We start from the raw sequence: 54,589 nt of genomic DNA, 5'->3' as shown, positions 1-54,589 counted from the left end.
TGCGTGGCGGTCTGCCGGGTGTCGCCGCACTGCTTCTCGACGACACCAGGGCCTATGACCTCACCGCGCTTGCCAGGAATGGCGGCATGGCGGGGGCCTATGCGCGGGCCTTCCCCGATCCCGCGCAATGGGCGGCATTGTCGCCGGCCAGTTATGTAGATGGCCGCAAGCACCCACCGACCTTCATCGCCTACTCAGGCGCTTCGGGCCGGGACGGGGACTCCAAGGCGTTCGCCGAGCGCTTGCGCGCCACCGGCACCAAGGTGACGCTGTTCGACGGCAGCGCCTATACGCATATGTCGATCAACCGCGATTTCGGCGAGGATGGCGACGCCTTGACCGGGGCGGCACTGGCATTCCTGAAATCGGCGGTTGGGTGATTGCGGCATCGAAACGGAGCTCTGAACGTCACCGCGAGGAGCGAGGAGGACCGGCCTACCAGCGCGTCTTTTCGCCGGGAGCCGCCGGTTCGATCGCCAGCGCGTGCAGGCCAGCCTTCAATTCGTCGGCCAAAAGCGCGTTGACCGCGCGGTGGCGCTCGATGCGGCTCATGCCGGCAAAATCCTGCGAAACAATGCGGACGCGGAAATGCGTCTCGCCGGTGCCGTCGAACGTAGCCTGGTGGCCGGATTCCACATGATGATGGCCGGCGTGCAGATGGCTTTCGTTGATGACGACCAGCCGCTCCGGCGAAAACGCCTTGCTCAACTTGTCTTCCATGGTTGCCTGTATGGACATTGCCGTCTCCCTTCACCACATATCGCCAGCGGGATCGCGGAAGCCGAACCGACTTCGTTGCATGCCGCGCTTCAACAAAATCGGTCCTTCGCCTGCTTTATGCCGCGATTCAGCGGTTAGGGCGATCATCGCGAAAATGTCAATTCTTGTTTCGCATCTGCGAACGCCCCATAAATGGGTTAGATGAAGCCGTATCCCAAATATTTCGAGAAGATCCGCATCCGCCAGGAGAAGGACGCGGAGCTGAAGTCGCACGCGCCGATCTGCCAGTGGGATGGCTGCAAGGAGGCGGGCACCCATCGCGCTCCGGTCGGGCGCATGAAGGAGGGCGAGTATTTCCGCTTCTGCTTCGACCATGTGCGCGAGTACAACAAGGGTTTCAACTATTTTTCCGGCGTTCCGGACACCGAGGTCGCCCGTTTCCAGAAGGAGGCGATGACCGGCCATCGGCCGACCTGGAAGATGGGCGTCAACGGCGCCTCGACGCGCTCGTCTCCCGATATGGCGCAGATGCGCTCCGGCCGCGCCGGCTACTACAACCGGATGCGCGACCCGTTCGACCTGTTCAAGGGGCCGAAGGATCCCCGGGAGGTGCGCGAGCGCAAGGCCAAGCCGCTTGAGGCCAAGGCGCTGGAAACGCTTGGCCTTGATACAAAGGCGACTGGCAAGGAGATCAAGGCGCGCTATAAGGAACTGGTGAAGCGTCACCATCCGGATGCGAATGGCGGCGACAGAGGTTCGGAAGACCGGTTCCGCGATGTGCTCCAGGCCTATCGCGTGCTCAAGCAGGCGGGTTTGTGCTGAGCGACCCAACGGTTCGTGTCGTTTTCCAACTTTCATAAGGGTGGAAAAGGCTCTAAGACCGCCCCCGGAGAAAATCGATTGCCGGCGAAATCAGTCGTTTCGCCCGTGGAGACGTGGATAGAGATGAACAAGGTCGATCGCGACATCGCCAACCTGCCCGACACCACGGTGTCGGTGAAGGACAAATTCGGCTTCGACTCCAAGATGGTGGTGCCGGCCTATTCGGTCACCAGCGAACATGTGCCCGACATCGATCCCGACTATCTTTTCGACAAGGCGACGACGATGGCGATCCTCGCCGGCTTCGCCTACAACCGGCGCGTCATGGTCTCGGGCTATCACGGCACCGGCAAATCGACCCACATCGAGCAGGTCGCGGCCCGCCTCAACTGGCCTTGCGTGCGCGTCAATCTCGACAGCCATGTCAGCCGCATCGACCTCGTCGGCAAGGACGCGATCGTGGTCAAGGACGGCTTGCAGATCACCGAATTCCGCGACGGTATCCTGCCTTGGGCTTATCAGCACAATGTGGCGCTGTGCTTCGACGAATATGACGCCGGCCGTCCGGACGTGATGTTCGTGATCCAGCGCGTGCTGGAATCGTCGGGTCGGCTGACGCTGCTCGACCAGAGCCGCGTCATCCGTCCGCATCCGGCGTTCCGGCTGTTCTCGACCGCCAACACGGTCGGGTTGGGCGACACCACCGGCCTCTACCACGGCACCCAACAGATCAACCAGGCGCAGATGGACCGCTGGTCGATCGTCACCACGCTGAACTACCTGCCGCACGACAACGAGGTGAACATCGTGCTGGCCAAGGCCAAGCACTATCGCGACGGCAAGGGCAAGGACATCGTCAACAAGATGGTGCGCGTCGCCGACATGACGCGCTCGGCGTTCATCAATGGCGATCTGTCGACCGTGATGAGCCCGCGTACCGTCATCACCTGGGCGGAGAATGCCGAGATCTTCGGCAATATCGGCATGGCGTTCCGGCTGACCTTCCTCAACAAATGCGACGAACTGGAGCGCTCGGTGGTGGCCGAGTTCTACCAGCGCGCCTTCGGCGAGGATCTGCCGGAGAGCGCCGCCAATGTGGTGCTGGGCTAAGCAGAGCCTCGATGGCGGGTCCGGGCGACAATACGCGCAACAAGTCGAAGACGGGCTCTGAAGCCGACAGCTTCAAGCGTGCCGTCACCGTCTGCATGCGCGCCATCGCCGGCGACAAGGAGCTGGAAGTCGGCTTCGCCAAGGACCGCCCGGCGCTCGCCGGCAGCCGCGCCCGGCTGCCGGAATTGCCCAAGAAGGCGTCCAAGACCGACATAGCCATCACCCGCGGCCTCGGCGATTCCATGGCGCTCAAGCGCGCCTGCCATGACGTGCGCATCCACAGCAGACTGGCGCCGGAAGGCAAGGCGGCCCGCGCCATCTACGACGCGGTCGAGCAGGCGCGCGTCGAGGCGATCGGCAGCCGCGCCATGCAAGGGGTCGCCGACAATATAGGCTCGATGCTGGAGGACAAATACGCCAAGGCCAATCTCGTCGACGTCAAGGACAAGGCCGACGCCCCGATCGAGGAGGCGCTGGCGCTGATGGTGCGCGAGAAGCTGACCGGCCGGCCGATCCCCAAGAGCGGCGAGCGGCTGGTCGAGCTCTGGCGCCCCTGGGTAGAGGAAAAGGCCAGCGCCGACCTCGACGGGCTGTCGTCCAAGCTCGACGACCAGCAGGCCTTCGCCCGCGTCGTGCGCGATATGCTCGCCTCCATGGAAATGGCCGAGGAACTCGGCGACGATCAGGAGACCGAAGACTCAGAGGACAATGACGATAACCAGCCGCAAGGCGAGGAACAGAGCGAGGAAGGCGGCGAGGACGATTCCGGCTCCGAACAGTCGCAGTCCGAGGATGCCGAGGCTTCCGCTGACGACGAGCAGTCGGCCGAGACCGAAGCCTCCGACGCCACTGCCGACGATTTGTCCGACGATGACGATGCCGATGCCGAGACGCCCGGCGAGGCGCGCCGCAATGACAACCCTTTCACCAACCTGCCGAAGGAGATCGATTACAAGGTCTTCACGTCAGCTTTCGACGAGACGGTGGGGGCGGAGGAGCTTTGCGAGGAAGAAGAACTCGACCGGCTGCGCGCTTTCCTCGACAAGCAACTCGCCAACCTGTCCGGCGTCGTCGGCCGGCTGGCCAACCGTTTGCAGCGCCGCCTGATGGCGCAGCAGAACCGGTCGTGGGATTTCGACCTGGAAGAGGGCTATCTCGACCCGGCACGGTTGGTGCGCGTCGTCATCGATCCGATGCAGCCGCTGTCCTTCAAGCAGGAGCGCGACACCAAATTCCGCGACACGGTGGTGACGCTGGTGCTCGACAATTCGGGGTCCATGCGCGGCCGGCCGATCACCGTGGCCGCCACCTGCGCCGACATTCTGGCGCGCACGCTGGAACGCTGCGGCGTTTCGGTCGAGATTTTGGGCTTCACCACGCGCGCCTGGAAAGGCGGGCAGGCCCGCGAGAAGTGGCTGAAGGACGGCAAGCCGCCGAATCCGGGCCGGCTGAACGACCTGCGCCACATCATCTACAAGTCGGCCGACCATCCCTGGCGGCGGGCACGGCGCAATCTCGGACTGATGATGCGCGAGGGCCTGCTCAAGGAAAACATCGACGGCGAGGCGCTGCTGTGGGCGCATAACCGGCTGATCGCCCGACCCGAACAGCGCAAGATCCTGATGATGATCTCCGACGGCGCGCCGGTCGACGATTCGACACTGTCGGTCAATCCGGGCAATTATCTCGAGCGCCATCTGCGCGCCGTCATCGAGCTGATCGAGACGCGCTCGCCGGTCGAGCTGCTTGCCATCGGCATCGGCCATGACGTCACCCGCTATTACCGGCGCGCCGTCACCATTGTCGATGCCGAGGAACTGGCCGGCGCCATGACCGAGCAATTGGCTTCGCTGTTCGCCGAGGAAAGCGCACGCGATACGCGGCGCGGCGGCATGCGGCGCGCCGGATGATCTTTTCGCACGGCGGATTTCGACAAGCACTTTTCGCCGCCATCGCCCTGTTTGCCGGTGCAGCCCCGGTGCCATCCAGTTCGGCCGGCGCGACCTCGGTTGAACCGGTCGAGGTCTTAGCCCGCCCGATCACCGAATTCCGTATAGGCCGTGCCGACAAGCAATTCGGTCCGCTCGAATTCGTCGGCGGGCTGGAGATGACGTCGCCGTCGCGCGATTTCGGCGCGCTGTCGGCCTTCCGTTTCCTGAAAGGCGGTCGCGACTTCGTCGGCGTCGCCGATACCGGATTCTGGTTCTTCGGCACCGTGACCCATGATGCGGACAAGCGCCCGTCAGGCATCGGGGACTTCCGCATGGAACAGATGGTCGATGCATCGGGCCAGCCGATCGACGAGAAATCGGAAGTCGATGCCGAGGGGCTTTCCGTCAAGGACGGCATTGCCACCGTGGGTTTCGAGCGCAACCATCGCGTCGCCCAGTTCAAAATTGGCCCCGACGATATGAAGGCGCCGTTCAGGCAGATGGATTTCCTGGTTCCGGCATGGGAGCTGCGCCGGAACCGAGGCTTCGAGACCGTCACCCACGCCAATGCCAATGGCCGCCACCAAGGCGGCCTGGTCGTGGTGTCGGAAAAGAGCTTGGACAAGGCCGGCAACATCTATGCCGCCATCATCGAAGGTCCGCACAAGGGCGTCTTCACCGTCAAGCGCAACGGCGATTTCGATATCACCGATGGGGCTTTCCTGCCGGATGGCGACCTTCTGCTGCTGGAGCGCAGTTTCACGATGGCAGGAGGTCTCAAGATGCGGCTGCGGCGCATTGATGGCGAGACCGTGGAGAAGGGCGCGGTCGCCGACGGTCCGGTGCTGCTGGAAGCCGATATGGGCTACCAGATCGACAATATGGAAGGGCTCGACGTCTGGACGCGCGAAGACGGCGCGCTGATGGTGTCGCTGATCTCCGACGACAACCACTCGATCCTGCAGCGCAATCTCTACCTGGAATTCATTTTGCACCAGGACTGATTTGGCGCTCCAACTGCGAAGCTGAAGTTGAAGGTATTCAACGCCGGCTTCGATTTGGTCGGACGCCTTCCCCCCACTCCGTCGAGCGCAACTCGACGGAGTGGGGGTCGACTACTCATCAAATGACGGCGTCCGCTCAGGGTCGCGAGCCGTTGGTGGCGATCCAGATGACATGGCGCGCGCCGCGCTTGCCGTTGGCGCGCGTGCTCACCTCCTCGACCGCGAAACCTGCCTGCTTCAGCCGCCGGGTGAAGCCGCTGTCCGGCCCTTGCGACCACACCGCAAGCACGCCGCCGGGCTTCAGTGCGATGCGCGCTGCCGCCAGGCCTTGCAGGCTGTAAAGCGCGTCGTTGGATTTGTGAACGATGCCGTCCGGGCCGTTGTCGACATCTAGCAGGATGGCGTCCCAGGCCGCGGGCCGGGGTCTTATCAACTGCCCGACATCGGCCTCCCGAACGATGACGCGCGGATCGTCGAGGCAGCCACCAAACAGCTCGGCCATCGGCCCTCGTGCCCACGCGACGACCGCCGGCACCAACTCCGCGACAGTGATTTCGGCATTCTCGCCCAACTCGGCGAGAGCGGCGCGCAGCGTAAAACCCATGCCAAGCCCGCCGATCAGCATTCTCGGCTGTCTGCGGCCGGCGATCCTCCGACAGGAGAGCCTGGCCAACGCTTCTTCCGAGCCGCTGAGGCGGCTGTTCATCAACTCGTTGGTGCCCAGCATGATCGAGAATTCGGAACCGCGCCGCTTGAGCCGAAGCTCCTGCGCGCCATCCGGGGTTTTCGCGGAGTCCAGCTGGATCCAGGGAATCACGGCCTAGACCGCAGCAACAGCCGGCTGGCTCCAGCGGGCGGCGAGCAGCCGATAGGGGATCAGTGCCACGACGGCGATGATCAGCTTCACGCTGAGGTCGCCAAGCGCCCAGGAGACCCAACGCATGGCCTCGACCGGCAGCACGCCCATCAGCGGCGCCGTTTCCAGCGCAAAACTGTCGCTTGGGCCAACGAAGGCGAAAGCCGCGGAGAAAGCGACGCTGAAGAACACGACGGTGTCGAACACCGAGCCGACCAGCGTGCCGACGATCGGCGCGCGCCACCAGCTCTGTCGGCGCAGACGGTTGAACACGGTCACGTCGAGCAATTGCGCGGTGAGGAAGGCCGCGCCGGACGCCGCCGCGATGCGCACCAGCCGGTCGGCGGCGGTCTCGAACTCGATGAAACCATGGCGGAACAGGAAGGGCGGCACGAGGACCGAGCAGACCACCGCCGTCATGAAGCCGACAAAGACGATCCGGCGCGCCACGGCAGGCCCGTAGCGGCGGTTGGCAAGGTCGGTGACCAGAAAGGAGAACGGGTAGGTGAACGCGCCCCAGGTGAGCAGGTCGGCCAGCGACAAGCCGCCGATCCGACCCTGCATCGGGAACTGCACGAGGATATTCGATGCCACAACGACAAGCGCCATGGCGGCCACGAAGGGCAGGTATCGCGAGAAGGAAGTCATTTTTTTATCCTGGGTAATGGAACCAGCGGAGCGTCATGCCGAAACCGGATCGCGCTCGCTTTGTTCGAGCATCGGATTTCCGAAACCGCCTTGCGGACGGCGATCCGATGCTCAAGGCCAACAAGAGGTTGGCCAGGGCGGTCGTCCCCCGCCTGAAAGACAGTTTACGCGGCAGCCTGCTCGGCGAGCTTCTTGGCGATCTGCTTCTTCAAGAGGCGCGCGCGCTGCGACAGCTCCTTGACGTCAGCCTTGGCCAGGAAGGCGTCGAGACCACCGCGATGCTCGACCGAACGCAGCGCGTTGGCGGAAATGCGCAGGCGCACGTTCTGGTTCAGCGCTTCCGAAATCAGCGTCACGTTGACGAGGTTCGGCAGGAAGCGACGCTTGGTCTTGTTGTTGGCGTGGCTCACATTGTTGCCGGTCTGGACTGCCTTGGCAGTGAGTTCGCAGGTGCGGGACATGGTTCTAACCTTCAGTTCTCTCGGGGACCTGCCAAACCTTCGTGCCCACGCCGGGTGGCGCGCGGTTCTGGTCAAGCGGCCTTATGGAAAAAGTTGGCGTTCCATAGTTGCATTTCGCCCATGCGTCAAGCTCCAGCCTGGGCCCAGCGGCATTTCATACTAAGGCCGGAATTCGTCGTATAAGCGGTTCCATAGGGACATGCCAGACCGGAGTTGTCCGCCTCCGGTTGAAATCAAGGATCCGATCGCGCCATGCTTCGCTTGCCCCATGCCCTTGCCGCCGCGCTGGCCGTCGCCTTGCCGTCGGCCGCGACGGCCGCCTCGCCGCAGTCCTTCAGGGGCGAATACACAGTGTCGTTTCTCGGCCTTTCTATCGCGAAATCAAGCTTTTCAAGCCATTATGAGAACGGCGTCTACTCGATCGACGGCAGCGTTTCCGCGGCTGGTCTCGCCAAGCTGTTCGACGATACGCGCGGCACGATCTCGTCCAAGGGTACGATTTCGGGCCAGAAGATGGTGCCGCAGGCGTTCCGCGCGGACTACACTTCCGGCAAGAAAGCCTCCGCCATCGACATTCGTTTTGCCAATGGCAACGTCATCTCGACGACGGTCGTTCCCGCGCCGGAAAAGCGCGATCCCGACAGTTGGGTGCCGCTTGGCGCCGGCGACCTGGCATCGGTGCTCGATCCGATGGCGGCAACCGTCATCCATGCCGGCAGCCTCGACAAGGTCTGCGGCCGCACCGTGAGGCTGTATGACGGCGAGATGCGCGCCAACCTGACGCTGAGCTACGCTTCAAAAGGGTCGATCTCGGTGCCCGGCTACAAGGGCGACACGGTCACCTGCCGGATGGGCTTCGAACCGGTGGCGGGCTACCGCAAGGGCCGCAAGGCACTCAATTACCTCAAGAACAAAAGCCGCATCATGGTGACATTTGCGCCGCTCGGCCAAACCGGGGTATATGCGCCGATCCGCGCGACGGTCGGGACGCAGATCGGCACCTTGACCATCAGCGCTAGGCGTTTCGAAGCAATACAATAAGGCGCCACGCGCGCCACTGGAGACAGAATGGGGCGCGCGACACTGATCGGCTTTTCGGCCGTCGCCATGTGGGCGCTGCTCGCGTTGCTTACGGACGCATCCGGCAAGGTGCCGCCGTTCCTCTTGTCGGCGATCACCTTCTCGATCGGCACCGGGGTCGGGCTTGTCGCGCGTCTCTTCATGCCGGCCGCGGATAAAAGCCAGAGGATACCGCGCCAGGTCTGGGTGATCGGCATTGCCGGCCTCTTCGGCTACCACTTCTTCTACTTCACTGCGCTGCGCAACGCGCCGGCGGTGGAGGCCAGTCTGATCGCCTATCTGTGGCCGCTGCTGATCGTGCTCGGCTCGGCGCTGATGCCGGGCGAGCGGCTGGCCTGGAACCATATCGTGGGCGCGCTGCTTGGCCTTGCCGGCACCGTGCTCATCGTCACCAAGGGCGGCGGCCTCGCCTTCGACGCGCGCTATGCCTTCGGCTACGCCATGGCTGCCGTCTGCGCCGTGCTGTGGTCGTCCTATTCGCTCCTGTCGCGGCGTTTCCCGTCAGTGCCGACCAGCATCGTCACTTGGTTCTGCGCGGCGACCGCGCTGTTGTCGCTTGCCTGCCATCTGGCGCTGGAAGAGACGGTGCTGCCCGCGAGTGCCGGGCAATGGCTTGCCGTGCTCGGGCTCGGCCTGATGCCAGTGGGGGCAGCCTTCTATGCCTGGGATGTCGGCGTCAAGCGCGGCAATATCCAGGTGCTGGGCGCGGCAAGCTATGCCGCGCCGCTCCTGTCGACGCTGGTGTTGATCGCGGCCGGCGTCGCCGAGCCGTCGCTGCGCATTGTCGCGGCCTGCGTGCTCATCACCGGGGGGGCCGCACTTGCGGCAAAGTCGCTGTTCCTGCGCAAGCCCGCTGCTTCCGAAAGCGGAGCCGGTGCATCCGAAGGCGGAGCCCGGGCGTGACGATGCCGTTTCCAGGCGGCATCGACGCCAACGCCAATGCGACGCTGATCTTTTCGCTGGTGGCGGCGGTTGTCTACGCCTTCACATCAGGCATGGCGCCGACGCTCGCCCGTTCGGCGGCAAAAACGCTCGCCGTGGCCATGCTTGCCGTGCTGGCGGCGATGCAGGGCGGGCCGCTGCTACTGGTCGCCGCTCTTGCGCTGAGCGCCATCGGCGACACCTTCCTGTCGCGGGATGGCGAAAAGATGTTTCTGGGCGGGCTGGGCAGCTTTCTCGCCGCGCATATCGTCTACGTCGTGCTGTTCCTGCGCAGCGACGGGGGGATGGGAGTGCTGGGGGCCGAACCTTGGCGCGCGGCAATCGCACTTGCGATGGCGGTATTCGTTATTCTCATGCTGGCGGCGCTGTGGCGCCGCGTCGGCCCGGCCCTGCGAGCGCCGATCGCGGGCTATGTCGCGGCCATCCTCGCCATGGGCATTTCGGCGCTGACGACGAGCAGTGCCGCTGTTATCGGCGGTGCCGTGCTGTTCATGGCGTCCGACGCGCTGCTGGCCACGGAACGCTTCCTGGCGGCCGCCATTTCGCCACATCGCGCCTGGATGCGTTTGGCGGTCTGGGTGCTTTACTACGCCGCGCAGCTCGTGATCACGCTTGGTTTCCTGCTGCGCTAAGGGTTTCCGGCTGCGTCAGAGCTGTTTAGGCCGCCAACCAGGCTCCGCCAGTTCAAACGCCGCAAAGTCGAAGCCCGGCGCCACGGTGCAGCCGACCAGGGTCCACTCGCCCAGGCTGCGCGCCGATTGCCACCAGCCCGCCGGCACGACGATTTGCGGCCGCTCGCCGGCCGCAAGCTCGATGCCGAGCACCTGCTCGATCACCCGGTTAGCCTTTGGGCCGCCTTCTTCCCATATCGACAGCGCCAGCGGCGCGCCGGCGTAGAAGTGCCAGGCCTCGGCTGCATCCCTGACGCGATGCCAGGCGGAAACCTGGACCTGCTCCAGCAGAAAATAGATCGCCGTCGAGTGGCCTCGAGCTCCGCCGCCACCGTCGCGAAAGGTTTCCGTGTACCAGCCGCCTTCCGGATGCGGCTTCATGCCAAGGATGGCGATGATTTCTGCGGAACTCGTCATGGTTTCGACCAGTGTCGCTTGGCCTAGAAATTATCCTTGCGCTTGCGGATCTCGGCAAAAACCTCGACATCCGACGCCTTCTCCATGCCGAGATGCCTGCGGATTGCCGGATCGTGCCAGCGCAGGAAAGGGTTGGTCGACAATTCCTCGCCGATCGTGGTCGGCAGCGTCGGCTTGTTATCGGCGCGCAGCGCTTCAATTTTTGCCGCGCGTTCCTTCAATGCCGAATTGGTCCGGTCGACGCTCAGCGCGAAACGGGCGTTGGCGAGCGTGTATTCGTGCCCGCAATAGATCACGGTCGCGGCAGGCAGTGCCGCGAGCTTCTTCAGGGATCCATACATCACCGGCGGCTTGCATTCGAACAGCCGCCCGCAGCCGAGCGCGAACAGCGTGTCGGCGGTGAACGCCACTTTCGATGCCGGCAGGTGATAGGAGACGTGGCCGGCGGTGTGGCCGGGGGTGGCGATCACTTCGATGCGCTCCTCGCCGAGATGCAGGATCGAACCGTCCTCGACAGTGTCGTCAATGCCGGGAATCTTGGCCTTTTCGGCTTCGGGACCCACGATGCGCAGCTTGAAGCGCTGCTTCAGCGCCAGATTGGCCTCGACATGGTCGGCATGGTGATGCGTGGTCAGGATCATCGTCGGCGTCCAGCCGGTGCGCTTGACCGCAGCCAGGATCGCCGCTTCTTCCGGCGCATCGATAAGCGCGGTCTGACCGCTTTTGGGGTCATGCACCAGCACGCCGAAATTGTCGCTGCGGCACATGAACTGTTCGATTTCGACCGCCATCGCATCTCTCCATCTTTCGCCGCAGACATAGGACGCCGACGCGCGGATGTCATCCCGAAGATGACTAATGTCAGGATGTCATTCGACATCCGGGATCTCGGGACGTCGCGGCCTTTTGTTGAAACCCGCCGATATCGCGGCTACATCCCTGACATGCATTCCGACATCGTCGATCTCCGCTCCTTCTATTCGACAGCGCTCGGTCGCTTCGCCGAGCATTCGATCACCATGGCCTTGTCATCGATATGGGCCACCGTGCCCAATGAGCGGCTTGTCGGGCTCGGCTACACCTTGCCTTGGCTGGAACGGTTCGGCAGCGACGCCGAGCGGGTGTTCGCCTTCATGCCGGCGACGCAGGGCGCCGTGGTCTGGCCGGCGGCGGGACCGACGGCGACGGCTCTGGTTTTCGACGAGGAACTGCCGCTGGTCGATTCCTGCATCGACCGCATGCTGCTCGTGCATTCGCTCGAGCATGTCGAAAACCCGCGCGAAACGCTGAACGAGATCTGGCGCGTGCTGTCGCCGGCCGGCCGGGTGGTCATCGTCGTGCCCAACCGGCGCGGCGTCTGGGCGCGGTTCGAACATACGCCGTTCGGCAATGGCAGGCCCTTCTCGCGCGGTCAGCTCACCGAATTGCTGCGCGAGGCGAATTTCACGCCCGCCGCCTGGTCCGACGCCCTGTTCTTTCCGCCATCGCGGCGGCGTTTCATGATGCGCTTCCACAATATGCTGGAGCGCGCCGGCCGGCGGCTGTGGCCGATCTTCTCCGGCGTCATCGTGGTCGAGGCGCAGAAGCGGCTCTATCAGGGCGTGCCGGCCGCCCAGCGCGCTTCGCGACGCGTTTTCGTGCCGGTGCTTTCGCCGCATGCAGCAACGCGGCTCGGCCGGCGAATAGAGACCGGGGCCACGACATCGCCGAGTCCGCGAATGACACCTTCGTGATCATGCCGGAAACTTGCGCCGGACGGCATTTCGCGACCTATCTGTCGCTGACGGGCTCGCAGCCTGGCTGAGTGACCGGTGGCGTCACTACACTTCATCCGGTTTTCAGCACCGCTTTTGAACGCAAGGACTTCAGCTCATGGCCGATTATCCGGACAATGATGCCTCTGCCCGGCCTATCGCTGCGGTCGAAGCTTCGAGCCTGCGTGATCAGGTGGCGACGATCAAGCTGGCGCTTGCCGGGTCGCCGGTCCGCAAAAGGCTACGCTGGGCCTCCATCGGAATGGTTGCCGTCATTGTCGCGACCTCGATCGGCCAGGTTCTGCTCAACCGCTGGAACCAGCCTTTCTACGATGCGCTTGCACGTCGCGACATGCAGGCCTTCCTGCACCAGCTCGCCATTTTTGCCGCCATTGCCGGTGGGCTTCTTGTGCTCAATGTCGGCCAAACCTGGCTCAATCAGACGATCCGGCTGAAGCTGCGCGAGGCGCTGACGCTCGATCTGATCAATGGATGGATGCGGCCGGCGCGCGCCTTTCGCCTGGCGCATGCGGGCGCCATCGGAGTCAATCCCGACCAGCGCATGCAGCAGGATGCGAGCCATCTTTCCGACCTGTCGACGGATCTTGGCGTCGGTCTGCTGCAATCCTTAATCCTGCTCATCTCCTTCGTCGGCGTGTTGTGGGAGCTGTCCTCGGGCTTCGTCTTCCATGTCGGCGGGACATCGCTCGCCATACCGGGCTACATGGTGTGGGCGGCCATCCTCTATGCCGGAACGGCTTCCTGGCTGAGCTGGCTGGTCGGACGGCCACTGATCCACCTCAACAGCGACCGCTACACACGCGAGGCGGAGCTGCGTTCCTCGATGGTGCGCGTCAACGAGAACATCGATGCCATCGCGCTCGCCCGAAGCGAGCCCGATGCCAGGCGGCGGCTGGAAACCGACCTGGGCACCGTGCTCGGCGCCATGCGACGCATCTATAACGCCCAGATCAATCTCGCCTGGGTGACGGACACCTATGGCTGGATCACCGTGGTGGCTCCCATCCTGGTCGCTTCGCCGGTCTATTTCGCGGGCGATATCAGCTTCGGCGGACTGATGATGGCGGTCGGCGCCTTCAATCAGGTCCATTCTTCATTGCGTTGGTTCATCAACAATATCGGCAGCATCGCCGATTGGCGCGCGACGCTGATGCGCGTCGCCGATTTCCGCATTGCGCTGGATGAGACCGATGTGCTGCACGACCAGGAAAGGCGCATCGAATTCGGCGAGAATGCAAACGGCAAGCTGACCTTCGAGAAACTCGAAGTGGCCTCGCCGGGGGGCTGCACGAGGCTCGCCGACCAGCATGTCGAGATCCACGCCGGCGAACGCGTCATGCTCACCGGCGAGCCTGGCGCGGGCAAGACGCTGTTCTTTCGCGCCATTGCCGGCCTGTGGCCGTGGGGGAGCGGGCGCATCGGCATGCCGGCGGGGGAGGTGCCTATCTTCGTGCCGCGCACGCCCTACTTCCCAACCGCCACGCTGCGCGAAGTGCTCGACCGCGTGGACGGGGTTGCGCCGGCAAGCGATACCGATATCTCGGCCGTGCTGGCCGAGATCGGCCTGGAGCGCCTGTCGTCGTCGCTCGACCGTAGCGCGCGCTGGGAGCATGAACTGGCCGACGACGAACTGCGCCTGCTGGCCTTCGCCCGGCTCGTGCTGCGGCAGCCGAAATGGGTGATCATCGATGAGGCTCTCGATGCCTTCGACGGACCGACACTGCGGCGGGTCCTGTCGACGCTGGAGAAGCGGCTGGGCGGGGCGACGATCCTCAATATCGGCCGCGGGCAGCACAACAATCAGTTCTTCCCGCGCGCGCTGACCATCGTAAAGGCGTCCAGCGTGCCGGCTCTGAAGCCCGCGCGTATAAGGGCAGGCGCGATCGAGCCGCCGCCGGCCGCTCCTCGCCGCAAGAAATAGCACTTCCGGCATCTGTTCGGGCTGGCCCGCGGCACGCCATGCGGCAGCTTTATTTCGCCGTGATCGCGACGGAAGATTGCGGCGGAAACATCGCTTGAGCCGGCCATGCTTGATGCTCTCAGCCTGCTTGCCTGCCTGGCCTGCACCGAGGCCGCCGTGACTGCGCCTGCGCCGGATAGTCTGGCCGTTGATGTCCAACTGGTGCTGGCGGTCGATATCTCATTGTCGATGGACGAGAAGGAGTTCGCCCTGCAGCGCGCCGGCTATGTGGAGGCGCTGCGTCATCCCGACTTCATCAAGGCGGTCCGCGCCGGGAACGCCGGTCGCATCGCGCTCACCTATTTCGAATGGGCCGGCACTGTGCGCGACGACGCGCTCATCGGCTGGCAGGTCATCGACGGCGCCGAGAGCGCCAACGCCTTTGCCGACAAGATAGCGGCTCGTCCGTTCCGCAGCTTCCGCGGCACGTCGATCTCCGGCGCGCTCGCCTTCGGCGCGGGGCTCTTCGACCGCACCGCTTACAAAAGCGAACGCAGCGTCATCGATATTTCCGGTGACGGACCGAACAATATCGGGCCGCCCGTCACCGCCACGCGGGATGCGGCAAACGCCAGAGGCATCGTCATCAACGGCCTGCCGATCCTGATCAATCCATCGCCCACCTTCAGCCACCTCGACCGGTATTACGCCCAGTGCGTCACCGGCGGGCCGGGCTCCTTCGTGCTGCCGATTTATACAGCCGCCGAATTTTCGACGGCAATCCGGCGCAAGCTGATTCTCGAAGTGAGCGGCGTTCAGAACGAGACCAGGATCATTCCCGCCGAAGCCGAGGCTCCGATCGACTGCCTGCAAGGCGAACGCGACAGACGGTTCTTGTCGGATCCGTATTTCCCGGAGCTCGATCGCTGAGCCTTCGCCGGGCTATGCGTTCCAACCTGCTGATGACCTTCGTCGCAGAGATCAGCCTGCAGCTCGACTTCGCCCGAAAAGGGGGTGTCATAGCCACCTCCGGGATGGCCCTTATCGCTTCAACAAGAACACCGCCTGCTGGCCGAAGAAGTTCCAGAACCACCATGGCATCGACAGGCCGATCTTCTGGCCGTTGGCGTCGAGCGCGGTCGCCCTTTCCACGGTCGCGCCAAGCTCCTCGCACAGATTGACGAAGTCGCGGATGGTGCAGAAGTGGATGTTCGGCGTGTCGTACCAGGAATAGGGCAGGTCCTTGGTCACCGGCATGCGGCCCTTGACGAACAGCGACAGGCGCACCCGCCAGTGGCCGAAATTGGGGAAGGAAACGATGGCGTGTTCGCCGATCCTGAGCAGTTCGTCGAGAACGAGCTTCGGGTTGCGGGTCGCCTGCAAGGTCTGCGACAGGACGACGAAATCAAAACCCTTGTCGGGATAGAATTCAAGATCCTTGTCGGCGTCGCCCTGAACGACGGAAAGGCCGCGCGCCACGCATTCGTTGACACCGCGCTGCGACAGCTCCAGTCCGCGGCCGTCGATCTGCTTGGTTTCCTGCAAAAGCTCGAGCAGCGAGCCGTCGCCGGAGCCGACGTCCAGCACCCGCGATTGCGGCGGGATCAGACCGGCGATCACCTCGAGATCGACGCGCTGGGCGCGGTTGACGCTCATCGCTTGCCCCTTGTCGTGGTGCGTGACCCTTGATGGACAGGTCTGCAATTTTGCGGGGTCATGCGCCGAGCCCTCTCGCTCGCGCGGCCGAGCCGATGAAGCCATTGATGGCGGCGAACAGTTCCGGCTCGTCGAGCAGGAAGGCGTCGTGCCCGCGATCGGTCTCGATCTCGACGAAGGACACCGACGCGCCGGCGGCATTCAGCGCATGGACGATCGAGCGGCTCTCCTCGGTCGGGAACAGCCAATCCGAGGTGAACGACACCAGGCAGAAGCGGGTCTTGGTGCCGGCAAAAGCATCGGCCAGCCTGCCGCCGTGGTCGGCGGCGAGGTCGAAATAGTCCATGGACCGCGTCATATAGAGATAGGAATTGGCGTCGAAGCGGTCGACGAAAGTCATGCCCTGGTGACGCAGATAGCTCTCGATCTGGAAATCGGCGTCGAAGCCGAAGGTCAGCGCTTCGCGGTCCTGCAGGTTGCGGCCGAACTTCCGGTGCAAGGCTGCTTCCGACAGGTAGGTGATGTGGGCGGCCATGCGCGCCACGGCGAGCCCCTTTTCCGGGCGTTTGCCGTGGTCGAAATACTTGCCGCCATGCCATTCGGGGTCGGCCATCACGGCCTGCCGGCCGACCTCGTGGAAAGCGATGTTCTGCGAGGAATGCCGCGCGCCGGTGGCGATCGGCAGCGCCGAGAAAACACGCTCCGGATAGCTCGACGCCCATTGCAGCACCTGCATGCCGCCCATCGACCCGCCGAGCACGCAAAACAGTTTTTCGATGCCGAAATGATCGATCAGCATCTGCTGGGCACGCACCATGTCGCGGATGGTGATGACCGGAAGGTCGAGCCCATAAGGCTTGCCGGTGGCGGGATTGGTGGATGCCGGGCCGGTGGAACCGAGGCAGCCGCCGATGACGTTTGAGCAGATGACGAAGAAACGGTTGGTGTCGATGATCTTGCCGGGGCCGATCAGCACTTCCCACCAACCCGGCTTGCCGGTCACTGGATTGGTGCTGGCCACATGCTGGTCGCCGGTCAAAGCGTGGCATACGAGAATGGCGTTGGAACGGGCGTCATTCAGCGTGCCGTAGGTCTGGTAGGCGATCTGGAACGGCGACAGCAGCGTGCCGGCGTCGAGCTTGAGCGGCTTGTCGGCGCCGAAGCGCACGACCGGACTCGACGGTTGGTCTGCCTCGTTGTTGGTTCTGCCAGCGCGCTGAGCGGCCATCTCGTCTCTCTTGCTGCACCCTTGCCTTGCGGAAATCGCTGCCGATCTCCGCGCCGCCGACGCGTTCGTCCGGCCGGCCGCGGACAATAAAAAACCGGCATTGCCTTCGCAAAGCCGGTTACGTCGCGCAAACGGCCCTTTAGCGAATTGTTTAACGTGGCTGCAAGCCGACCGGCCAAATCACCACGGAACTGTCGCTGCCCTTCTAGAACTCACCTGCCTCGCCGTCAATGCCGCCTGCTGGCACCACTGCCACCTCTCGACATTGCCGGCCATGGCTTGTATTTCCGCAGCGGCTTCCAGGACGGAAGCGTTCTCGACGGATTTTGCGATATGAGCCAGACCCCGGACAAGGCACGTCCAACCCCGCGCGCGGGCATCATGGACATCCAGGCCTATGTGCCGGGCAAGAGCTCGGCCCCCGCCGGGGTGGACAAGGTCCACAAGCTGTCGTCGAACGAGAACCCGCTCGGCCCCTCGCCGAAGGCAATCGAGGCCGCGCGCGAGGTCGCCGCGAAGCTCGACGTCTATCCCGACGGCACCGCCCGGCGCCTGCGCGAAGCAATCGCCGAGGTGCATGGTCTGAACGCACAGAACATCATCTGTTCCAACGGCTCCGACGAGATCCTCGGCCTGCTGGCGCAGACTTATCTCGCGCCCGGCGACGAGGCCATATTCACCGAACACGCCTTCATGGTCTACAAGATCTACATCCAGTCGGCGGGTGCGACGCCTGTCGCGGTCAAGGAGACCCAGGAGCGCGCCGACATCGATGCGATCCTGGCGGCTGTCACGCCACGTACGAAGATCGTGTTCCTCGCCAATCCCAACAATCCAACCGGCACTTACGTGCCGTTCCAGGAGGTGCGCCGCCTGCATGCCGGCCTGCCGAAGAACGTGCTTCTGGTGCTCGATGCCGCCTATGCCGAATATGTCAGGCGCAACGACTATGAGGCCGGCATCGAGCTCGCGGGCAGCTCTCAGAACGTGGTCATGACCCGCACCTTCTCCAAGATCGGACTTGGCGGGGCGCGGATCGGATGGATGTATGGGCCGATGCACATCGTCGACGCGATCAACCGCATACGCGGTCCCTTCAACGTCAATGCGACGGCGATCGAGGCCGGCATCGCCGCCGTCCGCGACCGCGCCCATATCGAGCGTAGCGTCGCGCATAACGAGACCTGGCTGGCCTGGCTGAGCGAACAGATGACCGGGCTCGGGTTGCGGGTGACGCCGAGCGTCGGCAATTTCCTCCTCATTCATTTTCCCGACGACGGCAAGCATTCGGCCGCGGCGGCGGACGATTATCTCACCCAGCGCGGCTACATACTGCGGCGTGTTTCGGGCTATGGCTTTCCCAACGCACTGCGTATGACGGTCGGCACCGAAGAGGCCAATCGCGGCGTTGTCGCGGCACTCACGACATTCCTGAAAAGCTAGAACGCCATGGCATCACCGATGTTCGAAAAGATCGCGCTGGTCGGCATCGGCCTGATTGGCTCGTCGCTGGCCCGCGTCATCCGCCGCGAGGGCCTGGCCGGCCATGTCGCCATCTCGACGCGCAGCGCCGCGACGCTGGCGCGGGCGCAAGAGCTTGGGCTGGGCTCCTCCTACGCCATAGATGCCAAGGAAGCGGTCCGCGATGCCGACCTGGTTATCGTCTCGGTGCCGGTCGGCTCGTCCGGCGCGGTGGCGCAAGAGATCGCGCCGGCGCTGAAGAGGGGCGCCATCGTCACCGATGTCGGCTCGACCAAGGCTTCCGTGATCGCACAGATGCAGCCGCATATACCCGGTGGGGTGCATTTCATTCCCGGCCATCCGCTGGCCGGCACGGAGAAATCTGGGCCCGATGCCGGTTTCGCCGATCTGTTCGACAACCGCTGGTGCATTTTCACCCCGCTGCCGGACACGGATCCGGACGCGCTGGAAAGGCTTTCCGAATTCTGGCGCCGTTGTGGCGCCAACATCGACACGATGGATCCGCAGCATCACGACATGACGCTGGCCATCGTCTCGCATTTGCCGCACATCATCGCCTACAACATCGTCGGCACCGCCGATGACCTGGAATCGGTGACCAAGACGGAAGTCATCAAATATTCCGCTTCCGGTTTCCGCGACTTCACGCGCCTCGCCGCCTCCGATCCGACCATGTGGCGGGACGTGTGCCTGCACAACAAGGACGCGATCCTGGAAATGCTGGCGCGGTTCTCGGAGGATCTGGCTTTTCTGCAGCGGGCAATCCGCTGGGGCGACGGCGACAAGCTGTTCGACCTGTTCACCCGCACCCGCGCCGTGCGACGCTCGATCATCGAGGCCGGCCAGGACATCGACGTGCCGGATTTCGGTCGCCAGGCGGTCGAGCATCCGGCGAAAAACTAGGCTCCTTCAGGCCAGGTCGCCGCCATCATCGCCAGTGTCTCGGCACGATCGGGCGCGCCCAGCCTGCCGCCGAAGCGCTGGCATTTGAGCGCTGCGGCCGCGCTGGCAAAGCGTAGCGCCTGCTCGATCGGCATGGCTTGCGCCAATCCGGCTGCGAATGCGCCATGAAAGACGTCGCCGGCTGCCAGCGTATCCACCACCTTGACCTTTGGCGCAGCGACGTGGCGTACGCAACCGGCCTGCCTGTCATGCCACCAGGTTCCAGCCCCGCCGGCGGTTACCGCGACGAAAGCGTCGGTGCGCGACGCAAGGTCGGCGCATGCGGCCTGCGGGTCCAGCGCCTGGCCGCAGACGATGCGCGCCGCCGGTTCGGAGGCGACGATGTGCGAGGCGAGCGGCAACAGCCGCTCCAGCACTGCCAATGGCGCGGTGTCGGCATCGAGGATCCCAGGGCGGCGGGCAGCGCGCGCAGCGCTGAGCGCCAGCGCCGCAGCACCCGGCCAGCGCACATCGACCAGCACGGCATCGAAAGCCGTGAGATCGGCGACCGGCAAGCCGTCGGGATCGGCCTGAGCGCGCTGATCGTAGAAAGGCACGATGATGCGTTCGCCATGGCCGTCGACAAGGATCGCGGCCAGCGCCGAGGACGCTCCGGGGACGCGACGGACGAGGCTGCAATCGACGCCCTCCGCCTCGATGCCCGATATCAGCTGGTTGCCGACCTGATCATCGCCGGCGCTCGCCCAAAGCCACACTTCGGCGCCCAGCCGGCGTGCGGCGCAGGCGGCACTCGTGGCCATGCCGGAAGCGATCTGGACGCCATCGGCGGCCATGAACTTGCCCTGATGGATGGGCAGCGCTTCGACGCGAAGAATGGTGTCGAGCGTCAGCGCGCCGACGCTCAGGAGTTTTGCCGGTCTGTCCATTGGGGATGCTTAGTCGACCGGCTTGATCTTGCCCAGCGGGATAAAGCCGAGCGAGGCCTTGCCCTTGACCACCTTGAGCGGCATCGACGGTTCGTTGCCGAGCAGCGCCAGGGCGGCAAAGCCTTGTTCGATCTGGTTCTTCTGTTCGGGTATGGCGGCCCCGAGAATGGCGGCCACGGCTTTCGGGTCTTTCAGCCTGATCATCAGATCGGCATCGACCAGGCCCTCGGTGTCGACCGACAGCGGCCCGGAAACGGCGACGTGCGCCGTGCCCGACGACAAATCCAGCCTGCGGATCTCGACGGCCTGGCCACGCAGGCTTTTCAGTTGCGTGCCGATCAGGGCCAGGCCGTTCTTCAGCGTCGCCTCGCCACTGGCGTCGAGCGGCGGCAGGACGCGGCCCCCGATCGCATCGGGGTCGATCTCCAGATCGCCGAAGCTGCCGATATAGTCGATATCCCTGCCGTTCGGCTGCAGCTGGCCCGCCGCCTTGCCGGCGCTGAACAGTTGCACCGGATCGGTATCGTCGGCCGGATCAGTCTGGCCGGACAGGCCCTCGGCCGTGAGCGAAATGCGTCGCGGCAGCGGCCATGAGAGCTTGACGTTGGCCTTAAGATCATCCCAGTCGATCCACAGCGGCACCATGCCCGGAACGGAGGTCCTGAGCGGACCGCGCAGGTCCGCGACCGGCGACAGCGGCTGGATGATCTGGGCGACGGCGTTGAAGGAACCGGCAGAGGCGGCAACGTTCTTGGCATCATCCTCATAGGCAAGATTGTCGCAGGAGACGGCGAAGCTCAGGGGATAACCGCTGACCTGGAGATTGGCGCAGCCGGCCTCGATGCCACTCTTGTTGAGCGTGGCGACCGCCTTGTCGGCTTCGCTCCGGACCCTGTCGGCGAGATAGAACCAGCCGCCGCTGTAGATGGCGAACAGCGCGATGACAAACGCTGCAAGCCAGAACAGGCGGCGGCGATGCTTCGGCTGGCGTTCGTCAGTGGACGTCATGCTGCGGTTCTCGTTCACGCATCGGGGCTGTGGGCGGGCTGTCGATTCTGGCAACGACAATAGGTAGACAGAGATGGACGGAAAAAACACCGATTCCGGTGTGGTGTTGCCATTCTTACGCAATCAGGCACGGCGATATGGGCGATTTTTGGGTGTTTGGCTATGGTTCGCTGATATGGCGGCCGGGGTTCGCGCATGTCGAGACAAGGCGGGCGCGCCTGCATGGCTATCGTCGCGCGCTGTGCGTCTATTCCTTCGTGCATCGCGGCACGCGGGAACGTCCGGGGCTGGTGCTCGGCCTTGACCGCGGGGGTTCCTGCGTCGGGCTGGCTTTCCGGGTGCCGGGCGAGTTGCGGGACGAGGTCATCGCCTATCTGCGTGAGCGCGAGCTGGTCACCAATGTCTATCTCGAGCGCATGCTCAATGTCCGCCTTGACGGCGGCGGCACGGTCGAGGCCGTGGCCTATATCGTCGACCGCAATCATGAGCAGTATGCCGGTGCGCTCGATGCGGCCCACGCCGCTGATGTGGTGCGCGGCGCTGTCGGCCAATCCGGCAACAATGAGGACTATGTGTCGAGCACGCTGGACCATCTCCGGGCGCTCGGCATCCGCGATCACTGGTTGGAAGACGTGGCCAGGCGGATCGCGCCTTTGTGAAGCGCTGGCTTGCGGAAAAATCCGGCGAGGTCTTTGACCTCGATGCGGCGAGACCTAGGTTAGGCTCCGACTCTCGACGGGCGATAGCCGCCCAATCCCACCAACACGGAGATCAGCCTTGCAGAAACGCCGTCTCGGTCGCACCGACCTTTCCATCGCGCCGCTGGTTCTGGGCGGCAATGTCTTCGGCTGGACCGCCGACGAGAAGACGTCGTTCGACCTGCTCGACCGCTTCGTCGGCGCCGGCCTGAACGCGGTCGACACAGCGGACGCCTATTCGCGCTGGGTGCCCGGCCACGAGGGCGGCGAATCGGAAACCATCATCGGCAAATGGATGAAGGACCGCGGCAACCGCGATAAGGTCGTGGTGATCACCAAAGTGGGCTCGGACATGGGGCAGGGCCACAAGGACCTGTCCGCCGCTTACATCGAAAAGGCCGTCGATGCATCGCTGAAGCGGCTTCAGACCGAGTTCATCGATCTTTATCTGTCGCACTGGCCGGATCCAACCACGCCCTATGAGGAAACCCTCGGCGCCTATGAAAAGCTCCTCGCCAAGGGCAAGATCCGTTATGCCGGCTGCTCGAATCTCGACGCCGGCCAGTTGCGCGCCGCGCTCGACGTGGCAAGCCTGCGCAGCCTGCCGCGCTATGAAGTGCTGCAGCCGGAATACAATCTCTACGACCGCTCGTCGTTCGATGGCCCGCTGCGCGATCTCTGCATGGCGGAGGACATCGGCGTGATCACCTATTTCAGCCTGGCCAAGGGTTTCTTGAGTGGCAAATACCGCAGCGAGGCCGATCTCGGTCAAAGCCCGCGCGGCGGCGGCGTGAAAGATTACCTAAATGCGCGCGGTATGCGCATCCTCGCGGCACTCGACGCGGTGTCCGCCAGGCATTCGGCCAAACAGGCGGAAGTGGCGCTTGCCTGGGTCATTGCCCGGCCGGGCGTCACCGCGCCTATCGCCAGCGCCACCAAGCCTGAACAGATGGACAGCCTGATCAAGGCGGTGTCGCTGGAGCTGAGCGCCGACGACATGGCCGAGCTCGACAAGGCGAGCGGCTGAGCCGTCAGCAGCGCGCACGATCGTCCAAGACGGTCGCCCCGACCTTGCCATACCGTCATTGACGCTTGGCAAGACAGGAGGCGCGGATGGCAGGCCCGCTTTTTTCGCAGCCGGATATGTGGCGTCAGCTCGTTGCGCTGATGCTTGCCGCTACGGCCGTCATGGGCAGCCCGGGACCGGCGACGATAAGCGTCACCGCCGTCGGCGCGGCGTTCGGCCTGCGCCGTTCCCTGAGCTACGCCTTGGGGGTCATCCTGGGCACGATCACCGTGCTTCTGGTCGTGGCAAGCGGGGTGAGCGCCATGCTTGCCGCGATGCCGCCGCTCGCGCCGCTGCTTGTCGCGGCGTCGGCTGCCTATATCCTCTATCTCGCGTTCAAGATTGCCAGCGCGCCGCCCCTGGCGGCGGATGCCGGCGAGGCCGCGCGACCGACATTCACCGGCGGGTTCCTGCTGGCGGTGGCCAACCCGAAGGCTTATGTGGCCATCGCCGCGGTGTTCGCCGGCGCGTCCGCGGATTCGGGCGCCGGCGCCATCGGCACCGGGCCGAAGCTGACCGCTCTCGCATGCATGATCGTCGCCATCCATGCCGTGTGGCTGCTTGCGGGCGCTGCTTTCGCGCGCTTTCTTCGCAGGCCGGTGGCTTCGCGCATCATCAATCTGGTCTTTGCCGCGACGCTGGTGCTGACGACCGCACTGGCTGTGTTCGCTTGAACGTTGCGCGGGCCGCCATCGGTCGCGCCGAAGGCCGCACTTCAGGCTTTGGCGCCGAGTTCCCGCAGCCGCTTCACCGCCGTCGGCGGCAAGGCGGGCGGATTGGGTGCACGGGACGCGTCGATGAGGAACTGGTCGCAGGCGGTTTCGGTTTCGCCGATCAGCCGCCGCATGAATTCCTCCTTGTCCAGGCCCGGCGGGATCGGCGGCAGGAAGCGCGCCTTGATGGTGCCGGGATAGCGCAGGAACTTGCGGCGCGGCCAATAGAGGCCGGCAACATGGGCGACCGGCACCACGGGAATGCCGAGCTGCGCATAGATTTCGACAATGCCGTATTTGTAGGCGGGTTCGTCGCCGGGCGCGCGGCGGGTGCCTTCGGGATAGATGATGAGCTGCCGCGGGTTGCGCGCGATTTCTTCCTTGGTCGCCGCAACCACCGCCTTCAGCGCCTTGGAGCGGCTGCCGCGGTCGACCGGGATCATGCGCATTTTCAGGATGTACCAGCCGAAGAACGGAATCCAGGTCAGCTCGCGCTTCAGAATGTAGAGTGGATCCTGGAGATAGGGGAAGAAGGCGATCGCGTCCCAGAAGGACTGGTGCTTGGGCGCCAGGATGAAGGAACCTTCGGGCAGATTTTCCACCCCGGTGATGTCGCTCTTGGTCCCGGCGATCTTGTCGTAGAGCCACATCGAGGTGCGCGACCAGAACTTCGGCACGAACCAGGCGCGATGGCGCGGCGACAGGAAATAATAGGGAGTCCAGAGGATCATCTGGACGATCAGATTGACGTAGAAGACGAAGTTGAACGCCAGCGATCGGACTTGGAGCATTGGGGGGGCCCGGGAAAGAGGTGTGCGTTGGTTACACCAAGCGGGCGCAAAAAGGAAATGGCCGAAGATGCCCCCGAACGGCGCCGAAAGACATTTCGGCTTCGCCCACGGCCCAGCCGCGCTACATCAGCCGCGCCAGCCTTTCTTTCAGGCGCGGGGCGGCGAAGTCAAGAAATGCGCGCAGCTTGACCGGCAGCAAGCCGTGGCCTGCGTGCACCAGGCTTACCGGCCAGGGTTCCGGTTCGAACTCCCGCAGCAGCACGCGCAGCGCGCGTGACCGCACCGCCGCGTCGACCTGGTAAGACAGCACCCTCGTCAGCCCGACGCCGGCGAGCGCGGCATCGATCGCAGCTTCGGCGGTGTTGACCTGAAGCCGCGAGCGGACCCGAATCGGCATCTCGGCCTTCCCGACGGTGAAGCTCCATGTCGAGAGCGCGCCCGGCCCTTCGAAGGTAATGCAGCTGTGGGACTCGAGGTCCGCAAGCGCCGTCGGGGCGCCGCGTTCGGCCAGATAGCCGGGGCTCGCGCAAACGACACGGCGGATCGTACCGATCCGCATGGCGACAAAACTGGAGTCGGGAAGCCGGCCGATGCGGATGGCGAGGTCGAAATGGTCCTCGACCAACTGGGTTATGCGGTCGGCCAGCGTCAGGCGGATGTCTACGTCGGGATAGGCGGCGAGGAAGCCGGTCACGACCGGCAGCACATGCAGGCGGCCGAAGACGACCGGCGCGGTGATGGCCAGTTCGCCCGTCGGGGCGCTGTATTCGCCGGCCGCCATGCGCTCGGCCTCGCCGACCTCGCCCAGGATGCGGCGGCAGGCGGCAAGATACGCCTGGCCCGCATCGGTCAGCGTCAGCCGGCGTGTCGAGCGGTTCAGAAGGCGGGTCTTCAGATGTCGTTCCAGGTCGGAAACCTTGCGGCTGACCGTCGCCAGCGGAATGCGAAAACGGCGCGCGGCTGCAGACAGGCTGCCGGCCTCCGCCGCGGCGACAAAGAGCGACATGGCTTCGAGCCGGTCCATCGATTCTTCCGGAAATTGGAAGGATAGATTACAAATATGGCATCTACATCTGTCTGATGGAAGCCTCCATATTGGCTGTGACGCAGACGACCCGGGTCAAGAAAGGAATTGTCATGTCGCAAGAGCGTCCGCCGCTGCCGCCATTCACCGCGGAAACCGCCGCGCAGAAGGCGCGCATGGCCGAGGATGCCTGGAACTCGCGCGATCCAACCCGTGTCGCGCTTGCCTATACGGTAGACAGCCGCTGGCGCAATCGCGCCGAGTTCCTGCAAGGCCGCGATGCCATCCAGGCTTTCCTGACGCGCAAATGGAGCCGGGAACTCGACTACCGGCTGATCAAGGAGGTCTGGGCTTTCCATGGCAACCGTATCGCGGTGCGTTTCGCCTATGAGTGGCATGACGACAGCGGCTCGTGGTTCCGCAGCTATGGCAATGAGAACTGGGAATTCGACGAATATGGGCTGATGCGGCTGCGCATCGCCAGCATCAACGACCTGCCGATCGGCGCTGCCGACCGTAAATATCACTGGCCGCTCGGCCGACGGCCGGACGACCATCCGTCGCTGTCTGAACTCGGGCTTTAACCTCTCCGGGTAAGAAAGGCTACCGATGGACGCGCATGCTTTTACCAGCGACGTCGCTTTCACGCCGACCGTCAAGGCGATCCAGGCCCGCAAGGGCTCTCGCCAGGCCTATTCCCGGGTCGAGGAGCGCGGTGGCTGGCAGTCGGTGATTACATCGGACCTTGCGGCCTTCATCGAGATGCAGACCAGCGTCTTCCTGTCGACGGCCAACGGTGTTGGCCAGCCCTATATCCAGCATCGCGGCGGGCCGGCCGGCTTCCTCAAGGTGCTCGATGAAAAGACGATCGGCTTCGCCGATTTCGCCGGCAATAGACAGTTCATCACCCAGGGCAATCTCGCCGACAATCCGCAGGCCTTCCTGTTCCTCATCGACTATGCCCATCGCCGGCGTGTCAAGATCTGGGGCACGGCGCGTGTGGTGGAAGGCGACGCCGAGCTGATGGCGAGGCTGATGCCGCGGGATTATGCGGCACGGCCCGAACAGGTCATTCTGTTCACCGTGGCGACCTGGGATGCGAATTGTCCGCAGCACATTCCGCAGCGCTTCGAGGCCGCTGACGTGGCGGCGGCGCTGGCCGAACGCGACAGGCGGATCGAACGGCTCGAACAGGAAGTCGCTCGCCTGCGGCAGGCGCCGGGATCCGTCACCAAATGACGAGCAGGTTCAGCTGCCGGCGGCGATCTCGGCCAACGCGATGCCGTCCGGCGTCGGCTTCACCGGAACGATACCGCGCGCCAATGCCAGCAGATATTTATTGTATTCGGTGAACAGCACGCGCAATGCCCGCGGCTTGGTCAGCCAGCCGCCATTGTCGAGATTGCTGTTGACCACCGGATAGGGTTCGAGCTTGGCCTTGTGCAGCAGCCGGCCCATTTCCAGCAGGCTGCGCGGCATGTGGTAATTGTTGGTGACGAGGATCACCGTGCCATAGGCATGGCTCTCGACCCATTTGGCGCTTTCCTCGGCATTGCCGATCGTGTCGAGCGCGGCGCGGTCGATGTCGACGCAGCAGGAAAACAGCCTGATGTCACCGCCGGTCGCGGCCTGAAGCTGACGTCGGCTGGCGGAGGGATGCACACCGCTGATCAAAAGCCGCGCGCCCTTGCCGGACGCCAGCAGCTCCATCGCCGCATCGAGGCGCGATTGGCCGCCGGTCAACACGATGATCGCGTCGGCCTTGGCCGGGTTGGCAGGGGTGGTCAGATGGCTGACGGTGTTGGCGAACCAGCCGAAGCCGCCGGCAAACAGGGCGACCAGGGCAAGCAAGGCGAAAGAAGAAACGCGCAGCACGGCCGAAACCCGGCCGCGTCCATGCGGACGCGCCACCAACGCCGGCATCGGTCCAACGGTACTGGTCGAGTCCCGCACCTCCATCATGGCATGGTTAATCCCGAAATGCGGCCTTTGGTAGGTAAAAATCGCAATTTGCGTTACGGCGGTTCTTCATGCGTGATCGATCCTGGTCATTCGACGTCGTCATGCTTCAGGCTGGCGCACGTCGATGTCGCTGAGATAGGCGACGACGGTGGCGTGCGAGGTTGCAGCCGTCAGCGCGCCGATAATCAGCACCATCAGCACGACACCGAGATAGCCGGCCGAGCCGATGGCGAAGTTGCCGAATAGCGCAGTCGCCTGGTCGGCCTGCGGGGTCGCCATGTTGCGCGAGGACCACCAGGAAAAGACGATGAAGACGGCGACCGCGGCGGCTCCGCCGGCGGCCGCGCCCTTCATCCCGGTGATCAGGAAATGGCGACGGAACTCGCGGGCGATGAAACGCGCTTCGGCGCCGACGAAATGCAGCACCTCGATGATGTGGCCGTTGCCGGCCATGGCACCGCGCGTGGCGAACACCACGGTCAGCACCGTCGCCGAGAGCATCAGCGCCAGCACCGCGATACCGATGGTCACCGTGGTGCGGGCCATGGCCACCAGCCGGTCCACCCAGGTGCGGTGATCGTCAAGCGATGCGCTCGGCAGCTTCGGCGTGATCGCGGCGCGCATGGCGGCGAAATCGGGCGGGTTGCTCTCGTCGATGGTGACGATGATCAGCCGCGGCACCGGCAGTTCGTCGATGTTGAGGCCCGAACCCAGCCACGGCTCCAGCAATCTGGCGGTGGCGTCGCGGTCGATGATCCTGGTCGCCTTCACGCCGGGGAATTCGCCGGCGATCTGCGAGGCCTGGGCAAGGGCTGCCTCCATGTCGAGGCCGTCGACCGGCTTGATCTGGATCGTCGCCTCTCGCGAGATCTGGTTTTCCCAGACCGAGGCGGTGTCGCGCACCAGGGTAACCGCGCCGAAGGTCAGGCAGGACAGGAAGGTCATGATGGCGATGACCAGCACCAGGGCGCGGCCGGCGATGTTCTGCGCCGGCACGATGGGCGCCATCTTGCGCTGGACGCGCGGCCTTGGCGCGGCCGCTTCGTCGGCCTGTGCGTCGAGGTGTTCGGCGGAAAGCTCAGTCATAGATATCAAGCCTCCCGCCGGCCAGGATCATGCGGCGCGCATCGACCTGCTCCATCAGGCCGAGATCGTGGGTCGCGATCACCACGGCGGTGCCCAGGCGGTTGAGTTCGATGAAGAGCCTGAGCAGGCGTCGCGCCAGCGGCGGATCGACATTGCCGGTCGGCTCGTCGGCCAGCAGGATCTCCGGCTGCTCGATCAGGGCGCGGGCGATCGCGGCTCGCTGCTTCTCGCCGCCCGACAGGACTGGCGGCAGCACATGCATGCGTTCGCCGAGCCCGACCCATTTCAACAGCTCGGTGACGTCGGTGCGGTAGCTCGCTTCCTCGCGCCCGCGCACGCGCAAGGGCAACGCGACATTCTCATACGTGGTCATGTGGTCGAGCAGGCGGAAATCCTGGAACACCACGCCGATGCGGCGCCTGAGATGCGGCAGTTCGGCGCGCGAGATGCGCGAGCGGTCCTTGCCGAAGATGGTGATCAGCCCACGCGTCGGCTTCAGCGACATGAACAGAAGGCGCAGCAACGTCGTCTTGCCGGCGCCCGAAGGCCCGCTCAGGAACTGGAACGAGCGCTCCGGTATGTGCAGGGAGATGTCGCGGAGGATTTCCGGACCCATGCCATAGCGGAGGCCGACATTTTCGAAGCGAATCACTTTCGGCGACCTGAAATTCCTAGAGCGTGATGCCGAAAAGTGTGAGGCGGTTTTCGGGCGACATCATGCTCTATCACTCTAATTCAGAGGCGGATTCAGATTTCAGGTCGATTTGACCTGAAATCGGAATCCGTCGGCGGCAAGCCGGCCTGTTCTGGGAAAAGACCATCGGCCGGCATGGTTAACCGGCGGTTAATTAGCGGGTTGTTTCGGCTCGTCACAAGGGCTCCGGTGGGGAAGCGTTAACCATTTGCCTTTACGCAAAAGAAACGAAAAGCGAACGTGCTGCAATGCTGGGGCCATGATGGCTGAGGATCGAACCGCGCGCCCGGTTTCCGGCGAAATCATGACCGATCCGCCGGCAAATGCCGCGCCGGAGCGTATCCTGCGCGCTGGCGCGGCGGATATCGTCGATGCCGACTATGTGGTGGTGCCGCGGGCCGCGCCCCATGCCGAGGCCATTTCACCGCGGCGCGTGATGTCCATGCCATCCCTCGAAGGCATGGACATGCTGCGCAAGTCCGAGCCGCCGGCGGAGCGGCCACCGGCGCCGCGCGGCGGGCCGATCTTCTGGATCGCCGGTATCGGCGCCGTCTTTGCCGCCTTCTGGGTTTCCGGCGGGCACGCACTGGTGCGCCAGGCGCCGCCCGCCGCGGGCGGACCGGCCTCGGCGTTGAGCATTTCAGGGGTGACGTCACGTGTGGACGCGTCCGGGGCGAACCCCGTGCTGTTCGTCGACGGCGAGGCCGCCAATGACGGTGCAAGTCCGGCGACGCTGCCGCCTCTCGAGATCCGCGTCACCGGCAATGACGGGCGCACAACGCGCTATACTTTGGGGACATCCAGCCGCTCATTGGCGCCAAGTGAAAGATTCGGCTTTGCCAGCCGGCTCGACGTCCCTAGAAACGGCGTAAGGACGGTGTCGGTCACCTTCGCGGAATAGCATGTGCGACAGGTGAGGCCGGCCCGCAAACGGCTGATGTCAGCGCTTCCGGTGCGCGAAGGCCTTTGAAAATCTTGAAGGGACGAAGAATGCCAGTTGTGCGCGGCAAGGACATCGAGGTCCTGTTTTCGGCGTCGGCCATCGCCCGACGCAATCTCGAACTCGCCAAGGAGATCGCCGGGCACGACTATCACGATCTTCTGGTGATCTCGGTGCTGAAGGGCTCGTTCATCTTCGCCGCAGACCTTATCCGCGCCATGCATGATGTCGGCCTGTCGCCAGAGGTCGAGTTCATCTTCATCTCCAGCTACGGCGCCGGCACCACAAGCGGCGAGGTGAGGGTGCTGCGCGACATCGACAACGAGGTCGCCGGCCGCGACGTGCTTCTGATCGACGACATTCTGGAGTCGGGCAAGACGCTGAGCTTCACCCGCGACCTGATGCTGTCACGCGGCGCCAGAAGCTGCGCCATCGCGGTGCTGCTCGACAAGCGCATGCGTCGCCAGACCACCCTCAATGCCGATTATGTCGGCTTCGACTGCCCCGACTATTTCGTCGTCGGCTACGGCATGGATGTCGCGCACGCCTTTCGCGAACTGCCGTTCGTCGGCGTCGTCAAAGGCGATGCGTGAGGCAGCGGCAAATACTGAAAAAGGCCTTAACGGCTTCAAGAAAATAACCCATGCCGGAGCGCCGGGCCCTTCAGAAAAAGTCAACGTTTGCTCGCCAAACATGCCGGCCATGGCAAAGCTTCTGATCGTTGAGGACGATGAGTCCGTCCGCACCCTCGCAGCCCGGGCGCTCGAACGCGCCGGGCACGCAATCGACATCGCCGCCGACGGCGCGCAAGGGCTGGCGCTGATACGCGCCGCGAAGGGCGCCTATGATCTCGTCGTCTCCGACATCCGCATGCCCGAGATGGACGGCATCGAGATGGCGATTGCAGCTTCGGCATTTTTCCCGTCGATGAAGATCCTGCTGATGACCGGCTATGCCGATCAGCGCGAGCGCGCCGAGGAACTGAACGGCATCATCCTCGACGTCGTGCAGAAGCCGTTCACGCTGGCCGAAATCCGTTCACGCGTCGAACGGGCGCTGAGCATTTTCGCCTGATCAGGCGGGATCGGCAGCGACGAGTACGGGGAGCTTGCGCCGTCCGGTGTTGAGCGCAAGCAGGCCGGCGCCGATGATAAGGGCGGCGCCGATCACGGTCGTCGACCGCGGCACTTCGGCGAAGAACAGAAAACCCCATAGCGGCGACCACAGGATGCCGGTGTATTCGAAGGTGGCTACGCGGTTGGCCGGCGCCATCCGGTAGGCCTGCGACAGCAAGATCATGCCGGCGGAGGCGACGAAGCCGCAGGCGGCCATCTTGAGGAAATCCGGCATTGTCGGCCACAGCCAGGGGCGAACCAAGAATTCCAGGCTGGGATGGGCGGCATGATTGATGCCGGCTAGCCAGAACAGGCTTGCGACCAGTGCGGCACCGGCGAGATAGGCACCGTTCTGGTAGAAAGCCATCACGGTCGAGGATTCGGTGTCGCCGATCTTGCGCGCCATCAGTTGCGAGAAGCCGTAGAGCACCGCGGAGCCCAGCGACAGCAGCGCCGCCCAGTCGAACAGTCCCACACCGGGGCGCAGCATCACGACGACGCCAAGCAGCCCGATCAACACGGTCGCCAGCGCCTGCCAGGAGACCCGTTCGCCAAGATAGGGCCCGGCCAGCACCATGATGCACAGCGGGGCCATGAAATAGAGCGCCACGGCATCGGCCAGGGGCAAGGCGGCGATGGCGAGGTAGTACATGGTGTAGGAGGTGAACTGAATGAAGGCGCGCATGGTCAGCATGCCGAACCGCCGCGACAGGATCGCTCGCAGCCCGACATCGGCATGGACGAGGACAATCAGGATCGGCAGGGCGACGATCGCGCGGATGGCCATCACCTCAGTCACGGAGTAGCCGCCCGACACCGCCTTGACGAGCGGGTCTTGCAGCGAGAAGACCAACACGCCCAGGCACAGGCTCAGCATGCCGAGCACCATCCGATTGCGCATGAGGATCCCAAGCTCCCGTACCAGGGCGCAAGCAAGCTTGCAGCAAGCTAAAAAGAACCCGCCACCGTTTCGGGCAGCGGGCATGAGTGAGGACTCTTGATTGGTCCGTGGCCGAATCCTCAGCCACATATCCAATGGGTGTAGCAACTATCATCCCGTGTTTGACATGTTGCAAACGAATTGGAATGATACCAGCAATCAAAATTCCTTATGGCGGACGGGATGCGACCCACTCTCGACAGCGATCTCCTGCGCACCTTCGTGGCCATTGTCGAAGCAGGCAATTTCACCAAGGCGGCCGAGCAGGCCGGCCGCACCCAATCGGCGGTTTCGATGCAGATGAAGAAGCTCGAAAGCGTCATCGGCGACAGCCTGTTCGAGCGCGGGTCGCGCGGCGTGGCGCTGACGCGGCGCGGCGGCGAGCTGATTGTCAATGCCCGCCGCATCGTCTCACTGCTCGACGAGACGGCCGCGTCGATGGCGGCGGCGCCGCTCGGCGGGCCGGTGCGGATCGGCATTCCGGAAGAATACGGCCATGCCATCCTGTCGCGCGCGCTCGGCGCGTTCTCGAAGCGTCACACCAAGGTCGAGGTCACCGTGCGCTATGCCCATTCGGGGGCGCAGATAGCGGCGCTTGCCGCCGGCGAACTCGATCTTTGCGTGGTGTTCGAATGGCAGGATCCTTCAGGCGGCGAAGTGCTGATGAACGATCCGACGGTGTGGGTGACATCGATCCTGCATAACATGCATGAGGAGCGTCCGGTGCCGATCGCTCTCTATAACCGAGCCGGCTGGTGCAAGGATTTCGCCATCAAATCGCTCGAGCAGCGCGGGCTTGGCTATCGTGTCGCCTACACCAGCGACACGACCGGCGGCCTGAAGCTTGCCGTGACCTCAGGACTGGCGATCGCACCGATTTCGCGCAGCAACATTCCGGACGGCTGCCGGGAGTTGACGTCGGCCGACGGTTTCGGTGACATCGATTCCTCGAATGTGGTGATGCATCGCAACCCGAATGCGTCGGGCGAGGCGATCGACGGCATGCAAGAGGCGATCCGCGAGGCGTTCGTCAACAGGCAGACTCAGCCGGCCGCATCCTCGTAGAAATGCAGCCGGTTGCCGAACGGATCGGCAACCGACACCTCGCGGGTCTTCCACGGCGTCTTTTCCAGGCCCGGCCCGGCGAAACGGTATGCTTTGCCGATCAGCTCGCGATGCAGGGCGGCGATGTCCTCGACCTTGATGCGCATGGCGATGCCGGGCGCGCCGTCGCCATGGTGTTCGCTCAGATGCAGGATGCAGCCGTCACGGCCGACCGCCATGTAAAGCGGCGCGTTGTCGTCAAAGCGGTGCTCCCACAGCACCTGGAAGCCGAGGAAGCCGACGTAAAACTCGTGGGCCTTGGCAATGTCGAAGATGCGCAGGATGGGCGTCACTGTGCCGAGTTTGGGCATGATGTTGCAGCCGCTCCCAGCGGATGCCGCGGCGGCGATCCCTATTTCAGTTCCAGCAGCCGTTCCAGATAGCTGCGCTCGATATCGGGGCTGAGCGCATTGCCGAGCCGCTTGCGGATCGCTTCCAGGATCTGGCGGGCGCGCTGCACGTCGATCTCGTCCGGCACCTTCACCGAATCGCCGAAATCGGGACCCTGGCTGGCACGCGGCCGGCCGAGCGGATCGCGATCGGCGTTCTGCTGGCGACCGCCTTCCTCGCTGCCGCCTTCGTCGCCCTGCATGGCCTGCATCTGCTTCATCATGTCCTTGGCACCCTTGCGCAGCGCCTCCAGAGCGCGGCCCTGGTGGCCAACGGCCTGATCACCTTCACCATCGCCCAGGGCCTGCTCGGCATTGCCCATTGATTTGCCCGCCTCGCCAAATCCTTCATTGGGCTCCATGCCCATGCCCTCGAGCCCCTTCTTCAACTGTTCGAGGTCGTTCTTCAGCTGGCCTTGGCCTTCCTGCAACTGCTTCAGCGCGTCGGCGAATTCCTGCGGCGTCATCGGCTTTTGCCCGGCGAGCGGATCGCGGTTCTCGCCTGCGCCCGGCTTGTCCTGATCCTCGCCGCCGCCTTCGCCGAGCTGTTCATCGCGGTTCTGGCCGCGCTGGCGCTCGCCGCGTTGCATCTGGTCCATGCGGAAGGTGTCGTTCATCATCTCCTGCTGGCGCCGCAGGATGTCGCCGAGCTTGTCCATCTGCTGGCGCATCTGGCTGTCCTGCTGGCCACCCTGCTGCTGGCGGCCGGCCTGGAGGTTGTTCATCATGTCCTGCAGCTGCGACAGCAATTGCTGCGCCTTGTCGCGATCGCCGGACTTCGCCAGGTTCTCGATCTGGTCCATCATGCGGTCGATGTCGCTCTGGCGTAGTTCCTGGCCGTTCTGCTGCATCTGCGGGGCGTTGGGATTCTGCTTGGCGCGCTCGGCGAATTCCCGCAGGAACTGGTTCATCGCCTCGCGCAGTTCCTTCATCGCCTTTTCGATCTCCGCGTCGCTGGCGCCGTTCTTGATAGCATCCTGCAAAGCCTGCTGCGCCTGGCGCAGCCGCTTCTCGGCAGCCGAGAGATTGCCCTCCTCGATGCCGAGCGCGATTTCCCAGAGATAGGAGACCTCGTTGCGCAACTGGTCGTCGCTGTCGGCCATCTTCAACCGGCTGCGCGCGCTCATGATTGCGAGGTAGTGGGACATGTTGTCGAACGTGTCCTCGGGCCGCAGCGTGATCGCATCCATCAGGTCGAGCACGCGCGGCTTGGCGTTCGCGTCGAGCGCCAGCAGGCGGCGCTGCTCGATAACGGCACGCGCCAGCGGATTGGAGAACGGCCGCTCCGGCATCACCAATGTCTTGGTTTCGCTGCTCGCCGTATGCCGGGCATCGTCGGTGGCGACCAGCGTCAGCTTGATCTCGGCGCCGGCCCAGACGTGTTCGGTCAGGTCCTTCGAGGTCCTGGCGGCATTCGCCTTGCCGCCGCGGCGCGGTAGCGTCAGCGGCATGTCAGGCGGACCGTAGAGCGGACGCGCATCGGGCGCCTGCGGATCGGCGAGCGCGAACACGGCCTTGGCGTTGGCGGCGCCATAATCGTCGTCGATCTGGTAGTTGAGCTCGAAAGCGCCGTTGACAGCGCGCTTCGGCTCGCCGACGAAACGGATCTGCGGCGGCTTGTCCGGGATCACCGCGAAGGCCCAACGGCCGAGTTCGCCCTCGCCCGACTTCAGCGTCAGCGTGCCATCGCTCGTCAGCTTGCCGATGAACTGGCGCACTTTGGACTGCGCTGCCGGGCTTGCCGCCGGCTTGGCCGCGGCCGCCTGCGGGTCGGCGGGATCGATGGCGCGGGCATTGCCATTCTTATCGGCATAGGCAAGCGTCTCCTCGCCCGTGCCGCCGGTGACGCGCAGCGAAACATCACTGCCTTCGGGAACGTGGAAAGCCGGCGCCGCCTGGTTGGCGTCTGCCGTAAGGAAGATCGGCGGCTTGCCGGTATAAACGGGCGGCGTCACCCATGCATCGATGCGCGGCGGCACGGCGTCATGCGCGTCCTGGGCGCTGAACGCGTCGGCTATCCGGCCACCAGTCGGTCCGAAGGAAAAAGCGAAGGCGGTGACGAGCAGAAGCGCTGCCACGGCGCGCAATCCCCAGGGATCGCGTTCCGGCACGCGCGTGCGCGGCACGTCGGCGCCGAGGCTGTCGAGCCTGTCGGCCATGCGCTTCTGGTGCTCGCGCCACAGCGCCTGCGAGAAGCTGCTTTCGCGGCCGCTCGGCCGGTCCGTCTGGGTCTGGACGGGGTGGTGCAGCAAGTGATTGGCCGCCTCGATGCGGCGGTCGATCTCGGCGCCGCCCGGCATGCGGAAAAAGCGTAGCGGATAGAGCGCGGCCAGTGTCGCAACGCCGAAGGCGGCGACCAACCCGATGCGCGCCGCATCGGGCAGGCGCGGGAAAAGCCCTAGCCAGGAAATGCTGAGAAACAGGCTGGCGACGACGAGAAGCGGCAGCAGGAGCGGCCAGCCCCGTTCGACCATCATCGAGACCCGCGTCGCCAGCCGGCTGAGCGCCAGGCGCCCGGCAAGACCGCGATCGCTGCTGAAGATCGGTCGTTCCGTCATCGGCCCTTCCACGGGAGCGGGCGGGATGGCCCGAACCTCACGACTCGAAGAATACCCAGCAAACGCGGCGAAGGCGAGGCAGTTCCTGAAAAACGTGAAGGAGAGAAAGGCGCGGCGATCAGAATTTCGCCGGGTTTGCGTTCGCGCCGCAGACCAGGACGGCGAGCCGTTCGCCGGGTGCCGGCGCATAGCGGCCGGACAGGATGGCGCCGAACGCCGCGGCGCCACCGGGTTCCGAGATGATCCGCACCCGGTCCCACAGCGCCTTCTGGGCGGCGACGATGTCGTCGTCGCTGACCAGGATGGAGCGTTCCACGAAGGCCTCGGCGATCGGGAACATCATCTCGCCGACACGTTTGGGCGCCAGGGAATCGGCGGCGATGCCCTCGGCCGGCGCATCGACCGGATGGCCGGCCTCGAGGGCGCGATAGAGTGTCGGCGCGCCCTCGGGTTCTACGGCGACGATGCGGATACGGCCGGCGAACCAGGCGGCGATGCCGCCGATCAGGCCGCCGCCGCCCACGGCGACCAGCAAAGTGTCGATCTCAGGCAGGTCGTTCTCGATTTCCAGCCCGAGCGTGCCTTGCCCGATAAGCGTTTCCTCCTGGTTGAAAGCGTGGATCTGCAAGGCGCCGGTTTGCTCGGCGAAACGTTCGCTGGCGGCCAGCGCCTCGGCATAGCGGGCGCCGCCGACGACCAGCTCGGCGCCGTAGCTGCGAATGCGCTCCAGCTTGGCCGGCGGGCTCACCTCCGGAACGAAGATGGTCGCCCTGTGGCCGAGACGCATGGCGGCATACGCCACCGCCGCTCCATGATTGCCGCCCGAGGCGGCGACGACACCGGCCCCGGGGACCTGCCGCTCGAGAAGATTGGTGAACGCGCCGCGCGCCTTGAACGAACCGGAATGCTGCAGGCATTCGAGTTTGAGATCGACCGCCAGCGGCGGCCGGTTGAAGTCGGCCATGTCGACGCGCAGCACCGGCGTGTGGCGCACATAGCGACGGATGCGCGGTTCCATCATCGCGATCAGTTCGCGCGTTATGGTGTTGCCGTTGGTCATGGCCATCTCCTTGGGATTGACAGCAATTAGTAACTTGGCAAAATGGCTAAATGCAAGAGGTTGATGTGTTCAAGGCGATCGCCAACGAACGAAGGCTGCGGATCCTCGACTGGCTGAAGGATCCGCGCGCGCATTTCCCGGCCCAGGCGGATGGCGATCTGGTCGAGGACGGCGTCTGTGCGCTGCTGATCGCCGAAAAGCTCGGCATTACCCAGGCGACGCTCAGCGAGCACATGCGTGTGCTCACGCAGGCAGGGCTGTTACGGGCCAAGCGCATCAAGCAATGGACATTCTATCGCCGCGACGAGGACAGGATCGCCGAGACAAGAGCGCTCATCCAGAACCGGCTATAGCTAGTATGCAAGCCAGTCGGGGATCGAATCCAGGCCGATCAGTTCGTCATAGGTCTGGCGCGGGCGCACGACGTGGAAACGATCGCCGTCGACCAGCACTTCCGGCACCAGCAGGCGGGTGTTGTAGGTGCCCGCCTGCACCGCGCCATAGGCGCCGGCGGTGGCGATGGCGATCAGGTCGCCGGACTTGAGCTTTGGCAGGTCGCGGTCGAGGCCGAGATAGTCGCCGGTCTCGCAGACCGGGCCGACGATATCGACCGTCATGCGCGGCGCGTCGGCGGGGGGCAGCACCACCGGTCTTATGTCGTGGAAAGCGTCGTAGAGCGTCGGCCGGATCAGGTCGTTCATGGCGGCGTCGACGACGAGGAAATTCTTGGCATCGCCTTCTTTGGCGAAGATCACTTGCGAGACGAGGATACCGGCATTGCCAACGATCAGCCGGCCCGGCTCGAACATCACCTTCAAGCCAAGCTTGGTGACGTGCTTGCGGACGATCTGCGCGTAGGCGTCGGGGAGCGGTGGCGGGTTGTTGTCGACGCGGTAGGGAATGCCGAGACCGCCGCCGAGATCGACATGCTCGATGGCATGGCCGTCGGCGCGCAGCGCGCCGACCAGTTCCACCAAAAGCGCGAAGGCATCGTCGAAGGGTTGCAGCTCGGTGATCTGGCTGCCGATATGGGTGTCGATGCCGGTGACCTTGATGCCCGGCAATTCAGCCGCGCGCGCATAGACCTGACGCGCCTTCTGCCATGGGATGCCGAACTTGTTCTCGGCTTTGCCTGTCGAGATCTTCTTGTGTGTCCTGGCGTCGACATCCGGATTGATGCGCAGCGAGACCGGCGCCACCTTGCCCAGGGCAACTGCGCGCGACGAGAGCAGTTCGAGTTCGGGCTCGGATTCGACGTTGAAGCACAGGATGCCGGCTGCCAGCGCAAAGTCCATCTCACGCGCGGTCTTGCCGACGCCGGAGAACAGGATCTTGCTGGCCGGGATGCCGGCTGCCAGCGCGCGCCGCAACTCGCCTTCCGACACCACGTCGGCTCCGGCGCCGAGCCTGGCCAAGGTCTTGAGCACCGCCTGATTGGAATTCGCCTTCATGGCGTAGCAGACCAGTGCATCGAGCCCGGCAAATGCCTGGACGAAGACGTGGTAGTGCCTGGTCAGCGTGGCCGTCGAATAGCAGTAGAATGGCGTGCCGACGGTTGCGGCGATGTCCGATATCGCCACGTCCTCGGCATGAAGCACGCCGTCGCGGTAGTCGAAATGGTTCACGAGAGTGGTTCCGAAAAGTTGGAGCAGGGTAGGAGCGGGTTTAGCACTCTAAACCGCTCTGACCGGCTCTAGAGCAGCGGGTCGAGAATGAACTTCTTGTCCGCGACCGGTTTTTCCGGTTCCGGCGGCACGGGTTGGTGTGCCTTCTCGGCGTCCTTGCGCGCCTGCACGGCCGCCTCGTAAGGCGTGTCGAGACCGGACCTTCTGCCGCAAGCCGTAACGGCGGCAACCGCCGCAAGCAGCGTCAGTGTCACCAAAATCCTGCTTCCGGTCATCGATCCATCCGTCCGAAACTTTTTTCCGCCGCTGCTTTTAGCCGAGTTCTCGGCGCATTGCACCCTGGATATTGCCGTTGCAATATCGTGGATATTGGCGGTTGCAATATCCGGGATATGGCTGGCCGCAATGTCCGGCATCACGCCTTGGCCAGCCGCTTTTTCCAGTAGCGGATCTGCTTCCTGACTTCCGACGGTGCGGTGCCGCCGAAGGAGGTGCGGCTCTTCACAGAGTTCTGCACGGCCAGCACCGAAAAAATGTCCTTCGTGATGCCGGGGTGGATCGACTGCAAGTCTTCCAGCGCAAGCTTCTCCAGGCTCAGCTTCTTCTCTTCGGCCAGCGCCACCGCCCGTCCCGTGACATGATGCGCTTCCCGGAACGGCAGGCCGAGCGTGCGCACCAGCCAGTCGGCAAGGTCGGTCGCGGTTGCGTGGCCGGAGCCGGCAGCCTTCTTCATCGCCGCCGCGTTCACCGTCATATCGGAGACCATGCCGGTCATCGCCGCCAGCATCAGGTCGAGCGTCTCGGCGGCATCGAACACCGATTCCTTGTCTTCCTGCATGTCCTTGCCATAGGTCAAAGGCATGCCCTTCATCACCGTCAGCAGGCCGACCAGATGGCCGGTGACGCGCCCGGTCTTGCCGCGCACCAGTTCGGCGGCGTCGGGGTTCTTCTTCTGCGGCATGATCGAGGAGCCGGTGGAGAAGCTGTCCGACAGCCTGATGAAGCCGAATTGCGGCGTTGACCAGATGATGATTTCTTCCGCCAGCCGCGACAGATGCGTGGCGCATATGGCCGCCAGTCCCAGGAATTCCAGCGCGAAATCGCGGTCCGAGACGCTGTCCAGCGAATTGCGCATGGGCTCGCGGAAGCCGAGCGCACTGGCGGTCTGGTGGCGGTCGATCGGAAAGCTGGTGCCGGCAAGGGCTGCTGCACCGAGCGGGCTCTCGTCCATGCGTTCGATGGCGTCGCGCACCCGCGACAGGTCGCGCGAAAACATCTCGACATAGGCCATGCAGTGGTGGCCGAATGTCACCGGCTGCGCCGCCTGCATATGGGTGAAGCCCGGCATCACCGTCGCGGCGTGCTGCTCGGCCCGCTCCAGCAACGCACTGATGAGACCCTTCAAGGCCTCGGCGACGCGAAAGCACTCGTCCTTGACCCAGAGCCGGAGGTCCACTGCAACTTGGTCGTTGCGAGAGCGGGCCGTGTGCAGCCGGCCGGCGGCCGGACCGATCAGCTCGGCGAGGCGGGCCTCGACGTTCATGTGGATGTCTTCCAGCCTGGTCGAGAATTCAAACGTGCCCGCCTCGATCTCTTTCAGGATCGTGTTCAGGCCGTGAGCGATTTTCTCTTGATCGGCCGCCGAAATAATGCCCGTTTGCGCCAGCATCGCGCTATGGGCGATCGAACCTCTGATGTCCTGCGCATAGAGTTTGCGGTCGAACGAGATCGATGCGTTGATTGCTTCCATGATCGCGGCCGGACCCGAGGCAAATCGTCCGCCCCACATCTGGTTGCTGGTCTTGTTGTCGCTCATGGCTATAAAACCCGTGCTCGGAGCAGTTTTGAGAACATGGCAGACGGAAACAGATTTTTCCCGGCCCCGCGCCTGATCCTCGCCGCCCTGGTGGCGGGAGCGCTGGCCGGCGCGGTCGCGGTATATGTCAGCGAGAGCCAGTCTGGCAACAACGCCGCGTCGCAAGTCGCCGTCGGAGACAGCAAGGACGATGTCGCCTGCGCCGCCAAGAGCGAACGCGCCAAGAAGATCGCCGCAGCCGCCACCGGCGAGGTCGCGGCGCTCTTGCCAGCCGATCCGCCGCAATCGATGAAGAGCCTCGCCTTCAACGACCCGGACGGCAAGCCGATGACCATCGCCGACCATGCCGGCAAGACGGTGCTGCTCAATCTGTGGGCGACATGGTGCGCGCCATGCCGCGCCGAAATGCCGGCGCTGGACGCCTTGCAGAAGGAGAAAGGCAGCGATGCGTTCCAGGTCGTCGCCGTCAACGTCGATGCCGGCGACGACGTGAAGCCGAAGAAGTTCCTCAAGGACACCGGCGTCGAGGCGCTCGGCTATTACAGGGATTCGACGATGGCGCTGTTCAACGAGCTCAAGACGCGCGGCCTGGCGCTCGGCCTGCCCGTCACCATGCTGATCGACGGCGAAGGCTGCCTGATCGCCCATATGAACGGCCCGGCCGAGTGGTCGGGGCCGGACGCCAAGCGGCTTGTCGAGGCCGCGCTCGGGTCTTGAAGAGGCTGGGACAAGGCTGGGCGCAAGCGCGGCTTGACCACGCAACGGTTCCGCCCAGCCCATCCGCGGCGGCCTGAGCCGACCCGGTCAATTCGTCGAATGCCTGGATCGGCGCCGGCTTGCCGAGATAGTAGTCCAAGCCTCGGCGTCCAGGGACTCACCTTAAGGACATATATGGCGAGCCGTTTGTGCTATCGGCCAGACGAGCCGTTGGTCGGCAGGGGATAGACGCCCTTCAATACTTCGTCGAAGTGATGACTGACCGCCGCATTGCACTCGCAAGCAAGCCACCGCAGGCCGTCGACCTTGCGAACGACGATCCGGGCACGATGGGTCTCAATGAGACCGTGTTCTTTCAGATCGCGTATGACGCGGCTCAAATAGCTCCGGCCGACTCCGAGCATTACGGCGAGCTGTTCTTGTGTCAGCGCCAGATCGGGAGTGCCCGTCCGATCAATGGCGGCCAGCAGCCATTTCGCTGTCCGTTGCTCGATCGAATGCGCGGCATTGCAGGCGACGGACTGGAACATCTGCGCCATCAGGCAGTCCGCGTACCGCGCGAACAGATTCCGTAGCGTCGACGACCTGGACTTCGCCTCTTCAAGGTTAAGCAGGTCGATGCGGAAGAACGAACCTCCCAATTGTACTTCAGCGCGAGCGTAAGCTGGGAGCCTGCCTTGGCTGACAACTCCGCCAATTGCCCCTTCTCGTCCGACCAGAGCCGTCTCGATCGCACGCCCGTCGCTCAGCACGACGAGATAGGAAATCAGGCTGGGACCTCTCGGGAAGTATGCATGGCGAACCGTGTCGCCAGGTTCATAAAGCAGTGTTCCGGTGGGGGCCGACCACTCATCCAGCCAAGGCTCGAGGATTGCCCAATCTGCCGCGGTGAGTGCCCGCAGAAGATTGTTGCCGATCATGCCGGAGTCTATGTGGGCGCGGGCTTCCATTTACACTCCTCCGAACGATCGCTTGCGGCCCATATCCCAATAACCGGAGAAATGTCCACTAGTGCGCAGACGCGCAAAGCGCGAATGTCTAAGAAGTGACAGGGGTGCTGATCCAGGCCCCATCGAGCGCGAGCTGTGGCGCGTCGGCTCCAGGCGAAATGCTAGAAGATCGCCCAAGGCGGACAACAAAGCCCTGCGGTTGAATTGCTGGCGTGTCGCGTAGAGCACGTCGATACTGAACCCGTGCAACCAGCGTGAGATATGAACCCGGAACAACCGCCCGCTTCAGGGGCCCATCCCCTTCTCCGGCTCTACATCGCCGGAGACACGCCCGGTGCTCGTCGGGCACTGGAAAGCCGCCTGAAGATAATCGAGGAGATGAGCGCATCCATTGAAATCCAGATCTTCGATATCCTGGAACATCCTCATGAGGCGGAGCGAGCAGGGATACTAGCAACGCCGACGCTCTCCGACGAATCCGCCGATCCCCCGCGCCGTCTGGTGGGCGACATCAGCAATATCGCTCAGGTTCTGGACTATTTCGGTTTTCGCAAGAAGGATGATATTCATGACCGCGACGGATGAGATCTCTATCGACCCGGTTCTTGAACGCGTCAATACAGGGATCGAGGCTTTTGACGACTTGGTGATGGGTGGCTTGCCGCGCGGACGCACCACCATCGTGGGCGGCACGCCCGGTAGCGGCAAGACCGTATTCGCCACGCAGTTCCTGGCGCATGGCATCACCGGTCTCAATGAGGCCGGTGTCTTCGTCACTTTCGAGGAGTCGCCAACCGAGATCGAGGTAAACATGGCGAGCTTCGGCTGGGACATCCGCGGCTGGCGAGCGGCGGACAAGCTTGTTTTCGTCGATGCGAGCCCGCGCGATCAGGACCAGGTGGTTGTGGGCGATTTCGACCTCGCCGGTCTTCTGACCCGCATTCTGCACGCGAGCCGAAGCGCCGGGGCAAAGCGCATCGTGCTCGATTCGGTTACCCAACTTTTCGATCATTTCGTAGCCGAGCAGACGGCAGTGCGCCGCGAACTTCTACGTATTGCGACCGCGCTGAAGAAAGAAGGGTTGACGGTCCTTATGACCGCGGAACGCAACAGTGAATATGGTGAAATCTCCCGTCACCGAATAGAGGAGTTCGTCGCAGACAATGTCGTGATCCTTCGCAATGCCCTTGATCGCGAGCGCCGTCGGCGGACCATAGAAGTCCTGAAAATGCGCGGCAGCCGTCACGTTGAGGGCGAAGTGCCCATAACGCTGGTCGCCGAACAGGGCATCGTAGCTGTGCCTCTGTCATCGTTGCGCCTGGAGCAGCAATCAAGCACGAAACGGGTCACCAGTGGTAATTCCGAACTCGACAAAATGTGCAGCGGCGGGTTCTTTCGCGACAGCGTAACCCTTGTCAGTGGAGCCACAGGCACCGGAAAGACTCTACTTGTCACCAACTTTCTAGCGGGCGGAGTGGCTGCGGGCGAACGCGCCTTGCTCGTCGGCTATGAGGAGAGCCGCGGCCAGCTTTTCCGCAACGCGCGTAGCTGGGGCGTCGATTTCGAAGCGATGGAGGCGGATGGTCGCCTGAAGGTAGTCTGCCTTTATCCGGAAGCGCAGAGTTTGCCGGATCACCTTCTGATGATCCGCGAACTGGTGGCGGAGTTCAAACCCGATCGCATGGCAATCGACAGCTTGTCGGCATTGGAGCGCATCGCTCCAGAAACCGGGTTTCGTGAGTTCTTGATCAGCGTCACCTCCTTCATAAAGAAGCGCGAAATTGCCGGCCTTTGCACCGCTACCAACAAATCGCTTGTCGGAGGCCAGAGCGCTAGCGAGCAGCATATTTCCACACTCACCGATTCGATCATTCTGTTGCGCTACATTCAGCAGGAAGAATTCATGCATCGCGGCATGATGGTGCTGAAAATGCGCGGCAGCGAACACGACAAACAGATACGGCGCTTCACCATCGACAGTGGCGGTATGCATCTTGGAAAGCCCTTTGACAGCGCGCCTGATGTGTTCGGCGACTCCGCCGTGGACAACACGTCGACATGAAGAGCGCCTTGAATACGGCGCAAAACGCCGCCGAAATGCTGGAATCGCCCGGAGATACATCTCCGGCTGGCATCAGCCAGCTCAGCTTTCGCCAGTTGATCGAAAATACCGCCGACGGGATGCTGGTGGTCGATTTGGACGGAACAGTGCTCTATGCCAATCCTGCGGCAGCCGTAATTTTTGGACAGCCGCTTGACGAACTCCTCCACGTTCCGCTCGGCCGTCCGGTCGTCTCCGGAGAGATCGCCGAGATCACCGTTCACCGTTCCGGCCGCAAGCCGGCAGAAGTGGAAATGCGTACGGTCGAGGTTACCTGGGACAGCAGGCCCGCATTGCTTGCCAGCCTGCGCGATGTCTCGGCCCAGCGATCAAGAGAAGAAAACGCACGCCAGTCACAAAAGCTCGAAGCCATTGGACGCCTCGCAGCTGGCATTGTCCATGACTTCAACAACCTACTCGCCGTTTTCGGGTCTGGCCTTCGGCTTCTGGAGAAACAGATCGCTAAATATCCTGCGGATGAGAAAGTCACTCTGCTGGTCGAGGAGATGTTCAGGCGGATCGAAAATGGAGGAGCGCTAACACAGCAACTGCTTGCCTTTTCGCGACGCCAATCCCTGGCCCCGGAACAGATTGATCTCAATGAACGTATCAAGGGGCTGACGACGCTGCTGGAACGGACGTTGGGGAGCGGTATCCGGGTGCAATGCAATCTGGATCCAGCCTTGGACCCTATCCTTATCGATGCCAACCAGCTCGACATCGCCGTTCTTAACCTTGCGGTGAACGCCAGAGATGCAATGAAAGGCAGTGGCACCCTCACGATTGAGACCAGCAATTTTCCAAATGATCTGGAGGATTTGCGTTCAGCGGCGGCTTCATTTGTTCGCGTGACTGTACGCGATACCGGCTGTGGAATGAGCAAGGACACCCTGGCGCGCGTTTTCGAGCCGTTCTTCACAACAAAATCGGAAGGGCAGGGTACGGGACTCGGGCTAAGCCAAGTTTACGGCTTCATCAAGCAATCCGGTGGGCATGTCCGAATCGATAGCGAAATCGGTCAGGGAACAAGCCTGCATCTCTACTTGCCGCGCGCTTCTGGAACCCAGCGGCAGCAGAACTGAGCGGCGGCAGACCCATTCCCGGCCAGCAGACTGATTGGCCGATGTCAAATCCGTCAGGCTGAGCGCGGGACGGGAATTTCCACGCATCGACCGAGCAAACCGACGCCTTTTTCAGCGTTGTCATGTCAGCGTTGTCATGTGCTGTTAGACGCCGTTCGTCGGTGAGGTCGCTGACCGTCTCGAGACAGGTCCCTGGTACATCAATTCAAGCAGCAAGCCGCTATGCAATCCTTTTCCGGGTCACTTTCATCCGGAAGTGAACGCTACTTTAGCCGGACATGAAGTGCGCCTGCCCGCAACAAAACCGTTGTCCGCTGCGCGCGAACGACACATAGTGCCATTGCGGGAGTGCCCCTTTCGCCAATGACAAGCAATGAGAACGGGAGACGAAACATGAAGTTCTTTGGCTTCGCGGCCGGTGTCGCCGTGACCCTGCTTTCCACAACCTCCGCCTTCGCCGTCACGCAGATCAGCTGGTGGCACGCCATGACCGGCGCCAACGCAGAGGTCGTCGACAAGATTTCCAAGGATTTCAACGCCAGCCAGGGCGACTACCAGATTGTTCCGGTTTTCAAGGGCACCTATCCCGAAACGCTGAATGCCGGCATCGCCGCCTATCGCGCCGGCCAGTCGCCTGACATCATCCAGGTGTTCGATGTCGGCACCGGCGTGATGATGGCGGCCCGGGACGCGATCAAGCCAGTGGCCGAGGTGCTGACCGGCGCCGGGATGGACTTTGACAAGAGCCAGTATCTGCCAGGCATCGTCGGTTATTATTCGACGCCGGACGGCACCATGCTGTCCTTCCCCTACAACTCCTCCTCGCCGATCCTCTACTACAACAAGGACATCTTCCAGAAGGCGGGGCTCGATGTGAACAACCCACCCAAGACCTGGAACGAGGTGTGGGAGGATGCCAAAAAGATCAAGGCGAGCGGCGCCGCCGCTTGCGGCTACACCTCGACCTGGCTGACCTGGATACACCTGGAAAACTTCGCGGCGTGGAACGATGTGCCGTGGGCCACGCAGCAGAATGGCCTGGCCGGCGGTGATGTCGAACTCAAGATCAACTCGCCGATCTTCGTCAAACATTTCCAGGCGCTCGCCGATCTGGCCAAGGACGGCACCTTCAAATATGGCGGGCGCACCTCCGAAGCCAAGCAGATATTCCTCGCCGGCGAATGCGGCATCTTCACCGAATCCTCGGGCGGCCTAGGCGACATCGTCAAGTCGGGCATGAACTACGGCATTGGCCAGTTGCCCTATGACAGCGACGCCAAGGGCGCGCCGCAGAACACGACGCCGGGCGGTGCCAGCCTTTGGGTCTTCGGCGGCAAGTCCGACGAGGAGTACAAAGGCGTCGCGGCTTTCTTCGCCTATCTGTCCAAGACCGATGTGCAGGAATATCTGCACCAGAAATCGGGATACCTGCCGGTGACGCTCGCCGCCTATGAGGCGACGAAAAAGTCCGGCTTCTACGACAAGAATCCCGGTCGCGAGACGCCGATCCTGCAGATGACGGGCAAGGCGCCGACCGACAATTCGAAGGGCGTGCGGTTGCCGAACTTGCCGCAGGTGCGCGACATCCAGAACGAGGAGTTCGAAAAGATGCTTGCCGGCCAGGAAACCGCCCAGCAGGCGCTCGACAATGCGGTCACGCGTGGCAACGCGGCGATCAAGGAAGCGCTGGGGAATTAGGGCGCGTCCGAACCTATCGAGTTATAGTCCTTGCTCTACGAGGCCCCCCTCTGCCCTGCCGGGCATCTCCCCCTGAAGGGGGGAGACTGGCTGTCGCGACCGTTTTCGGCGATTGTCAAAGCTGGAGAATGGCAGCTGCCGCAGGAACTGCCAATCTTCCTCCAAGAAGGGGAGATGCCCGGCAGGGCAGCGGTGAGCGCCGTAGAGTGCCGCTCGGCTTTCCACGCCGGAGCGGCGCATTGACCCCGCGCGTCGTCTTTCCCAACAAAGTCTTGCCATACCTCCTGGTGGCGCCGCAACTTGCCATCACGCTGGTGTTCTTCTACTGGCCGGCCGGGCAGGCGCTCTACCAGTCGATGCTGAGGCAGGACCCGTTCGGGCTGAGGAGCAGGTTCGTCTGGTTTGCCAATTTCCGCAAGGTGCTTGCCGACCCGGCCTATCTCAACTCGATCAAGGTCACAGTGGTGTTTTCGCTCGCGACCGTGATCGTTGCCATGGGCGTGGCGCTGCTCCTTGCCGTGATGGCGGAAAAGGTGGTGCGCGGCAAAGGCCTCTACCGCACGCTGATGATCTGGCCCTACGCGGTGGCGCCGGCGATTGCAGGCATGCTGTGGCTGTTCCTGTTCAATCCATCGATCGGCTCGCTGTCTTATCTGCTGAGACGTTTGGGCGTCGCCTGGGATCCGCTGCTCAACGGCACCGACGCCATGATCCTTCTGGTGGCGGCGGCCGCCTGGAAGCAGATCAGCTATAATTTCCTGTTCTTCGTCGCCGGGCTGCAGGCGGTGCCGAAAACGCTGATCGAGGCGGCGGCGATCGACGGCGCCGGCGAAACCAAGCGCTTCTGGACCATCGTCTTCCCGCTTTTGGCGCCGACGACGTTTTTCCTTTTGGTCGTCAATACCGTCTATGCGCTGTTCGACACGTTCGGCATCGTCCACGCCGTCACCGGCGGCGGGCCGGGCAAGGCCACCGAGACACTGGTCTACAAGGTCTACAATGACGGCTTCGTCAATCTGATCCTCGGCGATTCGGCGGCGCAGTCGGTCATCCTGATGGTCATCGTCATCGCGCTCACCGCCATCCAGTTCCGCTACGTGGAACGGAAGGTTCATTACGGCTGAGGAGCGCGATGATCGGTCAATCCCCGTTTCGCATTTTCCTTGCACATGCCGTGCTCATCCTCGGCATACTGATCGTGGCCTTTCCGATCTACTACACTTTCGTTGCCTCGACGCAGACGCTGCAAACCATCCTTAGGCCGCCACTGCCTTTCCGGCCGGGCAGCGAGTTCTGGAACAATTACGGCGAGGCGCTGTTCGGCCGCGTCGGCCGCATCGGCGGGCTCGGCGTCGGCAGGCTGCTCCTCAACTCCACGATCATGGCGCTCGGCGTTGCGGTCGGAAAGATATTCATCTCGATCCTGTCGGCCTATGCGATCGTCTTCTTCCGTTTTCCGCTGCGCATGACTTTCTTCTGGCTGATCTTCATCACCCTGATGCTTCCCGTCGAGGTGCGCATCCTGCCGACCTACAAGGTAATGGTCGACCTCGGTATGATCGACACTTATGCCGGACTGATCATCCCGCTGATCGCCTCGGCCACCGCAACGTTGTTGTTCCGCCAGTTCTTCATGACCATCCCGGGCGAGTTGGTCGAGGCGGCGCGCGTCGACGGCGCCGGTCCATGGCGGTTCTTTTTCGATATCCTGTTGCCATTGTCGCGCACCAATATCGCGGCGCTGTTCGTCATTCTTTTCATCTACGGCTGGACGCAGTATCTGTGGCCGCTGCTGGTCACCAACAGCAACGATATGAACACCATCGTCATCGCACTGAAGAAGATGGTCTCCTTCGCCGATGCCGACACCCAATGGCATTTGGTCATGGTCACGGCGATCCTGGCAATCTTGCCGCCAATCCTGGTTGTGGTGCTGATGCAGCGCTGGTTCGTGCGCGGACTGGTCGACACCGAAAAGTGAGAAGCCGATGGCGACGGTCGATCTGAGGGACGTGAAGAAAGTATATGCCGGCGGCGTCGAAGCCGTGAAGGGCGTCTCCATTGCCATTCCCGACAAGGAACTCTGTGTGCTGGTCGGGCCGTCCGGCTGCGGCAAGTCCACGCTTTTGAGGATGATCGCCGGGCTGGAGACCATTTCTTCCGGCACGGTCGCTATCGACGGCAAGATCGTCAACACGATCGGCCCGACCGAGCGCGACATCGCCATGGTGTTCCAAAACTATGCGCTCTATCCGCATATGAAAGTCTACGACAACATGGCTTACGGGCTACGCAATCGCGGTACGCCCAAGGACGAGATCGACAGCAGGGTTCGTTCGACCGCCAAGGTGCTGGAGCTTTCAGCGCTGCTTGACCGGCGCCCGCGCGAGCTTTCAGGCGGTCAACGCCAGCGCGTCGCCATGGGCCGCGCCATCGTGCGCAATCCGAAAGTCTTCCTGTTCGACGAGCCACTCTCCAATCTCGATGCCAAGCTGCGCGGCCAGATGCGGGTCGAAATCAAGAACTTGCAGCGCTCGCTCGGTGTCACCTCGGTCTACGTCACCCATGACCAGTTGGAAGCGATGACGTTGGCCGACATCCTTGTCGTGATGAATGGCGGATTGGTCGAGCAGGCGGGCGCGCCACTCGACATTTACGAAAAGCCGGCCTCGACGTTCGTCGCCTCTTTCATCGGCGCACCGCCGATGAATCTTCTGTCCCTTTCGGGTCCGGCGCTGACCGGCAGCAAGACGAGCGACTTTGCGCCTGCGAATGCCGTCACGCTTGGCTTCCGCCCCGAGGATGCCGATGTCACTTTCGCGGCCGAGGCACCGTCCGGCGCGCTCGTGCTGCCGACAATGGTGGAGGCGGTCGAGCCGGTGGGAGCGGACAGCTTTCTTCACTGTGCGGCAGGAGGCGACCGCATCGTCGTGCGTGTGGCCGCGCGCGCAACAGCCAAGCCCGGCGACCAGTTGCGCGTCGTGGCCAAGGCCGAGAAACTTCACTGGTTCGATCAGGCTGCAAAGAGGGTCGACTGACGCCAATCTTGCATGCTGATCAGCGAGCCGCGAACCGTCGGCCGGTCAGGCGAATACATGCGCCTGTCCCGACACGGTGAGCCGGACGATCTCACCGACCGCCGGCGCGTCCATGCCGGACTTGCGCAGGATCAGCGGCGTGCTGCCGATGGCGGCGGCGTCCGGCGGGTCGGGGCTGTTGAGCAACCGCACCGCGACCGTGCAGGTCGAGCCGGCGAATTCGGATTCCGTTACCTCGCCAAACAGCATGTCCGGCGTGCCGGACATGCCCTCGCGCGATGTCCGCTTCAGTCCGATCTGCTCCGGCCGCAACATGATGCGGGCGACATCGCGGCTGTCCGATGTATCCACGGCGATGCGGCCAAGCGGCGACGTGGCGAAACCACCCGCTATCTTCGCCGGCAGGATGATGGCGTCGCCAAGGAACTCGGCAATCATCCTGTCCTTCGGCTTGAGATAAAGTTCGCGCGGCGTGCCGACCTGCGAGAATCGGCCCTCGCGCATCACAGCGACCTGGCTGGCGAAGGACAGCGCCTCGGCCTGATCGTGCGTCACCAGGATGGTGGTGATGCCGGCGGCTTCGAGCAGTTCCGCCACGGCTTTGCGCATGGAGGCGCGCAGGCCGGTGTCGAGCGCCGAGAACGGTTCGTCGAGCAGCATCAGCCGCGGCTTCATCGCCATGGCGCGGGCGAGCGCCACGCGTTGCTGCTGACCGCCGGAGAGTTCGTGCGGGCGGCGCTTCAGGATCGCCTTGTCCAGCCCCACTATATAGGCGAGCTCGACGATGCGCTCGGATCGCTTGTCCAGCCGGCGGTCCATCCCGAAACCGATATTGTCGCCAATCGTCAGGTGCGGAAACAGGGCGCCGTCCTGTGCAACCAGGCCGATACCGCGGCGGTGCGCCGGAACGGCGCCGCCGCTGTCGGCCAGCATCTTTCCGTCAAGCACGATGCTGCCCTGGTCGGGCGCCTCGAAACCGGCGATCAGCCGCAGCAAGGTGGTCTTGCCGCAGCCGGACGGCCCGACGATGGCCGTGCGGCTGCCGCTGGCGACGTCGAGATCGATGCCGGCAAGCGCCGCGACCGGGCCGTAATGCTTGTGCAAGCCCCTGAGTTCGAGAAAGCTCATCGTCCTGCCATCCGTTTTGACTGGACATAGAGCAGCCAGGTCAGGGGCAGCGACATCGCCACCATGATGAAGGCGTAAGGTGCTGCCGAAGCGTAGTCGATCTCGCCGCTGTAGGACCAGAACGCCATCGCCAGTGTGCGGGTACCGTTCGGCGCCAGCATCTGGGTCGCGGTCAGCTCGTTCATGATGCCGAGCGCCACCAGCGCCATGCCGGCGGCGGCACCCGGCGCCGACAGGCGGATCGTCGTCGACCACAATGCATGGAGCGGCGACCGCCCGAGGCTGGACGCGGCGCGCTCGAGCTCGACCGGCGCCTGCGCGATCGACGCCCGCAGGCTGATCAGGGCGCGGGGCAGGAACATCAAGGCATAGGCAACCAGGATGGTGAACAGGGTCTGATAGAGCGGCAGGGCGATGCGCACGGTGATGGTGACCAGCGCCAGTGCGATCACGACCCCGGGCAGCGATCCGACGATGTAGTTGCAGCCCTCCAGCAAGCGCTGCAGAGGCCCCGGCGCGCGGATCGAGATCCAGGCCATCGGCATGGCGGCGACGGTGGCGAGCAGCGCGCCGGCGAGCGCCAGGAACAACGTCTGGCCGAGCGCCAGGCCGATCTCGTCGAGCCGCCAGACCTCGGCGCCGCCGGCGGCAAGCCAGCGTCCGATGGTGACGAACGGTACGCCGAGCGCCAGAAGCGTGGTGGCGGCAAGCAGCAGCAGGCAAGGCACGGTCGCCCGGCCGAGCGGCGCGCGCTGTTGGTGGCGCGCGGCGCCCGAACCGACGCGGGCATAGCGCTCTTCCCCGCGCACCAGCACCTCCAGCCCGAGCAGCACGAAGCAGCAGCTCACCAGCACGCCGGCCAGCATATTCGCGGCCGGCCCGTTGAAGGTCGATTGGAACTGGTCGACGATCGCCGTGGTGAAGGTGTCGAAGCGGATGAAGACGTAAAGGCCGTATTCGGCCAACAGGTGCAGGCCGACCAGCAATGCGCCGCCACAGATGGCAAGCCTGAGCTGCGGCAGCACGACGCGCCAGAACACACGCCAGGGACCAAGGCCGAGTGCGGCCGCGGCGTCTTCGAGCGCCGGATCGAGCCGGCGCAGGGCCGCCGATACCGGCAGATAAAGGAACGGGAAATACGCTATGACAGAGACAAGCACGCCGGCCCACAAGCCATGCAGCCCGGGCACCATGGTGATCCAGGCATAGCTGTGCACGAAGGCGGGAATGGCGAGCGGCGCCACGCATAGCCAGGCCCACAGCCGGGCGCCGGGCAGGTCGCTGCGTTCGGTCAGCCAGGCCAGCGCCACCGACAGGATGATGGCGATCGGCACGGCGAGCGCGACAAGCAGGACGGTGTTGGCCAGAAGCTCGCCGACACGCGGCCGGAAAACCAGCGCCGAGACGGTTTCCCAACCGGTCTGCACGGCGACCCAGACGATGAAGGCAAGCGGCAGCAGGGCCAGCAGCGAAACGAAGATAGCGGCGGCAACGATCCATGACGCAGCGCGCCGGCGCGCCCTGCGGCGCGTCCTCGGCGGCAGGCCCGGGCTTGCAATGTCGGCCGCGAACTGCATCGGCTCAGACTTCGCGCCCTTGCCGCCCGGCGGCGGCAATCGAAAGACCACGATCATGGTCGGGAATACAGCGTGTCGTCATCGACGAATGCCATCTCGAAAAAACAAAACGCTCCCGCGGAATTCCCGCGGGAGCACGGCCGGTGTCCTTATTAGGACGAACGGCAACTAAAGCAAGCCGGCCGCCGTCATCAGGTCGGTGGCTTTCTTGGAGTTCAGCGTCGCGGCATCGATCTTCGGCGCCTGCAGGTCGGCCAGCGGCACCAGCTTCGGATTGGACTCTGCGCCCTTGCCGATCGCGTATTCGAAGGACGTTCCGTTCTTCAGCACGTCCTGGCCGCCCTTGCCGGTCACCCACTTCAGGAAAGCCTGGGCTTCCTTGGGATGCTTGCTCGAAGCCAGCACGCCGCCGCCGGAGGTCGAGACGAAGGCGCCCGGATCCTGGTTTTTGAAATAATGCAGCGCAACGTTCTTGCTGTTCTCGCCGGTCTTGGCCTGATCGCCGAAGTAGTAGTAGTGATAGATCACGCCGCCTTCGATCTCGCCGGCGTTGACCGCCTTCATCACGGTGCTGTTGCCCTTATAGGCGGTGAAATTCTGCTTCATCGCCTTCAGCCAGTCCGCCGTCGCGGCTTCGCCCTTGAGCTGCAGCAGCGCGCTGACGATAGCCTGGAAATCGGCGCCCGACGGCGAGGCGGCCCAGCGGCCTTTCCAGCTCGGATCGGCAAGGTCGAGCAGCGACTTGGGCAACTGGTCGGCCTTGAGCTTGGTGGTATTGTAGGCAAAGACGGTGCTGCGGGCGGCAACGCCGACCCATTTGCCGCTCGCTGCCTGATAATCCTGCGGAACCTGCGCCAGTGTGTCGGCGTCGACCGGCGCGAACAGGCCGGCATTCTCGACCAGCACCATGGCCGGCGAATTCTCGGTCAGGAACACGTCGGCGGGCGAGGCGGTGCCCTCCGCGACGATCTGGTTGGAGAAATCGCTGTCGCCGCCATTGCGCAGCGTGACCTTGATACCGGTTTCCTTGGTGAAGCCGTCGGCCCATTCCTTGGCGAGGCTCTCGTGCTGGGCATTGTAGACGATGATGCCTGTATCCTCAGCCATCGCCTGGCCAGCCATCAGGCTGACCGCCACCACCGCGGCGCCGGCAAGGGTGGAAAGAGCGTATTTCATG

The 54,589-nt window shown here is 63.8% G+C and carries 58 protein-coding genes and 1 riboswitch (2 of these 59 running past the window's edge); of the genes, 32 read left to right on the top strand and 26 right to left on the bottom strand.

The window, feature by feature from the left end; genetic code table 11:
* On the top strand, positions 1–380 hold the final stretch of the coding sequence (locus FJ959_RS28560) for an alpha/beta hydrolase (protein WP_140633316.1). Its footprint begins 427 nt before the window's first position; only the last 380 of its 807 coding nucleotides appear in the window; its start codon lies off the left edge, out of view; the stop codon is at positions 378–380.
* A gap of 55 nt (positions 381–435) precedes the next feature.
* On the opposite strand, the gene FJ959_RS28555 is transcribed toward FJ959_RS28560, so the two are convergent.
* Complete coding sequence (locus tag FJ959_RS28555; RefSeq protein WP_140560160.1) at positions 436–738, bottom strand: BolA family protein; 303 nt, start codon at positions 736–738, stop codon at positions 436–438.
* A 183-nt stretch (positions 739–921) separates the two neighbouring features.
* On the opposite strand from FJ959_RS28555, the gene FJ959_RS28550 reads away from it, so the two are divergent.
* From FJ959_RS28550 to FJ959_RS28535, 4 genes are all read left to right on the top strand, one after another.
* Positions 922–1,542 carry a J domain-containing protein gene (locus FJ959_RS28550; protein ID WP_140500760.1) on the top strand — a complete coding sequence of 207 codons (621 nt, stop codon included), beginning with the start codon at positions 922–924 and terminating at the stop codon, positions 1,540–1,542.
* A gap of 123 nt (positions 1,543–1,665) precedes the next feature.
* On the top strand, positions 1,666–2,652 hold the full coding sequence (gene cobS, locus FJ959_RS28545) for a cobaltochelatase subunit CobS (RefSeq protein ID WP_140500761.1): 987 nt from the start codon (positions 1,666–1,668) through the stop codon (positions 2,650–2,652).
* An 11-nt stretch (positions 2,653–2,663) separates the two neighbouring features.
* Positions 2,664–4,562, top strand: coding sequence for a cobaltochelatase subunit CobT (gene cobT, locus FJ959_RS28540; protein WP_140525765.1), 1,899 nt, complete (start codon positions 2,664–2,666; stop codon positions 4,560–4,562).
* Entirely contained in the window at positions 4,559–5,587 is a 1,029-nt protein-coding gene (locus tag FJ959_RS28535) for an esterase-like activity of phytase family protein (RefSeq protein ID WP_140625654.1), read from the top strand. Before cobT ends, FJ959_RS28535 begins: the two co-directional genes overlap by 4 nt.
* 136 nt (positions 5,588–5,723) lie before the next feature.
* Here FJ959_RS28535 and FJ959_RS28530 read toward each other — a convergent pair whose 3' ends face one another.
* The 3 genes from FJ959_RS28530 to rpmB all read right to left on the bottom strand — a co-directional run bounded on the left by FJ959_RS28530 (position 5,724) and on the right by rpmB (position 7,552).
* The gene (locus FJ959_RS28530; protein WP_140584029.1) at positions 5,724–6,404 is read right to left on the bottom strand and encodes a hypothetical protein; all 681 of its coding nucleotides are present in this window, start codon (positions 6,402–6,404) and stop codon (positions 5,724–5,726) included.
* A 3-nt stretch (positions 6,405–6,407) separates the two neighbouring features.
* Complete coding sequence (locus tag FJ959_RS28525) at positions 6,408–7,091, bottom strand: queuosine precursor transporter (protein WP_140500765.1); 684 nt, start codon at positions 7,089–7,091, stop codon at positions 6,408–6,410.
* Positions 7,092–7,255: 164 nt separating this feature from the next.
* Entirely contained in the window at positions 7,256–7,552 is a 297-nt protein-coding gene (gene rpmB, locus FJ959_RS28520) for a 50S ribosomal protein L28 (protein WP_140500766.1), read from the bottom strand.
* 252 nt (positions 7,553–7,804) lie between these two features.
* Between rpmB and FJ959_RS28515 the strand changes: the two genes are divergently transcribed.
* The 3 genes from FJ959_RS28515 to FJ959_RS28505 are packed head-to-tail and all read left to right on the top strand — an operon-like array spanning position 7,805 to position 10,206.
* Positions 7,805–8,593 (top strand): DUF3108 domain-containing protein, encoded by a 789-nt coding sequence (locus FJ959_RS28515; protein ID WP_140525409.1) that lies wholly within the window; start codon positions 7,805–7,807, stop codon positions 8,591–8,593.
* Between the two features lie 27 nt (positions 8,594–8,620).
* Positions 8,621–9,535, top strand: coding sequence for an EamA family transporter (locus FJ959_RS28510; RefSeq protein WP_140633313.1), 915 nt, complete (start codon positions 8,621–8,623; stop codon positions 9,533–9,535).
* A complete protein-coding gene (locus FJ959_RS28505) occupies positions 9,532–10,206 on the top strand; it encodes a lysoplasmalogenase family protein (RefSeq protein WP_140633310.1) in 675 nt (224 codons plus the stop codon). The genes FJ959_RS28510 and FJ959_RS28505 overlap by 4 nt, the downstream gene beginning before the upstream one ends.
* A gap of 15 nt (positions 10,207–10,221) precedes the next feature.
* Here the strand turns inward: FJ959_RS28505 and FJ959_RS28500 are convergent, their stop codons facing one another.
* Both FJ959_RS28500 and gloB read right to left on the bottom strand, forming a co-directional pair.
* The gene (locus FJ959_RS28500) at positions 10,222–10,662 is read right to left on the bottom strand and encodes a cupin domain-containing protein (RefSeq protein WP_140584031.1); all 441 of its coding nucleotides are present in this window, start codon (positions 10,660–10,662) and stop codon (positions 10,222–10,224) included.
* Positions 10,663–10,685: 23 nt separating this feature from the next.
* Positions 10,686–11,453 carry a hydroxyacylglutathione hydrolase gene (gloB, locus tag FJ959_RS28495; protein ID WP_140560165.1) on the bottom strand — a complete coding sequence of 256 codons (768 nt, stop codon included), beginning with the start codon at positions 11,451–11,453 and terminating at the stop codon, positions 10,686–10,688.
* A gap of 153 nt (positions 11,454–11,606) precedes the next feature.
* Between gloB and FJ959_RS28490 the strand changes: the two genes are divergently transcribed.
* The 3 genes from FJ959_RS28490 to FJ959_RS28480 all read left to right on the top strand — a co-directional run bounded on the left by FJ959_RS28490 (position 11,607) and on the right by FJ959_RS28480 (position 15,267).
* A complete protein-coding gene (locus FJ959_RS28490; protein WP_140500772.1) occupies positions 11,607–12,395 on the top strand; it encodes a methyltransferase domain-containing protein in 789 nt (262 codons plus the stop codon).
* A 139-nt stretch (positions 12,396–12,534) separates the two neighbouring features.
* Positions 12,535–14,358, top strand: a complete 1,824-nt coding sequence (locus tag FJ959_RS28485; protein ID WP_140584033.1) for an ABC transporter ATP-binding protein/permease — start codon at positions 12,535–12,537, stop codon at positions 14,356–14,358.
* A 105-nt stretch (positions 14,359–14,463) separates the two neighbouring features.
* Complete coding sequence (locus tag FJ959_RS28480; RefSeq protein WP_140633307.1) at positions 14,464–15,267, top strand: DUF1194 domain-containing protein; 804 nt, start codon at positions 14,464–14,466, stop codon at positions 15,265–15,267.
* A 111-nt stretch (positions 15,268–15,378) separates the two neighbouring features.
* On the opposite strand, the gene metW is transcribed toward FJ959_RS28480, so the two are convergent.
* Both metW and FJ959_RS28470 read right to left on the bottom strand, forming a co-directional pair.
* Positions 15,379–15,993 (bottom strand): methionine biosynthesis protein MetW, encoded by a 615-nt coding sequence (metW, locus tag FJ959_RS28475; protein WP_140500775.1) that lies wholly within the window; start codon positions 15,991–15,993, stop codon positions 15,379–15,381.
* A gap of 58 nt (positions 15,994–16,051) precedes the next feature.
* A complete protein-coding gene (locus FJ959_RS28470) occupies positions 16,052–17,221 on the bottom strand; it encodes a homoserine O-acetyltransferase (protein WP_140513895.1) in 1,170 nt (389 codons plus the stop codon).
* A 119-nt stretch (positions 17,222–17,340) separates the two neighbouring features.
* Positions 17,341–17,418, bottom strand: a riboswitch (SAM riboswitch).
* Between the two features lie 136 nt (positions 17,419–17,554).
* On the opposite strand from FJ959_RS28470, the gene hisC reads away from it, so the two are divergent.
* Positions 17,555–18,664: a histidinol-phosphate transaminase gene (hisC, locus tag FJ959_RS28465; RefSeq protein WP_140584036.1), complete on the top strand. Its 1,110-nt coding sequence runs from the start codon at positions 17,555–17,557 to the stop codon at positions 18,662–18,664.
* A 6-nt stretch (positions 18,665–18,670) separates the two neighbouring features.
* Positions 18,671–19,606 (top strand): prephenate/arogenate dehydrogenase family protein, encoded by a 936-nt coding sequence (locus FJ959_RS28460; protein ID WP_181167284.1) that lies wholly within the window; start codon positions 18,671–18,673, stop codon positions 19,604–19,606.
* Here FJ959_RS28460 and FJ959_RS28455 read toward each other — a convergent pair.
* Complete coding sequence (locus FJ959_RS28455) at positions 19,603–20,532, bottom strand: sugar kinase (RefSeq protein ID WP_140625647.1); 930 nt, start codon at positions 20,530–20,532, stop codon at positions 19,603–19,605. The two genes, FJ959_RS28460 and FJ959_RS28455, sit on opposite strands and share 4 nt — an antisense overlap.
* Before the next feature lie 9 nt (positions 20,533–20,541).
* Complete coding sequence (locus tag FJ959_RS28450) at positions 20,542–21,540, bottom strand: DUF2125 domain-containing protein (RefSeq protein WP_140625646.1); 999 nt, start codon at positions 21,538–21,540, stop codon at positions 20,542–20,544.
* A 137-nt stretch (positions 21,541–21,677) separates the two neighbouring features.
* Between FJ959_RS28450 and FJ959_RS28445 the strand changes: the two genes are divergently transcribed.
* The 3 genes from FJ959_RS28445 to FJ959_RS28435 all read left to right on the top strand — a co-directional run bounded on the left by FJ959_RS28445 (position 21,678) and on the right by FJ959_RS28435 (position 23,978).
* Positions 21,678–22,199 carry a gamma-glutamylcyclotransferase gene (locus FJ959_RS28445; protein ID WP_140500781.1) on the top strand — a complete coding sequence of 174 codons (522 nt, stop codon included), beginning with the start codon at positions 21,678–21,680 and terminating at the stop codon, positions 22,197–22,199.
* 118 nt (positions 22,200–22,317) lie between these two features.
* The gene (locus tag FJ959_RS28440; protein WP_140558105.1) at positions 22,318–23,265 is read left to right on the top strand and encodes an aldo/keto reductase; all 948 of its coding nucleotides are present in this window, start codon (positions 22,318–22,320) and stop codon (positions 23,263–23,265) included.
* Positions 23,266–23,351: 86 nt separating this feature from the next.
* A complete protein-coding gene (locus tag FJ959_RS28435; RefSeq protein WP_140625645.1) occupies positions 23,352–23,978 on the top strand; it encodes a LysE family translocator in 627 nt (208 codons plus the stop codon).
* A gap of 41 nt (positions 23,979–24,019) precedes the next feature.
* Here the strand turns inward: FJ959_RS28435 and FJ959_RS28430 are convergent, their stop codons facing one another.
* Entirely contained in the window at positions 24,020–24,808 is a 789-nt protein-coding gene (locus tag FJ959_RS28430) for a 1-acyl-sn-glycerol-3-phosphate acyltransferase (protein ID WP_140633304.1), read from the bottom strand.
* Between the two features lie 121 nt (positions 24,809–24,929).
* Complete coding sequence (locus tag FJ959_RS28425) at positions 24,930–25,832, bottom strand: LysR family transcriptional regulator (RefSeq protein WP_140633301.1); 903 nt, start codon at positions 25,830–25,832, stop codon at positions 24,930–24,932.
* 113 nt (positions 25,833–25,945) lie between these two features.
* On the opposite strand from FJ959_RS28425, the gene FJ959_RS28420 reads away from it, so the two are divergent.
* The gene (locus FJ959_RS28420) at positions 25,946–26,416 is read left to right on the top strand and encodes a DUF1348 family protein (protein ID WP_140633298.1); all 471 of its coding nucleotides are present in this window, start codon (positions 25,946–25,948) and stop codon (positions 26,414–26,416) included.
* 25 nt (positions 26,417–26,441) lie between these two features.
* Positions 26,442–27,071, top strand: a complete 630-nt coding sequence (locus FJ959_RS28415; RefSeq protein ID WP_140633295.1) for a pyridoxamine 5'-phosphate oxidase family protein — start codon at positions 26,442–26,444, stop codon at positions 27,069–27,071.
* Between the two features lie 9 nt (positions 27,072–27,080).
* Here the strand turns inward: FJ959_RS28415 and FJ959_RS28410 are convergent, their stop codons facing one another.
* The 3 genes from FJ959_RS28410 to ftsE all read right to left on the bottom strand — a co-directional run bounded on the left by FJ959_RS28410 (position 27,081) and on the right by ftsE (position 29,532).
* Positions 27,081–27,794 (bottom strand): YdcF family protein, encoded by a 714-nt coding sequence (locus tag FJ959_RS28410; RefSeq protein ID WP_140633292.1) that lies wholly within the window; start codon positions 27,792–27,794, stop codon positions 27,081–27,083.
* Positions 27,795–27,893: 99 nt separating this feature from the next.
* On the bottom strand, positions 27,894–28,880 hold the full coding sequence (locus FJ959_RS28405; protein ID WP_140633289.1) for an ABC transporter permease: 987 nt from the start codon (positions 28,878–28,880) through the stop codon (positions 27,894–27,896).
* Positions 28,873–29,532, bottom strand: a complete 660-nt coding sequence (gene ftsE / locus FJ959_RS28400) for a cell division ATP-binding protein FtsE (protein ID WP_027023302.1) — start codon at positions 29,530–29,532, stop codon at positions 28,873–28,875. Before ftsE ends, FJ959_RS28405 begins: the two co-directional genes overlap by 8 nt.
* Before the next feature lie 301 nt (positions 29,533–29,833).
* On the opposite strand from ftsE, the gene FJ959_RS28395 reads away from it, so the two are divergent.
* The 3 genes from FJ959_RS28395 (at position 29,834) to FJ959_RS28385 (ending at position 31,588) form a co-directional block, all read left to right on the top strand.
* Entirely contained in the window at positions 29,834–30,475 is a 642-nt protein-coding gene (locus tag FJ959_RS28395) for a hypothetical protein (RefSeq protein WP_140633286.1), read from the top strand.
* A gap of 89 nt (positions 30,476–30,564) precedes the next feature.
* On the top strand, positions 30,565–31,107 hold the full coding sequence (gene hpt, locus FJ959_RS28390) for a hypoxanthine phosphoribosyltransferase (protein ID WP_023677924.1): 543 nt from the start codon (positions 30,565–30,567) through the stop codon (positions 31,105–31,107).
* Positions 31,108–31,216: 109 nt separating this feature from the next.
* Positions 31,217–31,588, top strand: a complete 372-nt coding sequence (locus FJ959_RS28385) for a response regulator (RefSeq protein ID WP_181165388.1) — start codon at positions 31,217–31,219, stop codon at positions 31,586–31,588.
* Here FJ959_RS28385 and FJ959_RS28380 read toward each other — a convergent pair whose 3' ends face one another.
* Positions 31,589–32,530, bottom strand: coding sequence for a DMT family transporter (locus FJ959_RS28380; protein WP_181171815.1), 942 nt, complete (start codon positions 32,528–32,530; stop codon positions 31,589–31,591).
* A gap of 222 nt (positions 32,531–32,752) precedes the next feature.
* Here FJ959_RS28380 and FJ959_RS28375 point away from each other — a divergent pair, with 222 nt between their 5' ends.
* A complete protein-coding gene (locus FJ959_RS28375; protein ID WP_140558119.1) occupies positions 32,753–33,634 on the top strand; it encodes a LysR family transcriptional regulator in 882 nt (293 codons plus the stop codon).
* On the opposite strand, the gene FJ959_RS28370 is transcribed toward FJ959_RS28375, so the two are convergent.
* The 3 genes from FJ959_RS28370 to FJ959_RS28360 form a co-directional block, all read right to left on the bottom strand.
* Positions 33,613–33,984 (bottom strand): glyoxalase superfamily protein, encoded by a 372-nt coding sequence (locus tag FJ959_RS28370; protein WP_140584039.1) that lies wholly within the window; start codon positions 33,982–33,984, stop codon positions 33,613–33,615. The genes FJ959_RS28375 and FJ959_RS28370 overlap by 22 nt on opposite strands.
* A 41-nt stretch (positions 33,985–34,025) precedes the next feature.
* Entirely contained in the window at positions 34,026–36,620 is a 2,595-nt protein-coding gene (locus FJ959_RS28365; RefSeq protein ID WP_140584041.1) for a TIGR02302 family protein, read from the bottom strand.
* A 118-nt stretch (positions 36,621–36,738) separates the two neighbouring features.
* Positions 36,739–37,680: a threonine/serine dehydratase gene (locus FJ959_RS28360; protein WP_140633283.1), complete on the bottom strand. Its 942-nt coding sequence runs from the start codon at positions 37,678–37,680 to the stop codon at positions 36,739–36,741.
* A 50-nt stretch (positions 37,681–37,730) separates the two neighbouring features.
* On the opposite strand from FJ959_RS28360, the gene FJ959_RS28355 reads away from it, so the two are divergent.
* Positions 37,731–38,033 (top strand): metalloregulator ArsR/SmtB family transcription factor, encoded by a 303-nt coding sequence (locus tag FJ959_RS28355; protein WP_140513877.1) that lies wholly within the window; start codon positions 37,731–37,733, stop codon positions 38,031–38,033.
* On the opposite strand, the gene lysA is transcribed toward FJ959_RS28355, so the two are convergent.
* The 3 genes from lysA to argH all read right to left on the bottom strand — a co-directional run bounded on the left by lysA (position 38,034) and on the right by argH (position 41,121).
* Positions 38,034–39,305, bottom strand: coding sequence for a diaminopimelate decarboxylase (lysA, locus tag FJ959_RS28350; RefSeq protein WP_140565890.1), 1,272 nt, complete (start codon positions 39,303–39,305; stop codon positions 38,034–38,036).
* Positions 39,306–39,373: 68 nt separating this feature from the next.
* Positions 39,374–39,580 carry a lipoprotein gene (locus FJ959_RS28345; protein WP_140500798.1) on the bottom strand — a complete coding sequence of 69 codons (207 nt, stop codon included), beginning with the start codon at positions 39,578–39,580 and terminating at the stop codon, positions 39,374–39,376.
* Positions 39,581–39,720: 140 nt separating this feature from the next.
* Positions 39,721–41,121 (bottom strand): argininosuccinate lyase, encoded by a 1,401-nt coding sequence (gene argH / locus FJ959_RS28340; RefSeq protein WP_140625574.1) that lies wholly within the window; start codon positions 41,119–41,121, stop codon positions 39,721–39,723.
* A 36-nt stretch (positions 41,122–41,157) separates the two neighbouring features.
* Here argH and FJ959_RS28335 point away from each other — a divergent pair, with 36 nt between their 5' ends.
* Positions 41,158–41,838: a TlpA disulfide reductase family protein gene (locus tag FJ959_RS28335; protein ID WP_140633280.1), complete on the top strand. Its 681-nt coding sequence runs from the start codon at positions 41,158–41,160 to the stop codon at positions 41,836–41,838.
* Between the two features lie 191 nt (positions 41,839–42,029).
* On the opposite strand, the gene FJ959_RS28330 is transcribed toward FJ959_RS28335, so the two are convergent.
* Positions 42,030–42,788 (bottom strand): Crp/Fnr family transcriptional regulator, encoded by a 759-nt coding sequence (locus tag FJ959_RS28330; protein ID WP_140513873.1) that lies wholly within the window; start codon positions 42,786–42,788, stop codon positions 42,030–42,032.
* Between the two features lie 261 nt (positions 42,789–43,049).
* Between FJ959_RS28330 and FJ959_RS28325 the strand changes: the two genes are divergently transcribed.
* The 7 genes from FJ959_RS28325 (at position 43,050) to FJ959_RS28290 (ending at position 50,707) form a co-directional block, all read left to right on the top strand.
* Entirely contained in the window at positions 43,050–43,373 is a 324-nt protein-coding gene (locus FJ959_RS28325) for a circadian clock KaiB family protein (protein ID WP_140500802.1), read from the top strand.
* Positions 43,357–44,850 (top strand): circadian clock protein KaiC, encoded by a 1,494-nt coding sequence (gene kaiC, locus FJ959_RS28320; RefSeq protein WP_140500803.1) that lies wholly within the window; start codon positions 43,357–43,359, stop codon positions 44,848–44,850. Before FJ959_RS28325 ends, kaiC begins: the two co-directional genes overlap by 17 nt.
* The gene (locus FJ959_RS28315; RefSeq protein ID WP_140565896.1) at positions 44,847–45,971 is read left to right on the top strand and encodes an ATP-binding protein; all 1,125 of its coding nucleotides are present in this window, start codon (positions 44,847–44,849) and stop codon (positions 45,969–45,971) included. The genes kaiC and FJ959_RS28315 overlap by 4 nt, the downstream gene beginning before the upstream one ends.
* A 393-nt stretch (positions 45,972–46,364) precedes the next feature.
* Positions 46,365–47,669 (top strand): sn-glycerol-3-phosphate ABC transporter substrate-binding protein UgpB, encoded by a 1,305-nt coding sequence (gene ugpB, locus FJ959_RS28310; RefSeq protein WP_140633277.1) that lies wholly within the window; start codon positions 46,365–46,367, stop codon positions 47,667–47,669.
* 239 nt (positions 47,670–47,908) lie between these two features.
* A complete protein-coding gene (ugpA, locus tag FJ959_RS28300; protein WP_140513871.1) occupies positions 47,909–48,793 on the top strand; it encodes a sn-glycerol-3-phosphate ABC transporter permease UgpA in 885 nt (294 codons plus the stop codon).
* An 8-nt stretch (positions 48,794–48,801) separates the two neighbouring features.
* Positions 48,802–49,650, top strand: a complete 849-nt coding sequence (gene ugpE, locus FJ959_RS28295; protein WP_140633274.1) for a sn-glycerol-3-phosphate ABC transporter permease UgpE — start codon at positions 48,802–48,804, stop codon at positions 49,648–49,650.
* Between the two features lie 7 nt (positions 49,651–49,657).
* On the top strand, positions 49,658–50,707 hold the full coding sequence (locus FJ959_RS28290; protein ID WP_140500808.1) for a sn-glycerol-3-phosphate import ATP-binding protein UgpC: 1,050 nt from the start codon (positions 49,658–49,660) through the stop codon (positions 50,705–50,707).
* Positions 50,708–50,752: 45 nt separating this feature from the next.
* Here FJ959_RS28290 and FJ959_RS28285 read toward each other — a convergent pair whose 3' ends face one another.
* From FJ959_RS28285 to FJ959_RS28275, 3 genes are all read right to left on the bottom strand, one after another.
* Positions 50,753–51,835, bottom strand: coding sequence for an ABC transporter ATP-binding protein (locus FJ959_RS28285; protein WP_140558133.1), 1,083 nt, complete (start codon positions 51,833–51,835; stop codon positions 50,753–50,755).
* Positions 51,832–53,412, bottom strand: coding sequence for an iron ABC transporter permease (locus tag FJ959_RS28280; RefSeq protein ID WP_181165391.1), 1,581 nt, complete (start codon positions 53,410–53,412; stop codon positions 51,832–51,834). The genes FJ959_RS28285 and FJ959_RS28280 overlap by 4 nt, the downstream gene beginning before the upstream one ends.
* A gap of 168 nt (positions 53,413–53,580) precedes the next feature.
* Positions 53,581–54,588: an iron ABC transporter substrate-binding protein gene (locus FJ959_RS28275; RefSeq protein WP_140633272.1), complete on the bottom strand. Its 1,008-nt coding sequence runs from the start codon at positions 54,586–54,588 to the stop codon at positions 53,581–53,583.
* Here FJ959_RS28275 and FJ959_RS32555 point away from each other — a divergent pair.
* On the top strand, positions 54,587–54,589 hold the 5' portion of the coding sequence (locus tag FJ959_RS32555; RefSeq protein ID WP_263490082.1) for a hypothetical protein. The gene runs 132 nt beyond the window's last position; 3 of the gene's 135 nt are visible here — the first part of the coding sequence; the start codon lies at positions 54,587–54,589; the stop codon falls past the right edge of the window. The two genes, FJ959_RS28275 and FJ959_RS32555, sit on opposite strands and share 2 nt — an antisense overlap.

Origin of the sequence: Mesorhizobium sp. B2-2-4, from assembly GCF_006442375.1 — a bacterium.
GTDB lineage: Bacteria > Pseudomonadota > Alphaproteobacteria > Rhizobiales > Rhizobiaceae > Mesorhizobium.
Note: the sequence above shows the minus strand (reverse complement) of the source record. Positions and strands in the feature narration are given on the sequence as shown.

Excerpts from the sequence above, each read along its gene's own strand:
- FJ959_RS28555 (WP_140560160.1), bottom strand. The coding sequence starts at position 738 with ATGTCCATACAGGCAACCATGGAAGACAAGTTGAGCAAGGCGTTTTCG.
- FJ959_RS28550 (WP_140500760.1), top strand. The coding sequence starts at position 922 with ATGAAGCCGTATCCCAAATATTTCGAGAAGATCCGCATCCGCCAGGAG.
- cobS (WP_140500761.1), top strand. The coding sequence starts at position 1,666 with ATGAACAAGGTCGATCGCGACATCGCCAACCTGCCCGACACCACGGTG.
- cobT (WP_140525765.1), top strand. The coding sequence starts at position 2,664 with ATGGCGGGTCCGGGCGACAATACGCGCAACAAGTCGAAGACGGGCTCT.
- FJ959_RS28535 (WP_140625654.1), top strand. The coding sequence starts at position 4,559 with ATGATCTTTTCGCACGGCGGATTTCGACAAGCACTTTTCGCCGCCATC.
- FJ959_RS28525 (WP_140500765.1), bottom strand. The coding sequence starts at position 7,091 with ATGACTTCCTTCTCGCGATACCTGCCCTTCGTGGCCGCCATGGCGCTT.
- rpmB (WP_140500766.1), bottom strand. The coding sequence starts at position 7,552 with ATGTCCCGCACCTGCGAACTCACTGCCAAGGCAGTCCAGACCGGCAAC.
- FJ959_RS28515 (WP_140525409.1), top strand. The coding sequence starts at position 7,805 with ATGCTTCGCTTGCCCCATGCCCTTGCCGCCGCGCTGGCCGTCGCCTTG.
- FJ959_RS28510 (WP_140633313.1), top strand. The coding sequence starts at position 8,621 with ATGGGGCGCGCGACACTGATCGGCTTTTCGGCCGTCGCCATGTGGGCG.
- FJ959_RS28500 (WP_140584031.1), bottom strand. The coding sequence starts at position 10,662 with ATGACGAGTTCCGCAGAAATCATCGCCATCCTTGGCATGAAGCCGCAT.
- gloB (WP_140560165.1), bottom strand. The coding sequence starts at position 11,453 with ATGGCGGTCGAAATCGAACAGTTCATGTGCCGCAGCGACAATTTCGGC.
- FJ959_RS28490 (WP_140500772.1), top strand. The coding sequence starts at position 11,607 with ATGCATTCCGACATCGTCGATCTCCGCTCCTTCTATTCGACAGCGCTC.
- FJ959_RS28485 (WP_140584033.1), top strand. The coding sequence starts at position 12,535 with ATGGCCGATTATCCGGACAATGATGCCTCTGCCCGGCCTATCGCTGCG.
- FJ959_RS28480 (WP_140633307.1), top strand. The coding sequence starts at position 14,464 with ATGCTTGATGCTCTCAGCCTGCTTGCCTGCCTGGCCTGCACCGAGGCC.
- metW (WP_140500775.1), bottom strand. The coding sequence starts at position 15,993 with ATGAGCGTCAACCGCGCCCAGCGCGTCGATCTCGAGGTGATCGCCGGT.
- FJ959_RS28470 (WP_140513895.1), bottom strand. The coding sequence starts at position 17,221 with ATGGCCGCTCAGCGCGCTGGCAGAACCAACAACGAGGCAGACCAACCG.
- hisC (WP_140584036.1), top strand. The coding sequence starts at position 17,555 with ATGAGCCAGACCCCGGACAAGGCACGTCCAACCCCGCGCGCGGGCATC.
- FJ959_RS28460 (WP_181167284.1), top strand. The coding sequence starts at position 18,671 with ATGGCATCACCGATGTTCGAAAAGATCGCGCTGGTCGGCATCGGCCTG.
- FJ959_RS28455 (WP_140625647.1), bottom strand. The coding sequence starts at position 20,532 with ATGGACAGACCGGCAAAACTCCTGAGCGTCGGCGCGCTGACGCTCGAC.
- FJ959_RS28450 (WP_140625646.1), bottom strand. The coding sequence starts at position 21,540 with ATGACGTCCACTGACGAACGCCAGCCGAAGCATCGCCGCCGCCTGTTC.
- FJ959_RS28445 (WP_140500781.1), top strand. The coding sequence starts at position 21,678 with ATGGGCGATTTTTGGGTGTTTGGCTATGGTTCGCTGATATGGCGGCCG.
- FJ959_RS28435 (WP_140625645.1), top strand. The coding sequence starts at position 23,352 with ATGGCAGGCCCGCTTTTTTCGCAGCCGGATATGTGGCGTCAGCTCGTT.
- FJ959_RS28430 (WP_140633304.1), bottom strand. The coding sequence starts at position 24,808 with ATGCTCCAAGTCCGATCGCTGGCGTTCAACTTCGTCTTCTACGTCAAT.
- FJ959_RS28425 (WP_140633301.1), bottom strand. The coding sequence starts at position 25,832 with ATGGACCGGCTCGAAGCCATGTCGCTCTTTGTCGCCGCGGCGGAGGCC.
- FJ959_RS28420 (WP_140633298.1), top strand. The coding sequence starts at position 25,946 with ATGTCGCAAGAGCGTCCGCCGCTGCCGCCATTCACCGCGGAAACCGCC.
- FJ959_RS28415 (WP_140633295.1), top strand. The coding sequence starts at position 26,442 with ATGGACGCGCATGCTTTTACCAGCGACGTCGCTTTCACGCCGACCGTC.
- FJ959_RS28410 (WP_140633292.1), bottom strand. The coding sequence starts at position 27,794 with ATGATGGAGGTGCGGGACTCGACCAGTACCGTTGGACCGATGCCGGCG.
- FJ959_RS28405 (WP_140633289.1), bottom strand. The coding sequence starts at position 28,880 with ATGACTGAGCTTTCCGCCGAACACCTCGACGCACAGGCCGACGAAGCG.
- FJ959_RS28395 (WP_140633286.1), top strand. The coding sequence starts at position 29,834 with ATGATGGCTGAGGATCGAACCGCGCGCCCGGTTTCCGGCGAAATCATG.
- hpt (WP_023677924.1), top strand. The coding sequence starts at position 30,565 with ATGCCAGTTGTGCGCGGCAAGGACATCGAGGTCCTGTTTTCGGCGTCG.
- FJ959_RS28385 (WP_181165388.1), top strand. The coding sequence starts at position 31,217 with ATGGCAAAGCTTCTGATCGTTGAGGACGATGAGTCCGTCCGCACCCTC.
- FJ959_RS28380 (WP_181171815.1), bottom strand. The coding sequence starts at position 32,530 with ATGCGCAATCGGATGGTGCTCGGCATGCTGAGCCTGTGCCTGGGCGTG.
- FJ959_RS28375 (WP_140558119.1), top strand. The coding sequence starts at position 32,753 with ATGCGACCCACTCTCGACAGCGATCTCCTGCGCACCTTCGTGGCCATT.
- FJ959_RS28370 (WP_140584039.1), bottom strand. The coding sequence starts at position 33,984 with ATGCCCAAACTCGGCACAGTGACGCCCATCCTGCGCATCTTCGACATT.
- FJ959_RS28365 (WP_140584041.1), bottom strand. The coding sequence starts at position 36,620 with ATGACGGAACGACCGATCTTCAGCAGCGATCGCGGTCTTGCCGGGCGC.
- FJ959_RS28360 (WP_140633283.1), bottom strand. The coding sequence starts at position 37,680 with ATGACCAACGGCAACACCATAACGCGCGAACTGATCGCGATGATGGAA.
- FJ959_RS28355 (WP_140513877.1), top strand. The coding sequence starts at position 37,731 with ATGCAAGAGGTTGATGTGTTCAAGGCGATCGCCAACGAACGAAGGCTG.
- FJ959_RS28345 (WP_140500798.1), bottom strand. The coding sequence starts at position 39,580 with ATGACCGGAAGCAGGATTTTGGTGACACTGACGCTGCTTGCGGCGGTT.
- argH (WP_140625574.1), bottom strand. The coding sequence starts at position 41,121 with ATGAGCGACAACAAGACCAGCAACCAGATGTGGGGCGGACGATTTGCC.
- FJ959_RS28335 (WP_140633280.1), top strand. The coding sequence starts at position 41,158 with ATGGCAGACGGAAACAGATTTTTCCCGGCCCCGCGCCTGATCCTCGCC.
- FJ959_RS28330 (WP_140513873.1), bottom strand. The coding sequence starts at position 42,788 with ATGGAAGCCCGCGCCCACATAGACTCCGGCATGATCGGCAACAATCTT.
- FJ959_RS28325 (WP_140500802.1), top strand. The coding sequence starts at position 43,050 with ATGAACCCGGAACAACCGCCCGCTTCAGGGGCCCATCCCCTTCTCCGG.
- kaiC (WP_140500803.1), top strand. The coding sequence starts at position 43,357 with ATGACCGCGACGGATGAGATCTCTATCGACCCGGTTCTTGAACGCGTC.
- FJ959_RS28315 (WP_140565896.1), top strand. The coding sequence starts at position 44,847 with ATGAAGAGCGCCTTGAATACGGCGCAAAACGCCGCCGAAATGCTGGAA.
- ugpB (WP_140633277.1), top strand. The coding sequence starts at position 46,365 with ATGAAGTTCTTTGGCTTCGCGGCCGGTGTCGCCGTGACCCTGCTTTCC.
- ugpE (WP_140633274.1), top strand. The coding sequence starts at position 48,802 with ATGATCGGTCAATCCCCGTTTCGCATTTTCCTTGCACATGCCGTGCTC.
- FJ959_RS28290 (WP_140500808.1), top strand. The coding sequence starts at position 49,658 with ATGGCGACGGTCGATCTGAGGGACGTGAAGAAAGTATATGCCGGCGGC.
- FJ959_RS28285 (WP_140558133.1), bottom strand. The coding sequence starts at position 51,835 with ATGAGCTTTCTCGAACTCAGGGGCTTGCACAAGCATTACGGCCCGGTC.
- FJ959_RS28280 (WP_181165391.1), bottom strand. The coding sequence starts at position 53,412 with ATGCAGTTCGCGGCCGACATTGCAAGCCCGGGCCTGCCGCCGAGGACG.
- FJ959_RS28275 (WP_140633272.1), bottom strand. The coding sequence starts at position 54,588 with ATGAAATACGCTCTTTCCACCCTTGCCGGCGCCGCGGTGGTGGCGGTC.